The 56,249-nt window shown below is 66.3% G+C and carries 58 protein-coding genes and 3 pseudogenes (2 of these 61 cut by a window edge); 20 read left to right on the top strand and 41 right to left on the bottom strand.

The features are described 5' to 3' along the window. From BJF89_RS17815 to BJF89_RS17780, 8 genes are all read right to left on the bottom strand, one after another. On the bottom strand, positions 1 to 156 hold the beginning of the coding sequence (locus BJF89_RS17815; protein WP_075816386.1) for a hypothetical protein. Its footprint begins 363 nt before the window's first position; only the first 156 of its 519 coding nucleotides appear in the window; it begins with the start codon at positions 154 to 156; its stop codon lies beyond the left edge, outside the window. A 1-nt stretch (position 157) separates the two neighbouring features. Next, positions 158 to 961, bottom strand: a complete 804-nt coding sequence (gene tatC / locus BJF89_RS17810) for a twin-arginine translocase subunit TatC (protein WP_083651100.1) — start codon at positions 959 to 961, stop codon at positions 158 to 160. Continuing rightward, on the bottom strand, positions 958 to 1,206 hold the full coding sequence (gene tatA, locus BJF89_RS17805; protein ID WP_075816385.1) for a twin-arginine translocase TatA/TatE family subunit: 249 nt from the start codon (positions 1,204 to 1,206) through the stop codon (positions 958 to 960). Before tatA ends, tatC begins: the two co-directional genes overlap by 4 nt. A 53-nt stretch (positions 1,207 to 1,259) precedes the next feature. Further along, positions 1,260 to 2,291: an intradiol ring-cleavage dioxygenase gene (locus BJF89_RS17800; protein ID WP_075816384.1), complete on the bottom strand. Its 1,032-nt coding sequence runs from the start codon at positions 2,289 to 2,291 to the stop codon at positions 1,260 to 1,262. 182 nt (positions 2,292 to 2,473) lie between these two features. Beyond that, positions 2,474 to 3,088, bottom strand: coding sequence for a dihydrofolate reductase family protein (locus BJF89_RS17795; protein ID WP_075816383.1), 615 nt, complete (start codon positions 3,086 to 3,088; stop codon positions 2,474 to 2,476). Positions 3,089 to 3,155: 67 nt separating this feature from the next. Further along, on the bottom strand, positions 3,156 to 3,638 hold the full coding sequence (ispF, locus tag BJF89_RS17790; RefSeq protein WP_075816382.1) for a 2-C-methyl-D-erythritol 2,4-cyclodiphosphate synthase: 483 nt from the start codon (positions 3,636 to 3,638) through the stop codon (positions 3,156 to 3,158). Next, on the bottom strand, positions 3,635 to 4,513 hold the full coding sequence (locus tag BJF89_RS17785) for a 2-C-methyl-D-erythritol 4-phosphate cytidylyltransferase (protein WP_075816381.1): 879 nt from the start codon (positions 4,511 to 4,513) through the stop codon (positions 3,635 to 3,637). Before BJF89_RS17785 ends, ispF begins: the two co-directional genes overlap by 4 nt. Before the next feature lie 29 nt (positions 4,514 to 4,542). Further along, positions 4,543 to 5,133 carry a CarD family transcriptional regulator gene (locus BJF89_RS17780; RefSeq protein WP_038550138.1) on the bottom strand — a complete coding sequence of 197 codons (591 nt, stop codon included), beginning with the start codon at positions 5,131 to 5,133 and terminating at the stop codon, positions 4,543 to 4,545. Between the two features lie 217 nt (positions 5,134 to 5,350). Here BJF89_RS17780 and BJF89_RS17775 point away from each other — a divergent pair, with 217 nt between their 5' ends. Continuing rightward, complete coding sequence (locus BJF89_RS17775) at positions 5,351 to 5,950, top strand: hypothetical protein (RefSeq protein ID WP_075816380.1); 600 nt, start codon at positions 5,351 to 5,353, stop codon at positions 5,948 to 5,950. A gap of 87 nt (positions 5,951 to 6,037) precedes the next feature. Next, positions 6,038 to 7,432 (top strand): DNA repair protein RadA, encoded by a 1,395-nt coding sequence (gene radA, locus BJF89_RS17770; RefSeq protein WP_075816379.1) that lies wholly within the window; start codon positions 6,038 to 6,040, stop codon positions 7,430 to 7,432. On the opposite strand, the gene BJF89_RS17765 is transcribed toward radA, so the two are convergent. Both BJF89_RS17765 and BJF89_RS17760 read right to left on the bottom strand, forming a co-directional pair. Further along, entirely contained in the window at positions 7,419 to 8,141 is a 723-nt protein-coding gene (locus BJF89_RS17765) for a hypothetical protein (RefSeq protein ID WP_075816378.1), read from the bottom strand. The genes radA and BJF89_RS17765 overlap by 14 nt on opposite strands. A gap of 72 nt (positions 8,142 to 8,213) precedes the next feature. After that, positions 8,214 to 8,900, bottom strand: a complete 687-nt coding sequence (locus BJF89_RS17760) for a carbonic anhydrase (RefSeq protein WP_075816377.1) — start codon at positions 8,898 to 8,900, stop codon at positions 8,214 to 8,216. Between the two features lie 68 nt (positions 8,901 to 8,968). Here BJF89_RS17760 and BJF89_RS17755 point away from each other — a divergent pair, with 68 nt between their 5' ends. Continuing rightward, positions 8,969 to 9,958 (top strand): A/G-specific adenine glycosylase, encoded by a 990-nt coding sequence (locus BJF89_RS17755; protein WP_075816450.1) that lies wholly within the window; start codon positions 8,969 to 8,971, stop codon positions 9,956 to 9,958. A 43-nt stretch (positions 9,959 to 10,001) separates the two neighbouring features. Here BJF89_RS17755 and BJF89_RS17750 read toward each other — a convergent pair whose 3' ends face one another. Then, entirely contained in the window at positions 10,002 to 12,644 is a 2,643-nt protein-coding gene (locus BJF89_RS17750; protein ID WP_075816376.1) for an ATP-dependent Clp protease ATP-binding subunit, read from the bottom strand. A 338-nt stretch (positions 12,645 to 12,982) separates the two neighbouring features. Here BJF89_RS17750 and BJF89_RS17745 point away from each other — a divergent pair, with 338 nt between their 5' ends. Next, positions 12,983 to 14,749, top strand: coding sequence for an AMP-binding protein (locus BJF89_RS17745; RefSeq protein ID WP_075816375.1), 1,767 nt, complete (start codon positions 12,983 to 12,985; stop codon positions 14,747 to 14,749). 178 nt (positions 14,750 to 14,927) lie between these two features. Continuing rightward, positions 14,928 to 15,062 (top strand): hypothetical protein, encoded by a 135-nt coding sequence (locus BJF89_RS19840; RefSeq protein WP_255372740.1) that lies wholly within the window; start codon positions 14,928 to 14,930, stop codon positions 15,060 to 15,062. Between the two features lie 305 nt (positions 15,063 to 15,367). Here the strand turns inward: BJF89_RS19840 and BJF89_RS17740 are convergent, their stop codons facing one another. From BJF89_RS17740 to lysS, 5 genes are all read right to left on the bottom strand, one after another. Then, a complete protein-coding gene (locus BJF89_RS17740) occupies positions 15,368 to 16,576 on the bottom strand; it encodes an acyl-CoA dehydrogenase family protein (RefSeq protein WP_075816374.1) in 1,209 nt (402 codons plus the stop codon). Between the two features lie 35 nt (positions 16,577 to 16,611). Next, positions 16,612 to 18,021, bottom strand: coding sequence for an acyl-CoA dehydrogenase family protein (locus tag BJF89_RS17735; protein ID WP_075816373.1), 1,410 nt, complete (start codon positions 18,019 to 18,021; stop codon positions 16,612 to 16,614). Between the two features lie 255 nt (positions 18,022 to 18,276). Beyond that, positions 18,277 to 19,230: an MFS transporter gene (locus tag BJF89_RS17730; protein WP_255372739.1), complete on the bottom strand. Its 954-nt coding sequence runs from the start codon at positions 19,228 to 19,230 to the stop codon at positions 18,277 to 18,279. Between the two features lie 23 nt (positions 19,231 to 19,253). Beyond that, positions 19,254 to 19,619 (bottom strand): MFS transporter, encoded by a 366-nt coding sequence (locus BJF89_RS19835; RefSeq protein WP_255372738.1) that lies wholly within the window; start codon positions 19,617 to 19,619, stop codon positions 19,254 to 19,256. 92 nt (positions 19,620 to 19,711) lie between these two features. After that, on the bottom strand, positions 19,712 to 21,343 hold the full coding sequence (lysS, locus tag BJF89_RS17725) for a lysine--tRNA ligase (protein WP_083651099.1): 1,632 nt from the start codon (positions 21,341 to 21,343) through the stop codon (positions 19,712 to 19,714). A gap of 162 nt (positions 21,344 to 21,505) precedes the next feature. On the opposite strand from lysS, the gene BJF89_RS17720 reads away from it, so the two are divergent. Together BJF89_RS17720 and BJF89_RS17715 are read left to right on the top strand one after the other, a co-directional pair. Next, positions 21,506 to 22,519 carry an SPFH domain-containing protein gene (locus tag BJF89_RS17720; RefSeq protein ID WP_075816372.1) on the top strand — a complete coding sequence of 338 codons (1,014 nt, stop codon included), beginning with the start codon at positions 21,506 to 21,508 and terminating at the stop codon, positions 22,517 to 22,519. Beyond that, positions 22,509 to 22,727 (top strand): hypothetical protein, encoded by a 219-nt coding sequence (locus BJF89_RS17715; protein ID WP_075816371.1) that lies wholly within the window; start codon positions 22,509 to 22,511, stop codon positions 22,725 to 22,727. The genes BJF89_RS17720 and BJF89_RS17715 overlap by 11 nt, the downstream gene beginning before the upstream one ends. A 7-nt stretch (positions 22,728 to 22,734) precedes the next feature. Here the strand turns inward: BJF89_RS17715 and BJF89_RS17710 are convergent, their stop codons facing one another. After that, the gene (locus tag BJF89_RS17710; RefSeq protein ID WP_075816370.1) at positions 22,735 to 23,040 is read right to left on the bottom strand and encodes a DUF503 domain-containing protein; all 306 of its coding nucleotides are present in this window, start codon (positions 23,038 to 23,040) and stop codon (positions 22,735 to 22,737) included. Positions 23,041 to 23,184: 144 nt separating this feature from the next. Here BJF89_RS17710 and BJF89_RS17705 point away from each other — a divergent pair, with 144 nt between their 5' ends. Then, on the top strand, positions 23,185 to 24,462 hold the full coding sequence (locus BJF89_RS17705; protein ID WP_255372737.1) for a hypothetical protein: 1,278 nt from the start codon (positions 23,185 to 23,187) through the stop codon (positions 24,460 to 24,462). 22 nt (positions 24,463 to 24,484) lie between these two features. On the opposite strand, the gene BJF89_RS17700 is transcribed toward BJF89_RS17705, so the two are convergent. After that, entirely contained in the window at positions 24,485 to 24,859 is a 375-nt protein-coding gene (locus BJF89_RS17700; RefSeq protein ID WP_075816368.1) for a hypothetical protein, read from the bottom strand. 265 nt (positions 24,860 to 25,124) lie between these two features. On the opposite strand from BJF89_RS17700, the gene BJF89_RS17695 reads away from it, so the two are divergent. Then, positions 25,125 to 25,730 (top strand): hypothetical protein, encoded by a 606-nt coding sequence (locus tag BJF89_RS17695; protein ID WP_075816367.1) that lies wholly within the window; start codon positions 25,125 to 25,127, stop codon positions 25,728 to 25,730. Between the two features lie 22 nt (positions 25,731 to 25,752). Continuing rightward, positions 25,753 to 26,766 (top strand): MerR family transcriptional regulator, encoded by a 1,014-nt coding sequence (locus BJF89_RS17690; RefSeq protein ID WP_075816366.1) that lies wholly within the window; start codon positions 25,753 to 25,755, stop codon positions 26,764 to 26,766. On the opposite strand, the gene BJF89_RS17685 is transcribed toward BJF89_RS17690, so the two are convergent. From BJF89_RS17685 to dacB, 16 genes and pseudogenes are all read right to left on the bottom strand, one after another. After that, complete coding sequence (locus tag BJF89_RS17685) at positions 26,753 to 27,328, bottom strand: GNAT family N-acetyltransferase (RefSeq protein ID WP_075816365.1); 576 nt, start codon at positions 27,326 to 27,328, stop codon at positions 26,753 to 26,755. The genes BJF89_RS17690 and BJF89_RS17685 overlap by 14 nt on opposite strands. An 11-nt stretch (positions 27,329 to 27,339) precedes the next feature. Further along, positions 27,340 to 28,589, bottom strand: a pseudogene (locus tag BJF89_RS17680) (globin domain-containing protein). Between the two features lie 9 nt (positions 28,590 to 28,598). Next, a complete protein-coding gene (locus BJF89_RS17675; protein ID WP_075816364.1) occupies positions 28,599 to 29,126 on the bottom strand; it encodes an Rrf2 family transcriptional regulator in 528 nt (175 codons plus the stop codon). Positions 29,127 to 29,439: 313 nt separating this feature from the next. Continuing rightward, complete coding sequence (gene panD / locus BJF89_RS17670; RefSeq protein WP_075816363.1) at positions 29,440 to 29,853, bottom strand: aspartate 1-decarboxylase; 414 nt, start codon at positions 29,851 to 29,853, stop codon at positions 29,440 to 29,442. Between the two features lie 10 nt (positions 29,854 to 29,863). Next, positions 29,864 to 30,781, bottom strand: coding sequence for a pantoate--beta-alanine ligase (gene panC / locus BJF89_RS17665; RefSeq protein WP_075816362.1), 918 nt, complete (start codon positions 30,779 to 30,781; stop codon positions 29,864 to 29,866). 90 nt (positions 30,782 to 30,871) lie between these two features. Beyond that, positions 30,872 to 31,777 carry a Rossmann-like and DUF2520 domain-containing protein gene (locus tag BJF89_RS17660; RefSeq protein ID WP_075816361.1) on the bottom strand — a complete coding sequence of 302 codons (906 nt, stop codon included), beginning with the start codon at positions 31,775 to 31,777 and terminating at the stop codon, positions 30,872 to 30,874. Positions 31,778 to 31,799: 22 nt separating this feature from the next. Beyond that, positions 31,800 to 32,906, bottom strand: coding sequence for a DUF6779 domain-containing protein (locus BJF89_RS17655; protein ID WP_075816360.1), 1,107 nt, complete (start codon positions 32,904 to 32,906; stop codon positions 31,800 to 31,802). Beyond that, positions 32,903 to 33,394, bottom strand: a complete 492-nt coding sequence (locus BJF89_RS17650; protein ID WP_075816448.1) for a DUF3180 domain-containing protein — start codon at positions 33,392 to 33,394, stop codon at positions 32,903 to 32,905. The genes BJF89_RS17655 and BJF89_RS17650 overlap by 4 nt, the downstream gene beginning before the upstream one ends. Next, a complete protein-coding gene (gene folK, locus BJF89_RS17645; RefSeq protein ID WP_075816359.1) occupies positions 33,391 to 33,969 on the bottom strand; it encodes a 2-amino-4-hydroxy-6-hydroxymethyldihydropteridine diphosphokinase in 579 nt (192 codons plus the stop codon). The genes BJF89_RS17650 and folK overlap by 4 nt, the downstream gene beginning before the upstream one ends. Continuing rightward, positions 33,966 to 34,346, bottom strand: a complete 381-nt coding sequence (gene folB, locus BJF89_RS17640; RefSeq protein ID WP_075816358.1) for a dihydroneopterin aldolase — start codon at positions 34,344 to 34,346, stop codon at positions 33,966 to 33,968. The genes folK and folB overlap by 4 nt, the downstream gene beginning before the upstream one ends. After that, positions 34,339 to 35,220, bottom strand: a complete 882-nt coding sequence (gene folP / locus BJF89_RS17635; RefSeq protein WP_075816447.1) for a dihydropteroate synthase — start codon at positions 35,218 to 35,220, stop codon at positions 34,339 to 34,341. Before folP ends, folB begins: the two co-directional genes overlap by 8 nt. 35 nt (positions 35,221 to 35,255) lie before the next feature. Next, the gene (gene folE / locus BJF89_RS17630; RefSeq protein ID WP_255372736.1) at positions 35,256 to 35,870 is read right to left on the bottom strand and encodes a GTP cyclohydrolase I FolE; all 615 of its coding nucleotides are present in this window, start codon (positions 35,868 to 35,870) and stop codon (positions 35,256 to 35,258) included. Positions 35,871 to 35,879: 9 nt separating this feature from the next. Continuing rightward, positions 35,880 to 38,233: pseudogene (gene ftsH / locus BJF89_RS17625) on the bottom strand (ATP-dependent zinc metalloprotease FtsH). Positions 38,234 to 38,271: 38 nt separating this feature from the next. After that, on the bottom strand, positions 38,272 to 38,850 hold the full coding sequence (gene hpt / locus BJF89_RS17620; RefSeq protein WP_038550176.1) for a hypoxanthine phosphoribosyltransferase: 579 nt from the start codon (positions 38,848 to 38,850) through the stop codon (positions 38,272 to 38,274). Next, positions 38,850 to 39,908 carry a tRNA lysidine(34) synthetase TilS gene (tilS, locus tag BJF89_RS17615; protein WP_075816357.1) on the bottom strand — a complete coding sequence of 353 codons (1,059 nt, stop codon included), beginning with the start codon at positions 39,906 to 39,908 and terminating at the stop codon, positions 38,850 to 38,852. Before tilS ends, hpt begins: the two co-directional genes overlap by 1 nt. A gap of 15 nt (positions 39,909 to 39,923) precedes the next feature. Then, entirely contained in the window at positions 39,924 to 41,372 is a 1,449-nt protein-coding gene (gene dacB / locus BJF89_RS17610; protein ID WP_369803772.1) for a D-alanyl-D-alanine carboxypeptidase/D-alanyl-D-alanine-endopeptidase, read from the bottom strand. Between the two features lie 92 nt (positions 41,373 to 41,464). Here dacB and BJF89_RS17605 point away from each other — a divergent pair, with 92 nt between their 5' ends. Together BJF89_RS17605 and BJF89_RS17600 are read left to right on the top strand one after the other, a co-directional pair. Then, entirely contained in the window at positions 41,465 to 41,929 is a 465-nt protein-coding gene (locus BJF89_RS17605; protein ID WP_075816356.1) for an SRPBCC family protein, read from the top strand. A gap of 11 nt (positions 41,930 to 41,940) precedes the next feature. Beyond that, entirely contained in the window at positions 41,941 to 42,414 is a 474-nt protein-coding gene (locus tag BJF89_RS17600) for an inorganic diphosphatase (RefSeq protein ID WP_038550181.1), read from the top strand. Between the two features lie 50 nt (positions 42,415 to 42,464). On the opposite strand, the gene BJF89_RS17595 is transcribed toward BJF89_RS17600, so the two are convergent. Further along, on the bottom strand, positions 42,465 to 44,000 hold the full coding sequence (locus tag BJF89_RS17595; RefSeq protein ID WP_139312151.1) for a hypothetical protein: 1,536 nt from the start codon (positions 43,998 to 44,000) through the stop codon (positions 42,465 to 42,467). A 69-nt stretch (positions 44,001 to 44,069) separates the two neighbouring features. Here BJF89_RS17595 and BJF89_RS17590 point away from each other — a divergent pair, with 69 nt between their 5' ends. Next, positions 44,070 to 44,378, top strand: coding sequence for a rhodanese-like domain-containing protein (locus tag BJF89_RS17590; RefSeq protein ID WP_075816354.1), 309 nt, complete (start codon positions 44,070 to 44,072; stop codon positions 44,376 to 44,378). A gap of 73 nt (positions 44,379 to 44,451) precedes the next feature. Continuing rightward, positions 44,452 to 44,955, top strand: a complete 504-nt coding sequence (locus tag BJF89_RS17585) for a MarR family winged helix-turn-helix transcriptional regulator (protein ID WP_075816353.1) — start codon at positions 44,452 to 44,454, stop codon at positions 44,953 to 44,955. Positions 44,956 to 44,973: 18 nt separating this feature from the next. Here BJF89_RS17585 and ppk2 read toward each other — a convergent pair whose 3' ends face one another. After that, positions 44,974 to 45,894 carry a polyphosphate kinase 2 gene (gene ppk2, locus BJF89_RS17580; protein ID WP_052540245.1) on the bottom strand — a complete coding sequence of 307 codons (921 nt, stop codon included), beginning with the start codon at positions 45,892 to 45,894 and terminating at the stop codon, positions 44,974 to 44,976. Between the two features lie 164 nt (positions 45,895 to 46,058). After that, positions 46,059 to 47,708, bottom strand: coding sequence for a chaperonin GroEL (gene groL / locus BJF89_RS17575; protein ID WP_075816352.1), 1,650 nt, complete (start codon positions 47,706 to 47,708; stop codon positions 46,059 to 46,061). Between the two features lie 228 nt (positions 47,709 to 47,936). On the opposite strand from groL, the gene BJF89_RS17570 reads away from it, so the two are divergent. From BJF89_RS17570 to BJF89_RS20110, 3 genes are all read left to right on the top strand, one after another. Further along, entirely contained in the window at positions 47,937 to 49,355 is a 1,419-nt protein-coding gene (locus tag BJF89_RS17570) for a dipeptidase (RefSeq protein ID WP_075816351.1), read from the top strand. Between the two features lie 192 nt (positions 49,356 to 49,547). After that, complete coding sequence (locus BJF89_RS17565) at positions 49,548 to 49,982, top strand: hypothetical protein (RefSeq protein WP_369803770.1); 435 nt, start codon at positions 49,548 to 49,550, stop codon at positions 49,980 to 49,982. Continuing rightward, positions 49,961 to 50,176: a hypothetical protein gene (locus BJF89_RS20110; RefSeq protein WP_369803769.1), complete on the top strand. Its 216-nt coding sequence runs from the start codon at positions 49,961 to 49,963 to the stop codon at positions 50,174 to 50,176. Before BJF89_RS17565 ends, BJF89_RS20110 begins: the two co-directional genes overlap by 22 nt. 74 nt (positions 50,177 to 50,250) lie before the next feature. Here the strand turns inward: BJF89_RS20110 and BJF89_RS17560 are convergent, their stop codons facing one another. The 4 genes from BJF89_RS17560 to BJF89_RS17545 form a co-directional block, all read right to left on the bottom strand. Continuing rightward, a complete protein-coding gene (locus BJF89_RS17560) occupies positions 50,251 to 51,261 on the bottom strand; it encodes a DUF559 domain-containing protein (protein WP_075816350.1) in 1,011 nt (336 codons plus the stop codon). Positions 51,262 to 51,523: 262 nt separating this feature from the next. Beyond that, on the bottom strand, positions 51,524 to 52,705 hold the full coding sequence (locus BJF89_RS17555; RefSeq protein WP_075816349.1) for a glutamate--cysteine ligase: 1,182 nt from the start codon (positions 52,703 to 52,705) through the stop codon (positions 51,524 to 51,526). A 24-nt stretch (positions 52,706 to 52,729) separates the two neighbouring features. Further along, positions 52,730 to 53,584, bottom strand: coding sequence for a LytR C-terminal domain-containing protein (locus BJF89_RS17550; RefSeq protein WP_075816348.1), 855 nt, complete (start codon positions 53,582 to 53,584; stop codon positions 52,730 to 52,732). Positions 53,585 to 53,647: 63 nt separating this feature from the next. Next, complete coding sequence (locus BJF89_RS17545; RefSeq protein WP_255372735.1) at positions 53,648 to 53,884, bottom strand: DUF3263 domain-containing protein; 237 nt, start codon at positions 53,882 to 53,884, stop codon at positions 53,648 to 53,650. A 157-nt stretch (positions 53,885 to 54,041) separates the two neighbouring features. Here BJF89_RS17545 and BJF89_RS17540 point away from each other — a divergent pair. From BJF89_RS17540 to BJF89_RS17530, 3 genes and pseudogenes are all read left to right on the top strand, one after another. After that, positions 54,042 to 55,390 (top strand): annotated as a pseudogene (locus BJF89_RS17540) (MFS transporter). Between the two features lie 29 nt (positions 55,391 to 55,419). Further along, entirely contained in the window at positions 55,420 to 56,055 is a 636-nt protein-coding gene (locus BJF89_RS17535) for a peptide deformylase (protein WP_075816347.1), read from the top strand. Then, a protein-coding gene (locus BJF89_RS17530) for a GNAT family N-acetyltransferase (RefSeq protein WP_075816346.1) crosses the window boundary here: on the top strand, positions 56,048 to 56,249 show its 5' end (the start). The gene runs 932 nt beyond the window's last position; 202 of the gene's 1,134 nt are visible here — the first part of the coding sequence; the start codon lies at positions 56,048 to 56,050; its stop codon lies off the right edge, out of view. Before BJF89_RS17535 ends, BJF89_RS17530 begins: the two co-directional genes overlap by 8 nt.

Here is a 56,249-nt window from a genome sequence, read left to right as displayed (position 1 = left end):
CTGCTCCGCCCGGCGACGGGTCGATTCGGTGAAACGCCGGACGTTCCTGACGAAGGTGGCGAGCTTCTCTGCATACTGGGGCAGCCGTTGCGGACCGATGATCACGGCGGCGATGAATCCGATGACGATGAGTTTCTCGATGGACAGTCCGAACATGTCAGGACACCCCTTCCAGGGTCGGGGACGCGGTGTCACCGACGGCGAGGTCGGCGTCCGTGCCCTTCGGCGAACGACGGTCATGAATCCAGGCGATGGTCAGGGAGACCCCGAACAGGACCGCCATGGGTACGGCGATGAGGAACATCGACAGCAGGTCTGCGGCCGGAGTGACCAGCGCGCTGAACACCACGATGCTGATCGTTATGCCACGCCAGCTGCGGGCTACCGTCACCGCCGGTAGCAGCCCCATCACGTTCAACACGACGATGAATGCGGGAAGCGTGAAGGCGACACCCGCAGCGAGCACCAGCTTCATCACGAAGTCCACGTAGTATGACGCCTGCAGCAGGGTACTGTCCTCTGCGGACGCGAACCCGGCGAGGAGTTCGACGATCCTGGGGAACACCGCCACTCCGGCGGCACAACCGGCGGCGAACAGCGGGATGACGGCCCCGATGAAGCCGAAGGTGTAACGCTTCTCTCTCCTGGTCAGGGCAGGGGCGATGTAGGCCAGCAGCTGGTAGAGCCACACCGGGCTGGACAATGCGATACCACCGAACAAGGCGATCCTGAGTTTGAGGTCGAAGGCCCCGGTGATGCTGTCGTAGTTGATGGTCGCCGCACGGGTCTGCGCGATCTCGACGACCGGAGCACGCAGGACCTCGAGGACCTGGTCGGACATGAGGTAGGCGATGACCATGGCGACCGCGAGGGCGGCCGCAACGCGGGTGATCCTCCTCCTGCCTTCACGAAAATGGCCGGCCAGGGGCATGGTGGCAGGCCCCGCGGTCGCGGTCGTCATGAGGTGTGCTGTTCTGCCGTAGGCACGGTGTGCACGGTACGCACCGACGGCGTCCCGGCACCCGGCTCAGCCACCGGTCCAGCCGTCGGCACGGTAGCAGTCTCTGTCTCGGACGCCTCCTTCTTCAGGATCCGGACGGACTGGCCGATGCTCTTAGCCAGCGCGGGGAGTTTCGCTGCCCCGAACAGCAGGAGCACGACGGCGAGGATGACCAGGGCGTGCATTCCGGTGAGATTCTGTAACATGATCTACTCCTTGAGGTTCTGTGATTCTCTGGTTGACGGTGTGACGGTCGTCGTCAGGACGCTGCGGTGTCCGGTGCGCCGGCCGGCGGTTCACCCGGTGATTCACCGTTGGGGGGCTCGCCGCCGGGGCCGGCACCTTCACCGCCGGCCCCTCCCGGGCCACCGCCTGCGGGAGCTGCACCGGCGCTGGGTTCAGTGGTGGTGTCCACCCTCACCACCAGCGAAGCGATGTACCCGGAATCGACGTCGCCGCTGATCGTGGCCATCTGCAACGCCCCGGCGTCCTCGCCGAACACGTTGTCGGTCTCGAGGGTGATCTGGGACAGGTTGTCTGACGACCCGTCATAGACCGACGAGGTGTAGACCTCGTTGAGGACGTCCTCCGGAATCGCCATCTGTGAGGTGGAGATCGCGTTGGCGGAATCATCGGTGGAATCGACGTCGGGGTACACCTCGAAGTGGATGTGGGTCCACCGCCCGGTGTAACAACCCGGCATCACGGAGGTGAACGTCACCGACCCGTCGGCATCGGCGACCTGGACTCCACGGAGCCAGGTCTCGTCCTCGACACCCTCTGAGTACATCGAGTACTGCCCTTGTGCGTCACAGTGCCAGGCGTACACCGCGACACCGGTGAACGGCGCATCATCATTGGCCATGTCGGTGACGGTGAAGGTGAACTCCAACGGCACACCGTCGACCGGCGCGTCGGCACCGATGCTGGAACGGATGTCACTGCGCACGATCCCCGATTCCGACAGCACGTCCGGGCCGTTGGAACCGTCTGCCGGGTACGGGCCGGCTGTCTCGTCCGGAATCTCACCGGAGGGCAGGGTCGACGAGGCGGCACTGCCGGTGGTCGTCGCCGCATTGGTGGTACCGGACGTCGGGTCCGAGCAGGCTGCCAGCGCGACGGCGCCTGCCCCGGCGACACCTGCGCCGAGGAACATCCGCCGGCTCACCAGGGTCCGCAGATCGAATCCGACGCCCTGGTCGACAACCTCCTCCTCGGGCCGGTCGAGCAGTCGGCCCTCGTAGGCGGGGCCGGCGGGAGTGTCGGTGGGGTCAGGCACGCGGGTGGCCATGATGGTCCTCCTTGGTCTTCGGGACTGTTGTGGGGTCTACGGTGGTGGAGGGCTTCCTGTCCGTCCGTCACCGTGACCTTGAGTCTCGTCGACCGTGGCCCCCGCCGCGTCCCCTCTACGCAGTCATCACGTACCCCCAGCGCGGTATTGTGCGGTACATCCCCTGCACTATCCGGCGCGTTCTACCCGTCGGTCGGGGTATGCGCGGTGACACGGTCGTAGGTGAGGATCAGTGCACCGCTGGGAAGTACGGTGTGGTCCCTCAACTCCCAGGAACACGGGTCGAACTGAGCACCGCCGGAGAACAACGGGATACCGGAACCGATGGTCAACGGCGCCACTTTGAGAATGAGCCGGTCTATCTCGGAGTACAGGGCTGCCGCCAGTGTGCCACCACCCAGCAGCCAGATGCCCTTACCCGGTTGCCGCTTGAGTTCACGCACCGTCGCCTCCGGATCCGCGGACATGAGCTCAACCTGCGGTGAGGGCACTTCAGCGAGAGTCCGGGAAAACACCAGGTGCCGGAGGTGCGGAAACGCGTCGGGGATCCCGGCCGCCACGCCGATCTCGTAGCTTCGACGCCCCTCGAGAACAGTGTCGACGTGTGTCCCCGGACCGGTGAGAGAAAAGGCGTCACGAGCGGGACCGGGAAGCATTTCCGGGTACTCGGCGACCAGGTGCTCCACATAATCCGGGGGCAACGGCCAGAACCCTTCCGGCCCCGTCGGATCCGCACCGTCCGGCCCCGCGATGAAACCGTCGAGTGTCGTAGCGATGAAGTAGACGAGCTTGCGCATGGCACGATCCTCCTGCAGGCGGGTGCTGCCCGAGACTACCAGCGCAGCTCCCTGTGCCGGGGCGTGGTTACGCGGGGTCGTCCTGCCAGACGACGGCCGTCGCCACTGCGGCCACCCCTTCACCACGACCGGTGAACCCCAGGTGGTCCGTCGTGGTGGCGGAGACGCTCACCGGAGCGCCGAGATGAGCGGACAGAACCTGCTCCGCCTCGACACGCCGCGGCCCCATCTTCGGCCGGTTCCCGATCATCTGGACAGCAGCGTTGCCGATGGTGAATCCGTGGGACACCAGAAGGTCCCGGCACTCGGTGAGCAACTGTGCCCCGGTGACTCCCGCGTACTCGTCGCGTCCGACCCCGACGAAAGAACCGAGGTCCCCGAGGCCGGCGGCGGACAGCAGGGCGTCCACGACAGCATGCGCCACCACGTCACCGTCGGAATGCCCCTCGCATCCGTCCACCTCGTCAAAGAACAGACCGGCCATCCAGCACGGTTTACCGCCCTCTACCTGGTGGGCGTCGGTGGCCACACCGACCCGGGGAATGATCACGCCACTCCCCCGTCGCCTGCCGTCCGGTGGGCCCTCTCGAGATCTTCCGGCAACGTGATCTTGAACGCCTGCTCGTCACCCGGAACCGTCACGACCGTCTCCCCGGCCATCTCCATCAGCGATGAATCGTCGGTGACTGCGACAGGTGCCAGGTCCGACGGAGGTTCCCCGGTGGGGTGCGCGGAATCGAGTTCCTCCCTCGCCTGCTGCATCCGGTTCGCCGCGAGCAACCTGTCCAGGGCGAAGACCTGCGGGGTCTGGGCCGCCCGCAGTCCACGACGTTGCGGCGTGGCGCGGATGACCTCGGCGCCGTCCAGTGCCCCGCCAGACACCGTCTCCACCACCTTGACGGTGTCGGTCACCGGCACAACCGGTACCGCGCCCGCCCACGACCCAGTGGAGACACCTTCCGCCGCCGCGTCGACCGTAGCGCGGATCATCTCCGGCGGTGTAAGACACCGGGCGGCGTCATGGACGGCGACGAGGAAACCTCCGGCCAGGTCATCGTCCATGTCATCAGGGTCCGCGCAGTCAGCTTCCGGGTCGGAGCTGCTTCCACCGATCAAGGTCCGGACCGCCTCCAGGCCTGCCCGCACGGAGTCTGACCGGTCGGTTCCACCGAGGACCACAGTGACCTCCATCGGCGCCCACAACCCGATCTGGCTGCTGACCAGGTCGTGAGTGTGTTCAACCATGTCGGTGGAGACTGTCACCACCGTATGGCCGACAGAGTCCGACGCGGCGAGCCCGTCAAGGCACCGTTCCAGGATCGTCCGGCCACCGACCTGCACGAAAGCTTTCGGCAGGACCTCCCCCAGCCGTGTTCCGCTGCCCGCGGCCGCGACAACGGCGTACACCCGGTCAAGTCCGTCCACAGCGCCACCCCTAGACCCGGCCACCGGGCTCAGTCCTCGTCTTCGCCGAGCTCGTCGTCGAGGTCGACGGACTGCGGTGCATCCTCCTCAGTGACACCGGCGGCGCGACGGGCCGCCGATTCCTCGCGGTGCCGCACGATGGTCTCCTCCATCTTGCGTACCGTGGCATCGGCCTTCTCGTCGTCCACACCCTCGGCGAGAGCCAACTCACCGACGAGGACCAGACGCGCCTTGGCGAGCATGCGCTTCTCGCCTGCGGACAGCCCGCGGTCCTGGTCGCGACGCCACAGGTCGCGAACAACTTCGGCGACCCGGTTCACGTCGCCGGACGCCAGCCGTTCCTGGTTGGCCTTGTATCGGCGGGACCAGTTGCCCGCCTCCTCGACATCCGTCTCCCGCAGGACGGAGAAAACCTTGAGCAGGCCTTCCTCGCCGACGACGTCGCGGACGCCGACCGTCTCCGCGTTCGCGGCGGGCACCCGGACGAGCAGGTCCCCCTGGTTGACCCGGAGCACGAGGTAGTCGACCGGCTCCCCCTTGAAAACGCGCTGCTCAATTCCCTCGATCACTGCTGCACCGTGGTGGGGGTAAACGACGACGTCCCCGATGTTGAACTCCATGACGAGCCAGTTTAGCACCCTCCCCGGACACCCGCGGTCCCGCCTGCGTCTCCCTCCGCGCCCACCCCGTATGGGCCCATACAGCCGGGCCGAACTAGGTGTCCAGCACCCCCACAGGTTAATGTGGACTCGACGAAACCCGCCGCCCTGACATGTGACGGGACATATCATCTGCAGTTGACGGCCCCGGACGGGCCTCAGATGGAGGAGAACCACAGTGAAGAACCGGAAGCCCGCCGCCCGTCGGCTGCTCGCCGTCACCGCCGGTTGCGCGGCCCTGGCCCTGTCCGCCTGCGGCGCAGGTCAGATCTCCCAGACGGCCAACCAGGTAGCCGCGGTCAACGGCACGAACGGCGAGCTCGGCGACGCCGTCGTCCGGGACGTCACCCTGATCACCCAGGAAGACAACTCCGTCGCGCTGAAGTTCAACGCCTCCAACCAGGGCGTCGAGGGCGACGACATCACCCTGGAGCGGATCTCCGTGCAGGACGCCTCGGTCGACCTCGGTGAGAGCGTCACCATCTCCCCGGACTGCTCGGTTGTCGCCGACTCCGAGTCCGCGATCAAGGAGATGAACCCCTCCAACGCGGACGTGGGATGCACGCAGTACCTGGACACCACCGTGGACGGCGAGAACTTCTACAGCGGTGCGGCGCGGGTCGTGACCTTCGAGTTCAGCAACGGCGATATCGAGATCAACGCCCCGATCGTCGCCTGGTACACCGAGGCCGGCCAGACCAACCGGCACCAGGACGGTGTCACCCGTGAGGGCACCGACACCATCGACGGTGACCACGAGGGCCCGGACATCGGCTGACTCCTCTTCTCCCCGTCTGACGCGCATATTCCTGCTTCCAGGAGATGCGCGTTTTTCATGTCCGCCCCCGCTACTAGTCTGTGAGCCATGGCCACGAAAACCACGAACCGCAAACCCCGCAGCACCTACAGCTGCTCCTCCTGTGGCCACCAGGTATCGAAGTGGGTCGGCCGGTGTCCGTCCTGTCATGAGTGGGGGACGATGGCCGCCGTCGGCGCCACGTCCGCGGCCTCCCCCACCCCGGCGGGGTTGACCCCGACATCTCCGGCACAGCGGGTGACCGACATCGACCCGACCATCGCCAACCACCGCACCAGCGGGATCCGCGAGCTGGACCGGGTGCTCGGTGGTGGCGTTGTCCCCGGCAGCGCCGTCCTGCTCGCCGGTGAACCCGGCGTGGGCAAGTCCACCCTGCTGCTCGAGGTCGCCAACCGGTGGGCCCGTCAGGACCGCAGCGTCCTGTACCTCACCGCAGAGGAGTCGGTGGGACAGGTGCGCCACCGCGCGGAACGTACCGGGGCCCTGTCCGGGTCACTGTTCCTGGCCGCTGAGCACGACCTGGAGACGGCTCTGGGGCAGATCGACGCAGTGCAGCCCGAACTGGTGATCATCGATTCCTTGCAGACGCTCAACGCCTCCGGGGTGGAGGGCGTGGCAGGTGGTGTCGCCCAGACGCGCGCGGTGGCCGCCACGCTGACCACCCTGGCGAAATCCACCGGAGTCCCGGTCCTGCTCGTCGGGCACGTGACCAAGGACGGCAACGTCGCCGGTCCGCGCACCGTTGAGCACCTGGTGGATGTCGTCCTGAATTTCGAGGGCGACCGGCACAGCTCCCTGCGCTTCCTGCGCGGGCAGAAGAACCGGTTCGGCGCGACCGACGAGGTGGGGTGTTTCGAACAGACGGCTGACGGGATCCGCGAGGTTGCCGACCCGTCCGGGCTGTTCCTGCACCACCGGGACGACCCGGTCGCCGGTACCGCCGTGACGGTCCTGATGGACGGGCGGCGACCGATGCTCGGTGAGATCCAGACGCTCGCGTTGGAGACCCAGATGCACACACCTCGACGGGTCGTCACGGGGATCGACGCCAGCCGCGTCGCTGTTGTGCTGGCGGTCCTGGCCAAGCGCGCCGGCGTCGATCTGATGGGGCACGAGGTCTACGCGGCGACTGTCGGGGGGATGAAGATCAACGAGCCCGGAGCGGATCTCGCACTCGCACTGGCCCTCGCGTCAACGGCCTCCGGAAAGGCGTTGCCGACCGGCCTGGTCGCGGTCGGGGAAGTCGGCCTCGGAGGTGAGGTCCGACGCGTGCCGGACCTGCGACAGCGCCTGGCAGAGGCCCGACGACTGGGCTTCACCACCGCCGTCGTCCCGGATTCCACCCGGGGCGCCGACCGGACCACACCGCCGGAAGGGCTGCGCATCATCGCCGTCGGTACTGTTCAGGAAGCCGTGGCGAAGATCGGCGTCACGCGAGGTTGAACGTCTGCGACTCCGAGGTGTTGTCACCGATGTGCCCGTAGACCATGTACGCGCCGTTGCCGACCGGCTCGCGGTTGTCGCAGGAGTCCGGGGACGAGGTGGTCCGTGACCACGCGGTCATCTCGAAGGTGCGGGACTGGTCCGGATCCAGTCGCAGCCGTCCGGTCGATGTCGGTGAATTGCAGTCGGTGTCGCCCCAGACCCGGGAGTACCCGGAATCCATGGTGAACACCTCGAACTTCAGCTCGTCCTCGCTGAGGTCGATGTCGCACTCCCCGGATGTGGGGTTGGTGACCTCAAGGAAGAAGTTCGGCTGCTGGCCATCCCGGAACGTCGGTGCGCCCGGCCGTACGGACAGGCGGAGGTCGTCCAGCCCGCAGGTTTCCTTCGACGCGACGTCATCGGGGACCGGCTCGGTCTCCGAGGGCTCAGCAGAGCGTGACGGCGACTCAGACTCTGACGCTTCCGTGGATGCCTCACTCGATGCCGCGGATTCGGTCGATTCCTGTGTCGTCCCGGGCGAGGTCTCGGAGACCGCAGAGGACTCCGATGTCTTGGCGACCTGGTCCTGGCCGTCGTCCCCACCGGTCAACGAGCTGATGACCCACCACAACAGCGCGACAACCACGACCAGAACCACCACCGCCGTGATACGACGGCGCTGGTAGATTTCCGGGGGCAACGGCCGGGGATCATTACGCTGACTCACACGCCCAGTGTAACCAGCACGGACGCCGCCACAACGTCATGACACCCCGGAGGTTGGGCGCCGACCCCGGCTTCAGGGCACCGGGGTGGCCGGCACCCCGTCAATCTCGAGACCGTAGCTGGCGACAGGTTCGGCCAGGCCGTCCGACAGGCGGTACCGCATACCGACCACACCGCACTGGCCGTCGCGGAGCCGCTCGAGGATCCCCGGGGAGCGGTCGACGATATGGTTCGCGATCTCCACCACGTGGTGCTTCTCGAAGTCCTCCCCCGTGTCCGCACCCTGCGACCGTGCCGCCAGCAATGACGGGGTGACCTTCTCGACGAGCACGCGCTGGAACCCCGGGGGCATGCTGCCCGTGGCCAATGCTGTCTGAGCGGCGGCGACAGCACCACAGCTCTCGTGCCCGAGCACCACGACAAGCGGGACGCCCAGAGACACCACCGCAAACTCCAGTGACGCGAGCACTGACAGGTCGGTGATCTCGCCAGCGGTACGGATGACGAAGATGTCACCGAGGCCCTGGTCGAAGACGATCTCCACCGGGACTCGCGAATCCGAGCATGCCAGCACCACCGCATTGGGCCGCTGGCCACCGGTGAGCAACTCACGACGTCCGCGGTCCTGGTTCGGGTGGGCGGAATCCTCGTCCATGAAGCGACGGTTGCCGGCCATCAGCAACTCGACGGCCTCCTGCGGTGTGAGGTGCCCTGCGGAGTCGTTGGTGTCACGGGCCGGTGCTGTTTCGTCTGATGTCATGCCGACTATTCTGCCACCGCCTTTTGCCGGGCGCCGTCCGTGCGGCACAGTAGTTCCCAGTGGACACCGTGACGACGCAAGAAACACCAGCCGCACCTGACAAACCGGCCTCACTGGGGACGGCGTTGAACCAGTGGTATGACAGGCATGCCCGTGACCTCCCGTGGCGGAGCCCCGGCACCACCCCGTGGGCCGTCCTGCTCAGCGAGATCATGTCCCAGCAGACCCCGGTGGCCCGGGTGGTCCCCCTGTGGACCGCCTGGTTGGAGCGGTGGCCGACGCCGGCGGACCTGGCGGAGGCACCCACCGACGAGATACTCCGGGCCTGGGCGAACCTGGGGTACCCACGGCGCGCGCTACGACTGCGCGAATGCGCCCGCGCGATCGTCACGGATCATCACGGCCGGGTGCCCGACACGGTCCCGGAACTCCTGGCGCTGCCGGGGATCGGCGACTACACCGCTCGTGCCGTCGCCGCGTTCGCCTTCGGATGCGCCGTCCCGGTCGTCGACACCAATGTCCGTCGCGTTCAACGGCGCCTGGCCCGAGGGGAGTTCCTGCAGGGCACGGCGAAAGCCGGAGACCTCGCCGACGTCGCCGACCTGATGCCCTGGGTGGACGATGACCCGGCGCTCACCAGGCGCGGTTACCGCAATCCGCGGCACCGGCCGGAGGATCGCCGGGAAGCTGTGGGCATGTGCGCGTCGCTGATGGAACTCGGTGCCACCGTCTGTACCGCGAAGTCACCGCAGTGCGGGATCTGCCCGGTCTCCGACCGCTGCCGGTGGATCGCCCTGGGACGCCCGGCACCGAGTGCCGCGGATTCGGCGGCGGCGAAGAAGCGGGTCCAGAAGTTCGAGGGCACCGACCGTCAGGTGCGGGGGCGGATCATGGCGATCCTCCGGGCGGAGGGGACCACAGAGGTCGCCGTCGACGAGTTCACCGGGACCAGTGACGACGCCGAGCAGCGCGCCCGGGCCCTGGAATCCCTGGTCGCTGACGGGCTCGTCACGCAGACGGACGCCGGCCCCGGGGCCCGTTACCGACTACCTCGGTAGGGGCCGCCAGGACCGGCGTCCCGTGACGTCGTCCAGTGGACGGTCAGTCCCGGTGCTCTCCTGCGGAGACATCCTGGGTCTCCGGGAGTTCACCCTCGTCGGTCGCAGCGTCGATGACATTCTCCTGCGCGTCCTCGGCGGGTTCTGCCGCGATCTCCGGCAGCGGCTTCGGGCGGGAACCGAAGACGAACTTCGCGCCTTCGCCCTTACCGGTGCCGTCCCAGTTCTCGACGTCGACGGTGACGATCTCCCCGGCACCCATCTCGCCGAACAGGATCTTCTCGGACAGGTGGTCCTCGATCTCGCGCTGGATCGTCCTACGCAACGGACGTGCACCCAGCACCGGGTCGAAGCCGCGGACGGCCAGCAGGCTCTTCGCCTCCTCGGACAGTTCCAGACCCATGTCCTTCTCCGCCAGCGCCTTGCTCACCCGACCGGTCAGCAGGTCGACCATCTGGACGATCTGCTCCCGGGTGAGCTGGTGGAAGACCACGATGTCGTCGATACGGTTGAGGAACTCCGGGCGGAAGTGCTTCTTCAGCTCGTCGTTGACCTTCGACTTCATGCGGTCGTACTGGGCATCCTCATCGGTTTCACCCGAGCCCGAGAAGCCCATGCCCACGGCCTTGGAGATGTCCCTGGTGCCCAGGTTGGAGGTGAAGATCAGCACGGTGTTCTTGAAGTCCACCATCCGGCCCTGACCGTCGGTGAGTCGACCGTCCTCGAGGACCTGCAACAGGGTGTTGTAGATCTCCGAGTGCGCCTTCTCGATCTCGTCGAACAGGACGACGGAGAACGGCTTACGACGCACCTTCTCGGTCAGCTGGCCACCCTCGTCGTAACCGACGTATCCGGGAGGTGCACCGAACAGACGCGACGCGGTGAACTTGTCGTGGAACTCACCCATGTCGATCTGGATCAACGAGTCGTCGTCGCCGAACAGGAACTCCGCCAGTGCCTTCGACAGCTCGGTCTTACCCACGCCGGACGGGCCGGCGAAGATGAACGAACCGCTCGGACGCTTGGGGTCCTTCAGACCCGCACGGGTGCGTCGGATGGCCCGGGAGACTGCCTTGACCGCGTCATCCTGGCCGATGATCCGCTTGTGCAGCTCATCCTCCATGTGGAGCAGTCGCGTGGACTCCTCCTCGGTGAGCCGGACGACCGGAATACCGGTCCAGGCACCGAGGACCTCGGCGATCTGCTCCTCACCGACCTCGGCGACATCGTCGAGTTCACCGGCACGCCACTGCTTCTCCTTCTCCGCGCGTTCCTCGGTGAGCTTGCGCTCATCGTCACGCAGTGAGGCGGCCTTCTCGAAGTCCTGGTCGTCGATGGCGGCTTCCTTGGCGCGACGGACCTCGGCGATCTTGTCGTCGACGTCCTGGATCGCCTTCGGCGCGGTCATCCGCTTGATGCGCATCCGCGCACCCGCCTCGTCGATGAGGTCGACGGCCTTGTCCGGCAGGAAACGGTCGTTGATGTACCGGTCCGACAGCCGTGCGGCAGCGGCCAGGGCACCGTCGGTGATGGAGACCCGGTGGTGTGCCTCGTAACGGTCGCGGAGCCCCTTGAGGATCTCGATCGTCATCTCGGCACTGGGCTCGGGCACCTGCACCGACTGGAAACGGCGCTCGAGGGCCGCGTCCTTCTCGATGTGCTTGCGGTACTCGTCCAACGTCGTCGCACCGATGGTCTGCAGCTCACCACGGGCGAGCTTCGGCTTCAGGATGCTGGCGGCGTCGATCGCCCCCTCGGCGGCACCTGCACCGACAAGGGTGTGGATCTCGTCGATGAACAGGATGATGTCGCCGCGCTGGTTGATCTCCTTGAGCACCTTCTTCAGGCGCTCCTCGAAGTCACCACGGTAGCGGGACCCGGCGACCAGGGACCCCAGATCCAGTGAGTAGAGCTGCTTGTCCTTCAGGGTCTCCGGCACCTTGCCGTTGACGATGTCGAGGGCGAGTCCCTCGACGACGGCGGTCTTACCCACACCAGGCTCGCCGATGAGGACCGGGTTGTTCTTCGTACGACGCGAGAGCACCTGCATGATGCGCTCGACTTCCTTCTCGCGTCCGACGACCGGGTCCAGCTTGCCGTCCTTGGCCGCCTGGGTCAGGTTCTGGCCGAACTGGTCCAGGACCAGCGAATTGGACTTCTGGCCCGGCTTACCGCCGGAGCTCGAATCCGAGGACTGGCCCACACCGGCCGTGGCCGGCTCGTCCGGGGCAGCCTCAGGCTCGGTTCCCTCGTAACCCGACAGCAGCTGGATGACCTGCTGACGCACGCGGGACAGGTCGGCACCGAGCTTGACCAGCACCTGTGCGGCCACCCCCTCACCCTCGCGGATGAGTCCCAGCAGGATGTGCTCGGTGCCGATGTACTTGTGGCCGAGCTGCAGCGCCTCACGGAGGGCCAGCTCCAGAACCTTCTTGGCCCGGGGGGTAAAGGGGATGTACCCGCTCGGCGGGTGTCCACCGGTGCCGATGATGTCCTCGACCTCGGTACGCACCGCCTCCAGGGAAATACCCATGGATTCAAGAGCCTTGGCGGCAACGCCCTCACCCTCGTGGATCAGCCCCAGCAGGATGTGCTCGGTGCCGATGTAGTTGTGGTTGAGCGCGCGGGCCTCTTCCTGTGCCAGGACGACGACCCGTCGCGCACGGTCGGTGAACCTCTCGAACATTTGCTCTCCCTCGCTTCAAGGTCCGGATGTGGGGACCACCTTAGTGATTCAGCGTCTCCACGTTGAGTCACTTTGTACAACGACAGCCACCCACGGCTTGTTCCCTGACGCGTACCCCCACCAAAGGCCTATAAAACACCAGGTCACCGCATGCTTTTCCTGCCTCTGGACGCGTTGTACGCCGTCAGCGAACAGGTGTTTTTCACGGCTCCCGGAACCCCATACAGCTATTCCGGCGAAACGAACCATTTTTATCTGTAACCTGTCTTACACGACCACGTCCCCTGAGCGGTCTGTCACGACTATGCCGCAGCTTCAGTCCGAGAAAAAGGAGAACCATGAGCGGATCTGACCCCGCAGTCACGCTGAAACAACTTCCGCAACTCGCCGAAGGAGCAATTCCCCTCGTCAAGTCCGGCGTCTTCGGCGCGATGAGCCCGGTCGCCATGGGCAAGGCCCTGAAGGCCATCGTCCAGTGGTCATTCACCCCCGCGGGTCTTCTGGCCATCGGTGCGGCGCAGGATCCCTACCACACCGCCATTCTCGATGACGCCGGGTCAATCACCTACGGCGAGCTCCATGACCAGACAAACAAGCTGGCCGAGGCCCTCTACCGGACCGGCGTCCGCGAGCGCGACAAGATCGGCATGCTCAGCCGGAACCACCGTGGATTCATCATGACGCTGTGCGCACACGGCCGTCTGGGGACCGACATCGTCCTGTTCAACACGGGCGCATCGGCTGAACAGACCCGTGCCGTCATGAAGGAGCAGAAGATCGACCTGCTCTTCATCGACGAAGAGTTCATCCCCCTGCTCCCCAAGGGCTTCGACGAATGCCCGGTGATCATCAACTGGGAAGATGACCAGGACACCGCCGCCGCCCCCCTCACCGAGGAGGAGAGGGAGGCCCGGACGGCCGATATCGAGTACGCCAGTAACGTCGCCGACGCGCAGAAGTCCGAGGACCACGCCAGCAGGAATCCGGACTGGCCGACACTGACGGAGGTCCTGCGCACGGGTCCCGCCGAGTCGAAGATCCCGACACGCCCCCGTCGCGGCCGGACGATCATCCTGACCTCCGGAACGACCGGCACTCCGAAGGGTGCCCGCCGCCCGGAGCCGAAGACCTACCTTCCGGCGTCGTCGATCATGTCCCGGATCCCGCTCAAGCACCACCGCGGCTACTACGTGCCTGCGCCGATGTTCCACCTGTGGGGCTTCTGCCAGATCCAGCTGGGACTGGCACTGCGCGCGACGTTCATCCTGCAGCGCAAGTTCTCCCCGCGCGCAGCGGTGAAGCTCATCGAAGCGAACCGTCCGGCGAATATCGCGATCGTCCCCACCCAGCTCCGTCGCCTCCTCGAAGCGGTCCCGGAGAACTTCAACCCCGGTGTGAAATCGATCGTCGCCTGCGGTGAGGCGCTTCCGCCGCGGGTCATCCGTGACACTCATGAGAAGTTCGGGAAGATTCTCTACAACCTCTACGGTTCCACCGAGATCAGCTGGGCCTCGATCGCTCAGCCGCACGAACTTGACGAGCACCCGACGACGGCGGGCAAGCCGCCGATGGCCACGGTTCTGAAAATCGTCGACGACGACGGCGAAGAGGTTCCTGAGGGTGTCGTCGGACGGGTCTTCGTGGGCAATGACCTGCTCTTCGAGGGCTACACCCGTCCCGGGGTGGACAAGGAGAACCTCAACGGCCTGGTCTCCACCGGTGACCTCGGCTACTACGAGGACGGCCTGTTCTACCTGGCCGGACGCAGCGACGACATGATCGTCTCCGGCGGCGAGAACGTGTACCCGCAGGAAGCCGAGGATGTCATCTCCGACATGCCCGAGGTCTACGAGGTCGCCGTCCACGGTGTCGCCGACCCTGACTTCGGTCAGGCCCTCGCAGCCTATGTCGTCGTCAACGACGAAAAGGACAAGGAAGGCTTCGAGGAACGCGCGAAGGCGGCCGTGAAGGCGAAACTCGCCCGCCACAACGTCCCCCGGTACTACGTGTTCATGGACGTGCTCCCGCGCAACGCCGTGGGCAAGATCGTCCCGCGTGAACTCCCCGCCGTCGACAACGGGATGGATGACGACGACGCCGCATAGAACCGCGATGACGCACTGAACGCACGCGGTCATCCCGAGCGACCGAGAGCGGCCCGCAGATAGAGTCTGCGGGCCGCTCTTCCCTGTGCCGGACTGCTATCGTTCACGCAGCTGACGGGCCTCTGAGCGGGTAATCTGCGAAGCACACAACCTACAGTCCGTCTGACCGCCGGAGTACATGATGACGCCAGATCACCGGAAGCCCCCACCGCGCGTGTTGATCGTCGTCACCGGCATCGCGCTCACCGTCCTCGCCATTCCTGGCGGGGCCGTTATCGCACTACTCATCATCTCCCTGGTGCTCCGGATCTAGTCGCGGTTCCCGGACCCCTGTGCAGTCTTCGACGTGGACTATCGCACTTTATAAGCTTCTGATCCTCGCGAACCTGCAGGTCACAATTGAATCGCTCGGTTATGGGGTGCGAAGAGTGACGTATCCCCGGGTGACTGGGCACGATGCGCCCACCAGCAGCCACATCGCCAGGCTGCCTGCGGTCGTCTGACGGTACTGCCGCGGGATGCGCGGGGGAGGACGGACGGAGCGTCCGAGGATGACCGAACCGCAAAGAGCGGCCTCCAGTCGGTGTGACTGGAGGCCGCTCTTGGTCCTGTGAACTGCTACTTCAGCTGTGCTGAGGTCAGCTCCAGCTCACGGCGGGCGACAACCAGCTGCTGGATCTGCTGGGTGCCCTCGAAGATGTCGAGGATCTTCGAGTCGCGGGACCACTTCTCGAGCAGGGAGCGCTCGGAGTAGCCGTAAGTGCCGGCAAGCTCGACGGCGCGCAGGGTCAGGTCGGTGGCCATGCGACCGGCCTTCGCCTTGCACTCGGAGGCTTCCTTGTTGTTCGGCTGCTTGTTGTCCGCCATCCAGGCGGCACGCAGAGTCAACAGGTACGCAGCCTCCCAGTCGGATTCGAGGCGGATGTACTCGGCCACGGCAGCGGGCTGGTTCCAGCTCGGAGCATCGTAGTCGATCTCCAGACCGGCCTTCGTCAGGATCTTGCGCAGCTTCTCCAGCGAGGCGCGGGCGACACCGACGGCCATGCCTGCCACCAGCGGACGGGTGTTGTCGAACGTCGCCATGACGCCGCCGAAGCCCTTCTTCGTGTCGACCTCCGGGGAACCCAGCAGGTTCTCCTTCGGGACGCGCACGTTGTCCAGGATGAAGTGGGCGGTGTCAGAGGCACGGATGCCGAGCTTGTGCTCCAGTCGGGCCAGCTCAAAGCCCGGGGTGTCGCGGGGGACGACGAAGGACTTGATGGCGGCGCGGCCGGCGGACTTGTCGACAGAGGCCCAGACGACGACGTGGGTGCACCGGTCGCCGGCGGTGACGAAGATCTTCTCACCGTTCAGGACGTACTCGTCGCCGTCCAACTTCGCGGTGGTGGCGACCGCTGCGGAGTCGGAACCGAACTGCGGCTCGGTGATGGCCATGGATGCCCACACCTTGCCGAACCGCTCGAGCTGCTCATCGGTGGCCACAGCGGCGATGGCCGAGTTGCCGAGACCCTGGTAGGGGATCGACAGGGTGAGCCCGACGTCGCCCCAGCAGGTCTCGATGACGTTGACCAGGGAAGACATGTTGCCGCCGTTGCGGACGGATCCGTCGTCCTTCTTCTTGTCACCGCGGCCGCCGGATGCTCCGGCGAGGTTGCCGCCGCCGTCGGTCATTCCTTCGACCAGGGATGCCATGGTGTCGAGCTCGATGGGACGCTCGTGCTCGGCGAGATCGTACTTGCGTGCGATGGGACGGAAGATCTCCGCGGCGGCCTGGTGGGCCTGGTTGATGGTCCCGCGCAGCTTCTTCGGGAGTTCCAGGTTGATCATTACAGTGCTCCTTCGAGGTTGTTACTGACGGGGACTTACAGGACCACGACGCCTTCGGCGACACCGATGGCACGCAGGTCGCGGTACCACCGCTCCACCGGGTGCTCCTTGGTGTAACCGTGGCCACCGAGCAGCTGGACGCCGTCGAGACCGATCTGCATGCCACGGTCCGCGGCGAAGCGACGGGCGAGACCGGCCTCGCGGTTGTAGGAGAGTCCCTGGTCGATCCGGGAGACACCGCGGAGCAGGATCATGCGCAGTCCGTCGAGCTCGATGCGGATGTTGGCGACCATGAAGGCGACGGACTGACGGTGTGCGATGGGCTCACCGAAGGCCTGGCGTTCCTTGACGTAGGGCTTGACGTACTCGAGCACGGCCTCGGAGGTACCGGCAGCGAGTGCGGCCCAGCCCAGTCGGGCGCGGCGGATGATCTCGGCGTAGTTCTCGGTGCGGGTCTCGTTGTCGAGCTCTGCACCACCGAGCAGGTTGGAGGCCGGAACCTTCACGTCCTTGAGCAGGACGCGGCCCAGGCCTGCGGCACGGACACCCATGGACGGGTCGGCCTCGACCACGACGCCCTCGGTGGAGGACTCGACGATGGCGAAGGTGTTGACGCCGTCGAGGTCCACGGCGACGACGAACAGCTCGGCGGAGCCGGCGCTGGGGACCATGGTCTTCACACCGTTGATGACGATATTGTCGCCCTCACGCTTGGCGGTGGTCTGCAGGACGAAAGGGTCGAACAGGGCACGGGACTCGTTGACGATCACGGCAGCCTGGGGAACCGACTCGCCGGCGAACTCCGGCAGGTAGGTCTTCTGCTGTGCATCATCACCGTAGTTGGTGATGGTGGTGGCGACACCGGCGGGCGCCAGGATGGCGACGGCCTGTCCCATATCGCCGAATGCCAGTGCCTCTGCAACGAGAGCGGAGGTCGTGGAGGCGGACTCGGAGGCCAGACCCTCGAACTCCTCCGGCAGGCTGACCAGGGAGATTCCCAGTTCAGCTGCGGTGTTCAGGATCTCCTGGGAGGTTTCTGCGGCCTCATCGGCGTCGTGCGCACCGGGGCGGAGCTGCTCCTCGGCGAATTCACGCACGGCGGAGGTCAGCATCTCCTGGTCTTCGGAGGGGGTTAGGTCGAAGAGGGCCTTCGCGGGCTTCTTCGGCTCGGTGGTGCCGTCACCCTCGCTACCCTGGTTCTCCAGGCGCACCGGCTTGCCGGAGCCCTTGGACTTCTTGAACTGGCGGTTGATCGCACCGAGGGTACGCATTCCGCCCTTGGTGGACTCATAGGCCACCCGGTCCACCTTCTCGCTCAGACCGTACTTGGTGGCCAGGTCGGAGCCGGTGAAGCGGGTCAGGACACGCATTGCGGTACCGATGGCGTCACGCTTGATCGTGTTGAGGCCCGGTGTGGAATCGTTCCGCTTGCTTCGGTCACTCATGGTGAGGCAGCTACCTTTCGCTGTACTCGAGTGTCGCCCCGGCGGTCACCGGGGGACGGACAGTCTTAGACAGTCATGGAGTTGGGTCGGATAGATAATGATTACATCATAACCACGAACCATGATCCGCGTCACAAATGTCCCGATTCTCCGCCCACGGCACAGCACGGCCGCATTATTCGAGGTCACGCCCGGGCGAGCGACTCAATATCCCCCCATGAACCACCCCCGCGGGTGGAGTGACCGTTCCAGAGATCAGCCGATGGTGTCCGCCGCCTCGACAAGCCCACGCCGCCGCAGGAGTTCCGCCTCCTTCTTCCGCACCGGCCCGGCACACGCCACCGCAATGAACGAGAGCAGCGCCAGGGCGATCATGTATGCCGCGATAGGCCACCAGGCGTCGTCGAACTCGGAGAGCATCCACGTCGCGATGAGCGGCGCCGTTCCGCCGAAGATCGCCGCGCCGAGCTGGTACCCCAGGGTCACTCCCGTATAACGCACCCGGGTGCTGAAGATCTCGGACGTGAAGGTTCCGAGAGTCGCCGTGACCGGCGGCCAGACGACACCCAGCCCGATGATCACCGCCACAAACAGAGCCCAGTTCATCCGGAGATCCAGGAGCAGGAAGAAGGGAATGGAGAACAGGGCGATCAGCACCGTGCCCGTCATGAACATGGCCTGCCGTCCCGTCCGGTCCGACAACCTCCCCATCAGCAGAATGACGATGGTGCTGATGAAAGCCGCTGCACTGACGGCGTTCAGCGCCGTGGACCGCTCAAAGTCCAGCACACCGGTGGCGTAACTGACGACGAACGTCGCAAACACGTAGAACGGACCGGTCTCGACAACCTTTGCGCCGGTGGCGACAAGAACAGAACGCCAGTGGTCGCGCAGGGTGTCCTTGATCGGCAGTTTCGCCACGTTCCCGGACGCCTTGTTCTCGCGGAATGCCGGGGTGTCCGCCAGGCCACTGCGGATCCAGAGGCCGACGATCACCAGGATGATGCTGGCGATGAAGGGCAGTCGCCATCCCCAGGATTCGAACTGGTCGTCCGGGAGCATGGTCACGATGGAGAATGCGATGGTCGACAGGAGCATGCCGATGGTGATCCCGGTCTGCGGCACAGAACCGAAGAATCCACGTCGGTTCTCCGGCGCATACTCGAATGCCAGCAGAAGCGCTCCGCCCCACTCTCCCCCGATGGCCATCCCCTGGATGATCCGGCACAGGATCAACAGGATCGGGCAAGGACCCCCACCTGCTCATAGGTCGGCAACAGGCCGATGGCCACTGTGGCCCCACCCATCAACGACAGTGTGATCACCAGTGTCTTCTTGCGTCCGATACGGTCCCCGATATGGGAGAAGACCACCCCACCCAACGGACGGATGAAGAAGGTCAGCGACAGGGTCAGGTACGCCAGCATCTGCGAGACGAGCGGATCGTCCGACGGGAAGAACTGCTTGTCGAAGATGATCGCCGCAGCCGTGGCGTACAGGAAGAAGTCGAACCATTCGATGGCGCTGCCGCTGAGGCTGCCGATGAACACCCTACGGTTGGTCGTGCGGTCGCCCGCTGTAGCTTGCTTCTCTATCACGGTATCTCCAGTTGTGAGTCACAAAAACGGCCACCGGAAGACCCGACGGCCGTTACTCACACATTGTGACACACGCCACTGACAGCTCCGCCTCAGCTGTCCCTTTCCGGCTTCACCATCGGGAACAGCACCGTCTCACGGATACCCAGTCCCGTCAGCGCCATCAGCAGACGGTCGATGCCCATACCGTTTCCGGAAGTCGGCGGCATGCCCTGCTCCATAGCCGCCAGGAAATCCTCGTCCAGCACCATCGCCTCGTCGTCTCCGCCGGCGGCCAGACGCGCCTGGTCCTCGAAGCGTTCACGCTGGATCACCGGGTCCACCAGCTCGGAGTAGCCGGTCGCCAGCTCGAATCCCCGCACGTACAGGTCCCACTTCTCCGTCACCCCGCGCTTGCTACGGTGCTGGCGGGTCAACGGGGACGTCTCGACCGGGAAGTCACGGACGAAGACCGGCCCGTAGAGCTGATCCTCGCACAGGAGCTCCCAGATCTCCTCGACGAGCTTGCCGTGGCCCCATCCCCCCTTCGCGGGGACCGGCAGACCGATCACCGCCGCCAGTGTCTTGAGCTGCTCGACAGAGGTGTCCACGGTAACCTCGTCGACAACCTCCTGGTCGGGGAACTTACGGTTGAGCGCCTCGTTCAGGGAGGGGTACATCTCCATGGTCTTCCACTCACCGCCGAAGTCGTACTCGGTACCGTCCACGAGCGTCACGGTGGTGGAGCCGAAGACCTCCTCGGCGATTTCCTGGATGACCTCACGGATCAGTGTCGCGCCGGTGTCATAGGTCCCGTAGGCCTGGTAGGTCTCGAGCATCGCGAACTCCGGTGAGTGGGACGAGTCCACCCCCTCGTTACGGAAGTTACGGTTGACCTCGAAGACCTTGTCGATGCCACCCACGACACAGCGCTTGAGGTAGAGCTCCGGCGCGATCCGGAGGTAGAGATCGATGTCCAGCGCATTGGAGTGGGTCTCGAACGGTCGCGCGGCGGCACCACCGTGGAGGGTCTGCAGCATCGGAGTCTCGACCTCGAGGAAGTCACGACGCTCCAGCGCGTGGCGCAGGGCACGCATGACCTTGATACGTGTCACCGCGTTGGTCCTGGCCTGTTCACGCATGATCAGATCCGTGTAGCGGTGGCGGATGCGGGTGTCTTCGCTGAGTTCCTTGTGTGCCACCGGCAACGGGCGCAGCGACTTCGAGGCCATCGACCAGGAGTCCGCCATGACGGAGAGTTCGCCGCGCTTCGAGGCGACCACACGGCCGTGGATGAAGACGATGTCGCCGAGGTCGACGTCGGACTTCCAGGACGCCAGGGCGTCCTCCCCCACCTCGGCCAGCGACAGCATCGCCTGCAGCTGGGTACCGTCCCCGTCCTGGATCCGGGCGAACGCCAGCTTGCCGGTGTTACGTACGAAGATGACCCGGCCGGCGATTCCCACCTCTTCCTGGGTCTCGTCGCCGGCCTCCAGGTAGGTGACCCCTGCGACCCGTTCGATCGCCACCGCCTCTTCCTCGTCCTTCGGCAGAACAGTGTAGGACGCGACGATGTCCTTGAGCGCATGGGTGCGGGCGACCTCCACCGGGTACGGGTCACGGCCGTCGGCGATGAGGCGGTCACGCTTGCCACGTCGGACCTTCACCTGCTCGGGGAGGTCACCGCCGTCAATCTCCGGGGAGACCTGCGATGCGTTCTGGGGGGAGTTCTTCGCGTCAGTCACGGTGCTCCAGCCTACTGCATGGTGTCACGTGGACCTGCCCTGAGGCTGACGGGCGAACGGTCTGGTGGCTGAGCGGATGAGCAGTCTGTTGACATCAAACTGATATCACTTTAACGTTAAGTGATATCAGTTTCCGGAGATTCCGGGCGCAGAAAGGACACCATGACACCCGAGACCCCCACCGCGGCCCCCGACGGCGTCGCGGGCACCCCCGTCGGACACGACGGCACCAACGTGAGCATCAGCGAGCACCGTGCGTGGTCCGGTTCCACCGGACTGGCCGTCTTCGCCCTCCTCGGCGGTATCGTTCTCTTCCTCGCCCCCATCGCCCTGATCGTCTGGGCCGGGGTGGGCATGAGTTCCGGGAGCGTCGGTGAGGCACTCGGCGGTACACTCATCGGCGTCGGCGTGGTCCTCATCCTCCTGTCCGTGGTCATCCTGACGATGCTGCGTGTCATCAACCCCGGCCACACCCAGGTCGTCCAGTTCTTCGGCCGGTACCTCGGCACCAACCGGACCACCGGTCTCACCCTCGTGCCCCCGTTGGCGACGTCGAAGAAGGTCAGTGTCCGGGTCCGGAACTTCGAGACCAACGAAATCAAGGTCAACGACCTCAACGGCAACCCGGTGAAGATCGGCGCGATCGTCGTCTGGCAGGTGTCCGACACCGCGAAGGCCACCTTCTCCGTCGAGGACGTCGAGGAGTTCATCCACTCCCAGTCCGAGTCCGCACTGCGCCACGTGGCGACCACCCACCCCTATGACTCCGTGCCGGGACGCATCAACGCCGACGGGACGTCCGGGGACGCCGCCACCAGCCTCGCCGGTTCCACCGACGTGGTCTCGCAGGAGTTGGCCGACGAGGTCGCCGCCCGTGTCGCCGTCGCTGGGCTCGAGATCGTCGAGGCCCGCATCTCCGCGCTGTCCTACGCCCCGGAGATCGCCGGCGCGATGCTGCAGCGTCAGCAGGCCCAGGCGGTCGTCGACGCCCGGGAGCAGATCGTCGACGGTGCGGTGTCGATGGTCCAGACAGCTCTCGACCAGCTGGAGGAACGCGACATCGTCGACCTGGATCCGGAACGCCGCGCGTCCATGGTCTCCAGCCTGCTCGTCGTCCTGTGCTCCGACTCGTCGACCCAACCGGTGATCAACACCGGTGGTCTCCATGGCGCGTAAGAACGTCCCACTTCGCATCGACCCGGCGGTCTACGACGCGATCGCCCGCTGGGCCCACGATGACCTGCGCAGCGTGAACGCCCAGATCGAGGTGATGCTGCGCGATCAGCTGCGCCGGGCCGGGCGGTTACCGAAAACGACCGGCGAACTACCCAGACGTGGACGCCCACCGCGTCGTTCCGGCCCTGCCCCCGACACGACCGCCTAGAAGTGAACTAGAGGTCTTCAAGATCCCCGGAGGAAAGGTACCGGAGCCGCGCGGACAACACCTGGATCTCGGGCCGCGCAGCGACGAGACGTTCCACCGCCTCCAGGATCTCGACGACGTGCTCCCGGTCCCCACTGACCACCGACGCGCCGATCGCCGTCCGTCGGTGGAGGTCACGGTGATCGACCTCCGCCACGGAAATACCGAACTTCCGGTGCACTTCCGCGATCACCGGCCGGACCACGGAGCGTTTCTGTTTGAGCGAGTGTACGTCGCCGAGGAGAACGTCAAGTTCAAGAGTTCCGATCCACATATGGCCAGTAACAGTAGCCCATGCAGGACGGGAGCGACAGTGCCGACGTCCAACGGACCAGGACGATATGCGGTACAGTCCAGCAGTCCAGCCGCAGGCGACGGCGAGACAGCCACGAGACGACGACTCCAAGAGGACGGCACTGTGAAAGAACAACTCAAGATATCGATGGCATTCCTCGGACTGCTCGTGGGCGCCGGTTTCGCCACCGGACTCGAGGTCATCCAGTACTTCGCGTCCTTCGGCATCAACGGGCTGTGGGGGGCAATTCTCGCCGGTGTGGTGATGTCCGTGGCTGGTGCAGTGATCCTGCAGCTCGGCAGCTACTTCCTCGCGGACGAACACAAGGCGGTGTTCCGCAGCATCACCCATCCGGCAGTGTCATGGGCACTGGACATCGTGGTCACCCTGACGTTGTTCTGTATCGGTTTCGTGATGCTCGCCGGTGCCGGGTCGAACCTGGAGCAGCAGTTCGGCCTCCCGGCGTGGATCGGCGCGCTGATCATGACAGCCCTGGTCATGGTCACTGGTCTGCTCGACGTCGACAAGGTCAGCGACATCATCGGCGGGCTGACCCCACTCCTGATCATCGCGGTCGTCATCGGGTTCGTCTACACGCTGTTCAACCTGCCCGACGATTTCGGCGTCGTCAACGACCTGGCGACCCAGGAAGAGTCACCGGTGAGCCCCTGGTGGCTCTCAGCGGTGAACTACAACGGGCTCGCTCTTCTCCTGGGCGTGTCGATGTCGCTCGTGATCGGAGGCAACCACGCGAGCATGCGCGACGCCGGACGCGGCGGGCTGCTCGGCGGAATCATCTACACCGTCCTGCTTGCCTTGGCCGTGTTCACGCTGCTGGCCAACATCGAGACTGTCGCCGGCGACGATGTGCCGATGCTGACCCTGTTCGACTCGATGCACCCGGCGATGGCCTACGTGATGGTGTTCATCATCTTCGCGATGATCTACAACACCGCCATCGGCATGTTCTATGCATTGGGCAAGCGGGTCACGTCCTCCCGTCCCTCCTGGTACACCCCGGTGTTCCTCGCGTTGTGCGCCGCAGGGTACGCCGTGAGCTTCATCGGCTTCGACACCCTGATGACCTACGTCTACCCGGTTCTGGGGTACCTCGGCATGGCGATGGTGGCGCTCCTGGTGGGCTGGTGGATCTACGCCCGCAGGCGTCTCTCCGAGGAGAGCGGCCACCGTGACACCATCCGCGACCTCACCGAACAGCGTGAGGACGACGACGCCGACTTCAGCAGCGACGATGAGACCGAACTGTCGGATGAACTCGAGGAGTCCGACGCCGACTCCGACGCGCTGGCCGAGCAGGTCACCAGCGAAGTCACCGGTGAGGACGGCGACGATGACGGCGACGATGACGGCGGTTCCGAGGACCGTCGAGACGACGCCTGAGTCGCCCGTAGCCGCACCGCGGTCAGATCACGGCGCTCACCGGGATGCAGTCCTGCCTCCTCCCCCAGGCCGGGTACAGGAGCCGTCGCTGCGAAGCGACGGAGTCGAACTGTCCCCGCACGCACACCAGGGCGGAGTACTCAGGGATGAAGAGCACCTCTCCCAGGATGGAGTCGCGGGAGAATGCAGCCACGTCGTCGAGACTGTGGTTCCAGCCGAGCCGTGTCTCACCGCCGATGTCAGCCTCAAACCATCCCCCGCCGAGATCGGTCAGTTCCGCCGCTGTGAAGCGTTCGAGTCCTCCTGACGCCGGGTGGAGTACCTCGGCGACTTTCCGTGCCTGGATGTGGTGGACCTGATGTCCCGGATGGAACAGTCGGCATTGTGGATGACGCATGATGCTCCTATGAGTTCGCGTTTCCCCGTCGTGTCATCGGTGCGCGACGAGGCCGATCGTCCTCCGGGGGCACCGGTGTCCGCGACACGGTTGCCAGTCATCCACGCCAGCCGGGGTCCGGGTGGCCGCCGCATCCTGAAAGGTGCATTGCGACCACGGGATGAACTTCTTGATCGTGACCCCGAGCCTAACACAAATGTAGACCGAGCTGTCTAGTTATTTTCACGCTTGACCTTCACAGCGTGTCAGGGTGTCGACTGAGGTCATGAATCTCAACGCCACGGACCCCTCCGCCCGCCTCCGCGCCGCACTGGACGCAGGCACCAGCCCGGACCCTGCGGACACCGCCACCGTCCACGAACTCGTCGCCCGGTGCGCAGTCGAGCCGGACTTCTTCGTCCGCGACATGCTGACCTGGGCACTCACCAGGCACCCTGCGTCGGTCACCCTGCCGGCGCTGCTCACCGAACTGCTCTCGCCCACTCCGCAGGCGCGGGCACAGGCACTGCACACCCTGTCCAAGATCGGTGAGGACTCCGCCTATCGGCACATCACCGATGATCTGCTCGGCGACGCCGACGATGACGTCGCCCGCACGGCATGGCGTGCCGCTGCCGGTCTTGTCCCGACGAGAGACGCACGACAGCTCGCGACCCGTCTCACCACCCAACTTGGTCGGGGTCCCCGGGAACTGCGCCGCAGTCTCTCCCGGGCGTTCCTCCAGCTCGGGGAGGCCGGCCGGCTTGTCCTCGACGATGCCAGCAAGACTGACGGCGTGGCCGCATCCCATGCCGCGGCCACCCTGATCCTCCTCGACGACCCCGACTACGGTTTCGACGCGGCCGAATACGCGGTCACCCACCCCGGGTAACAGCACGGATTAGGATCAGAGCATGCTCATCGGTGAGGTGTCGCGCAGGACGGGGGTCAGTACGCGGATGCTGCGGTACTACGACGCACACGGTCTGGTCACTCCGTCGCACCGCACCAGTGGTGGCTACCGGGAATACTCCCGTGGGGACCTCGGACGCCTGATGAAGGTGGAGTCGCTGCGGTCCCTGGGCTTGGGCGTCGAGGAGGTCCGTACCGCACTCGACGACCCTGCCCTCGACGTCGCCGCTGTCGTCGACCGGTTGCGCGAGGAGACCCGGGAGAGGATCCGCGATGAGGAGGCTCTCCTTGACCAGCTGGATTCCCTCCGGGACCACCACGGCGATCCGCCGGACAGCTGGGACGATGTCCTGGCTGTCACGTCACTGCTCAGCGCCCTGCGGTCACGGCATTCCGGTGCCCGGCAGTCCGCCGTCCTGCGCACTGCGCCGGGCCGGGCGACCACCGCGCTCGTCACGTCTTACCTGGACGAAGTAGATCCCAACGTCGCCGGGACACTACGCTGGTCGCTGGCGCACGCCGGCGAGAAGGCCGTCCGCGCACTCACCGCCCGGAGAGCGTCAGCAGATTCGACGGCACGCCTGCGCATCGTCGAAGCCCTCGACGACATCGCCGGGAAAACCTCCACGGCAGCCCTGAAGATCCTGGCCGACGACAAAGACCGCGCCGTACGCTCACGCGCCGTCCTGTCACTCGCCCACCGGGAGGCCGACGACGGTCTCACCGGGCGCCTGGTGTCCATGGTTGTCGACGGTGACCACGACGTCGAGGCCTCCGAGGCTCTGGCGTCCCTGTGCCGTCGACACCCGCACACGGCGGAAGAGGTCGTCTCACAACTCGCGTCGTCCGGCGCCACCGCGCCGCGGGACGCCCGACTGCGCACGGTCCAGGCTCTCGCCGAACTCGTCGGCGCCGCCGGACCAGCCGGAACAGTTGCCGTGACCGCCCTGTCGGCCTTCACCACCGACCCCGACCGCACCGTCGCGCTGACAGCCCGGGCACTCACCCGTCCGTAGCCAGGCGGGCGAAAGTGTCGAGGTCGTTGAACCGGCCCCGCAGCATCTCGGCGTCCCGGGCCGTCCCCTCACGGAAGAATCCGGCGTTGACCGCCACTGCGCAGGACGGGGCGTTCTCGGGGTTCGCCTTGATCTGGACCCGGTGCACACGGTAGTCGAAGAGGAACTCCGTGACTGACCGCACCACCGCGGTCATCAGGCCACGTCCTCGCAGGTGGGGCGCCGTGGTGTACCCCAGTTCCACGCACCGGGCCTCCCTGCTGACCAACCGCACCTCGAGTGTTCCCCCGAACTGTCCCGGCGCGTCTGGATCATCGACGATCCACAGCATCGCCGTCGGGGAACGGGCCATCGTGCGTAGGAAAGCTTCGGCATCGCCGCGGGAGTAGTTCTCCTCCAGGTGGGTGAACCGCCGCGAATCCGCATGCCTGCTGGAGGTCACCAGTCCCGGCAGGTCACTGTCCACCGGTGCCCGCAGCCGCAACGTCGTCCCGTCGCCGAGTTCCCCGACGATGTCGGCGGACGGCAGTGGCCAGCTCAACGGCGCATCGGGATCAGTCATACCGACCGAGACTACTCTCCCAGCAGCCAGTCATTGGGGCTGAACAACTCGACGTTCACCGCCGCAGGACGCAGTACCTCAGACTCCCCTTCCAGCTGAGACCGGATACTCTGCAGGAACCCCGTACCGCCGCACAGGTACCAGTATGCCCCCGCCGGAAGCACGGACTCCCCGGGGCGGGCGGCGAGCGTGGCCAGATCGACGGTATCGCCGTCCACGCGGTAGGACGTCACCACATGCACCGTCGCACCGGCATCCCGGAGGGCCGCAACGTAACTGTCGGTCACCTCGCGCTGGGCGTAGGCCGCCGCATCCTCGTCGGCGTGGATCACCGTCACAGTCGGAGCAGTGCCGGCGGCGGCCAACGACGAGAGCATTCCCGTCATCGGCGTGGATCCGATCCCGGAGCTGACCAGCACCACCGGAACCGCGCCTGCCAGGACCTGGTCGTCGAGGACCAGGTCGCCGGCGGGCAGCGTGGCGTCCACCCGGTCCCCGACGGCGAGCCCGTCCAGCAACGCCCCCGACACCTCACCGTCCCGCTGCACAGCATGGTGAACCCGTCCACACCCCAGTCAACCAGCGAGTACTGACGCAGCTGCCGGGCACCGTCCGGCAGCACCACCCCGACCGACACATACTGACCGGCACGTGCGTGGGCGAACTCCTCAGGGGCGGTGAAGGTGAACTCGGTGACCGTCTCCGAGAGGTCACGGCGGCCTTCCAGGACCGCATCACGGAAGACGTCGCCCGGTTCGACGCCTGCTCCCCGGTACAGTCCCGACTCCGCACCGACAAGCACGTCGGCCATCAGCCAGTACACCTCGTCCCACGCCTCGGCGACGTCTGCGGTGACCGCGTCACCGAGGACCTCGACGATGGCGGCGAACAGGTGATCGTGCACGATCTGGTACTGGTCCGCGGTGATTCCGAGCGAAACATGCTTGTGCGCGATCCGCGAGAGCATCGCCACCGGGTCCGGGGCAGACGGGTCGACGAGCATCGAGGCGAAGGTGGCGACCGAGGCCGCCAGCGCCTTCTGCTGCCCGCCCGAGCGCTGGTTTCCGCGGTTGAACGTGTCGCGGATGAGCTCCGGATGGGCAGCGAACATGCGACTGTAGAAAATGGGGGTGATCTCGTTGATGTGCGCACCGATCACCGGCAGTGTGGCTTTCACGGTCGCCTCGTGCTCAGGGGTGAGACGGCGGGACCGAACGGAATCGGACAATACGGACAATACGGATGTGGTGGTGCTGGACATCATGCTTCCTTACTCGTCAGCGTTGTGGTTGTTGTGGTTGTTGTGGTTGTTATGGTTGGATAGCAGGGGGAGCGTCGGCATCCCCACACGAACCGGCCCGGCGTCCTGGCCTGCGGCATTCCGGTCGATGAGGTCACCCAGCGTGATGCCGTCGAAGGTGGCGAAGAAGTTCTCCTGCGCATCAGCGAGCAGATGGCGGAGGGAACAGTCGCGACGGGCCAGCGGGCACGGGGTGTCGCCTTCGCAGTCCACGACTTCGTGACGTCCCTCCAGATCCCGCAGGAGCATGCCCAGGTCAACCGTCCGCGCGCCGTCCGCCAGATACACCCCACCGCTACGACCCCGTACCGATCCGAGGATCCCCGCGCCGGTCAGCCGGACGATGACCTTCTTCACGTGTGATGCCGGTGCTGCAGTCTGGACGGCGAGTTCACCGATGGTGCGCCGCTGCGCCGGGTCCGTCGCGCCGGCAGCCCCGGTGTCACCGAGGATCATCAGCGACCGGAGACCCAGGTCAGTGAACTTCGTGAGGTGCATAGACCCCACGGTAGGCCCCCAGAGGTGCAAAGGTACATCTGAAATACCCCATAAAAGAACGGGTGATCACCAGGTCAGGGTACGTTTACCTGCCGCAGACCGGCCCATTCCTCCCGCGGATCCACGCTGGGATTGATCTCCGTCACATTTTCTTCTCGCGGTGACTTTCAGGGGGGTTATGCCCCCGCGGGCGGTGAGCTGTTGCCGGTACAGCAATCACAGGGTGGTTCCGACGACAGAAACCAACCGGAGGCGTCCGTCCCACCGATTGTCGTCCTTTCAATCCCCCAGCCCCCGGACCCCCGGCGCAGCGCTACGCGGGGTACCGCGGATTCAACAGCCCCGAACCCACCGGCACGTCGGCAGGGTCGGTGCCCAAGGTGACCTGTTCATTGGCGTCGTCGACGAAGACGACCCGTGGGTTGTAGTCCTTGAGCTCCTCGGAGGTGTACTGCCCGTAGGCGATGATGATCACCAGGTCACCGGGGTGGACGAGGTGGGCTGCGGCGCCGTTGATCGAGATCATGCCGGAACCACGCTCGCCGGTGATGGCGTAGGTGGTCAGGCGGGCGCCGTTATCGATGTCGACGATATCGATCTGCTCACCCTCGAGCAGGTCGGCGGACTCCATCAGGTCAGCGTCGATGGTGCAGGAGCCGACGTAGTGCAGGTCGGCCTGGGTGACAGTCGCCCGATGGATCTTGGACTTCATCATGGTGCGGATCACGTAGAAAACCCTACTCTCTGCCCGACGTGGACGACAGATCTTCAGTTTCTTCGCCGATGTTGCGGAAACCGATCCCCAGCGGTACACCCACGTTGTCGATCAACCGGGTCGAGCCGACCCGTGCTGCGATGAGTAGGCGGGCGTCGCCTTTCTCTGGCGCCTCGCCGAGATCCAGGCCCCGCAGTTCAAGGTAATCGACGTCCACATCCGGGGATGTCTCCAGCACCTGGCGCGCGGTGTCCAGGACGGCCTCCGCACCGTCCTCGGCGACGTGGGCACCGGCGAGCAGTGCCGCAGACAACGACAGGGCTGCCCCGCGTTCAGCGTCGGACAGGTAGACATTGCGGGAGGACTTGGCCAGCCCGTCCGCCTCACGCACCACGGGCACACCGTGGACCTGCACTCCGAGGTTGAGGTCCGTCACCATCTGCTGGATCAGCACGAGCTGCTGGTAGTCCTTCTCTCCGAAGAAAGCGTGGCTGCAGTTGGTGATCTGGAACAGCTTCGACACCACGGTGAGCACACCGGCGAAGTGTGTCGGCCGCTTCTCTCCCTCCAGCACGGCGCCTGCCGGCCCCGGCAGGACGGTGCTGCGCGGACCGTTGGGGTACATCTCCCGGGGACTCGGGGCGAACACGGCGTCTACCCCGGCGGCGGCGAGCTTCTGGACATCCGAGTCCAGTGTGCGCGGGTACGCGTCGAGGTCCTCCCCCTCGGCGAACTGGAGGGGATTGACGAAGATCGACACCACGACCAGGGCCCTCGGCAGCTGCTGTGCAGCGCGGACCAGCGCCAGGTGCCCTTCGTGCAGCGCGCCCATGGTCGGGACGAGGACGACGGGACGTCCGGCCTTGCGCATGGCACGGGTGAGTTCACCGATGCTGTCGATCTCGGTGTAGACGGTGGCCTGACCCGGGGTGAAACTCACCGGTGATTCTCCTGACAGGTGTGGCGGCTGTGATGACACAGGAAACTGGACGCTAAGACACGATAGTCGCCCTCCCCCGCCAGATCCCATTCAGGTCTGGTCCAGGGCCCGTTCGACATTCAGTGACCCGGCTGCCCTGGCTGTCCGTTCCGCGCCCTGCCGGTAGGACGCCGCGAGGTCTGATTCCGCGCCTGCCGGTGTTCCGGTCCGGCTCAACGCCGTGAGATGTCGCAGTACCGTGGCGGCATCGTCCCTCGCGGTGGGGCCGGTGAGCGCCGCCATGCGGCTCTCGAGCGCGCCATCGACAGCGGCAGGGACGATCCGCCGCAACAGCAGCGAGGAGCGCGGGTCCTCGATCCCGTCACCCAGGGCGTGGTCGAGCATACGTAGGGACTCGACGACCTGGGTGACCAGGTGGTTCGCCCCGTGGGCCATCGCGGCGTGGTAGACGGTGCGTTGTTCCTCGGCGATCGGGACGGGGATCCCGCCCATCGTCGCCACCAGGAGCTCGGCGACGGCTGCGCCGGTCTCGGAGTCACTGGTCACACCCCACGCACAGCCCACCAGGTTGTCGACGTCCTCCGGTCGCCCGCGGAACGTCATCGCCGGGTGAAGTGCTAGCGGCAATGCTCCGGTGTCGGTGACCGGCTGCAACACCTCGCACCCCAGTGCACCAGCCGTGTGGACGACGATCTGGCCGGAACGAACCACATCCGCCACCATCGTCACCACTTCCGGAAGCTCCGGATCCGGGACGGCGAGTACCACCAGGGCAGCCTGAGCGACATCCGCGATGCCGGCGTCGTCGTGGACGGGTACGCCGGGTAGACGCGTCCGGGCCCTCTCGCGGGACCGCTCTGACCTGGCGACGACCCCGTGCACGTGATGTCCGGCCCGCAGCAGGCTCTCGGCGACGGCGGTACCGACGGCTCCGGCAGAAATGACGCCGACCGACAGGCGGGGTTCCTGTCGGTCGGCGGGGGTCGTGGCGTTCACGGCGATGAGTCTACCTGTCGTTCTACCGGGCGTTCTTCTTCATCTGCGCCATCAGCTCAGCGACGGTCACGCCCTGGTCACTCTCGTCGGCGCGACGACGACCGTGCGGCTCGGCTTCCTCGGCGCGGCGACGACGGCCGGGGGCGGGCTCGGACACCGGTTCCGGGGCCTGTTCCGGAACGGGTCCCGGAGCGGATTCCGCAGCCTTCTCCGGTTCCGGGGCAGCCGTGTTCTGCTGCTCGGACCAGCGAGGACGGGCCTCGGGGGTCTGGGCTGTCTCCCGGGACTCCGGGGTGGTCGCCTCCACACTCTCGGTGCTGTCGGCGGCAGGTGCCGTCTGCGTCTGCTCAGCGGCATCCATCGAGCGGGTGTCGACGACCATGGGGATCTGCGTGGTGTCCTCACTGTCCGCGCCAGACCACCGCACAGCGGCGAATGTACCCGTGGAGAAACCACCGCGGCGTCCACCGGAGCGGTTCTCACCCGGCTTACCGGCACCGTTCCCGGTGCCTTCTGTGCCTTCTGCGCCTTCTGTGCCCTCCACGCCTGTGGCCGTCGTCCCCCTACGGGTGTCCTGCCCGGCTGTCGGACGGGCCTGCTCGCCGGCACGGGAGACGTTGCGCTCCAACTCGATGATGCGCTCAGCGCGCGCCTTCAGCGACACCTGCTCGTTGTTCCAGTCACCACCGGACAGGTCGGAGAGCTGCTCACGCATCGCCTCCAGCTCCTTACGGATGGCGTCGAGCGTCTTGTCGTGCTCGCTGCCGAGACGGCTGCGGTAGTCGTTCTCCAGCTGGACCTCACGGCGCTGCGACTCGGAGCGTTCCCGATCCATCTCCGCCCGGTGGCGGCGCTCCTGCTCCTGACGGCGGCTACGCTCCTCACCGATCACGCCGGAATAGCGCGACACCAGGATCGCTCCGAAGAACGCGGCCCACAGCGAGGTGATGACCGCGACGTTCAGCCACACCTCCGAGTCGACGAAGAACATGATGATCGTCGCCGCGAGGGCGAGGACGAACACCAGGTACATCAGCAGCTTCAGACCGTTTCCGGGCGTGGAGGAACCGCTCCGGCTCGACGGATCAGGAAGCCGGTGCGAATCGTCGGGCGAATACGCGGAACTCATGGCGTCAAGAATACATCTCCATGCCCTTCCTCACCGTCGGCATCGCCGGGAGGGACGAGACAACTTCGTTCCAGCAGGACACCGGCGACCGCCATGGCCGCCGCTGCCAGCAGAGACGTGACCGCTCCGGGGGTGTCCTGCTGGGCGGCGAGAAGCTCCCCGTGTCGCAGGAGCACGTACACCGTCACTCCGCCGTAGAAGCCGCCCGCCAGAGAGCCGATCCATGCTGCGGCCTTGCCGAACACGGCGCACCGGGAGATGAACACCGGCGACATCTGCGAGCGGTCCTGCCCCACCTCCCCCTCGGCGATCCGGCGCCGCACGGTCACCGCCAGCACGCCGGCCACCACAGCGAAGATCCACAACGCGGTGGATCCGCTGACACTCATCGAGGGGAACCTGCCGTAGAAGACCCACACACCGGCGAAGGACACGACACCCGCGGCCACCGCCGAGGTGACGAGCAGCCCGACACTGGTCTGGTTCATGGGGCCCATCGTACGTCGGGGAGCACACGGATTCCCTCCGCCGTCCCGGACGCCCCCGCCTCCGGTCCCTCGCAGGCGGTCAACCATTCCCGGACGGGTCGACCGTCCAACACGGCGTGTGGATCAGCGTCCAGCCAGGGCACGAGGACGAACGGCCGCTGATGGGCCCACGGGTGCGGCAGGATGAGTTCCTCACCCCACCGGCCGTCACTGCGGATGCCGGCGTAGTCGATGATGTCGATGTCGAGGGTGCGCGGACCCCAGTGCCGGTCCCGCACCCGACGTGCCGCCTGCTCCAGGTCCTGGCAGTGTCGAAGAAGGGCCATCGGGTCGAGTGTCGTGCGGACGGTGAGGACGCAGTTACGGAACTCGTCCTGATCGGTCACCCCCCACGGCGGGGTGGCGAACATCGCGCTGGCGCTGACCGGGGCGACACCCTCAACGGCCACGAGAGCACCCGCGGCGCGACGGATCTGCTCCTCCGGGCCGGACAGCGCACCCGGCAGGTTCGAGCCGAAAGCCAGGACGGCCGGGACAGCCCGGCCAGCAGGATCCTCGGGAGTGTGGTCGGTCATGTCCTGGTCCCGGGGGTCTTACGTGACCGGCGGGCGACCACGCGGACATCAGAGAACGGATGATGGATCGGTGCATCCGGTTTGTGGACCGTGACTTCCACTGCGAGGACTCCGTCGACGTCGTTGATCTGGTCGGCGATCGACGCGGAGACCGTCTCGATCAGGTCCATGCTCGGTCCGGAGACAATCCCCACGGCGATGTCGGCGAGATCGACGTAGGAGATCGTCCTGGCGATGTCATCGTCGGCGACGGCGGCGGTGAAGTCCGTCCAGACCACCAGGTCGACGATGAACTTCTGCCCCTGCTCCTTCTCGAAGTCGTAGACACCGTGGTAGCCGTAGACCTCCAGTCCGGTCAGTTCGATACGGTCAGCCACGGCGGGCCCTCCATCCTTCAGGTAATGCCGGACCGCGGCCGGTGGCCACGGACCGTGCGACGTCCACGGCGGCGCGGTTCGCGGCGACGTTGTGGACGCGGACGGCCCAGGCGCCGGACGCTGCAGCAAGGGCGCTCACCGCAGCGGTCGCGTCATCGGCCGACTCGGGTGTGCCCGGTGCGCCGTCCGGTCCCGGACGCAGTGCGGTGAGGAATCTCTTCCTGCTCGCACCGATGAGGACACGGTATCCCAGGGTCATGTAGGAACGCATACCCGCCAGCAGCGCCCAGTTGTCGTCGGCGTTCTTGGCGAAGCCGAGCCCCGGGTCCAGGATGATGCGCCCGGGGTCGATGCCGGCGTGCTCGGCGCGGGACGCCAGGGACGACAGGAGGTCACTGACGTCAGCGACGACGTCCTCTCCATGGTCGGCACGTCCGGACGCGGACTCGAAACGCTCCGCACGCCAGTGCATCAGGCAGTAGTCGACCCCGGACTCCGCGACAGTGCGGTACATCGCCTCGTCGGCCAGCCCTCCGGACACGTCGTTGACGATGTCGACCCCGGCCTCGATCGCCGCGGCGGCCGTCGACGCCCTCATCGTGTCCACGCTGGTGGTCACCCCCTCTGCGTGGAGTGCCCGAATGACGGGCACGACCCGCTCAGCCTCGAGTTCCGCTGGCACACGCGTGGCGCCGGGCCGGGTCGACTCCCCACCGACGTCGATGATGTCCGCGCCGTCGGCGACCATGGCCCGGGCATGGGCGAGGGCCCTGCCGGTGGTCGTCCACTCCCCTCCGTCGGAGAAGGAATCCTCGGTGACGTTGAGGATCCCCATCACCGCCGTCGTGGCCGTCGTCGCTGTCGAATCTGTCATGGCTGCCATCGCGGGTATGCCGTCCTACCCGCCGCTCAGTGACCGCGGATGAGGCTGAGTGCCTCGGCGCGGGAGCGGGCGTCCTCGCGGAAACCGCCACGGACCGCCGATGTCACGGTGGAGGCGCCCGGTTTCCGGATACCCCGCATCGCCATGCACAGGTGCTCGGCCTCGATGACGACGATGACGGCGTGCGCCTGGAGCCGCTCTGAGACAGCGTCGGCGATCTGGCTGGTCAGACGCTCCTGAACCTGGGGGCGTTTGGCGTATCCGTCGGCCAGCCGCGCGAGCTTCGACAGGCCGGTGACCGTCCCCGAGTCCCCGGGGATGTAGCCGATGTGGGCGTGTCCGTAGAACGGCACCAGATGATGCTCGCAGGTGGAGTAGATCGGGATGTCCTTGACCAGGACGAGTTCGCGGTGGTCCTCGTTGAAGGTCTTGGCGAGCACCTCCGCCGGATCCTCGTAGAGTCCGCCGAAGGACTCACGGTAGGCACGGGCGACCCGCGCCGGAGTCTCCAGCAGTCCTTCCCGGTCAGGGTCCTCCCCCACGGCGAGCAGGAGTTCACGCACCGCAGCCTCGGCGCGCGCCTGGTCGAAGACCCGGCCGCCGTCGCGGCTGTTGTCACTGTCGGTCACAGAGTCGGTCACGGTGTCAGATCAGTCTTTCTCGTCGGAGTCGTCAGGGCGGTGGTGGCGTCCACCGTCATGCTGGCCACTGTTCTGGGCCCTCAGGTTACGCGTCGGAGCATCGTCGCTCGTCCACGGGTTGTCCGGTTGTTCACTGTCCGGGAGCCGGAAGCCGCGCAACGGCTCGTCCCCGGCGCTCTCAGTACTTCCAGCGTCGCCGGACGTTCCGTAGCTGCTTTCGCCGGGATGCCGGCCCGGTTCATCCGGATTCACCCGGTCCTGACCACCCCACAGGTGGTCGGGGTGCGACTGCCCACTCCACCGCCCGGGGGTGCGTGGTGCCTGCGGGTGGTCCTGCTTCTGCTCCAGTTCATCCGCCTGCTGGCGTCGGCGCCGCTCGATGCGGGCCTTACGTGCCTCGGAGAAGAAGTCGTTGCGGGCGGGGAGTTCCTCGCCCCGCTCGCGCGCCAGCTCGGTGGGTGTCTTCACCGGCTCGCGGAAGTCCTTCGGGTGGTCGATGTCCTGGTTGGGGAAGATGTCGCTGACCTCGACCGGTTCCATGTCCTCGAAGATCGCCTCGAGGTCCGGACGGCGCAGCGTCTCCTTCTCCAGCAGCTTCTCGGCGAGACGGTCGAGGTAGTCGCGGTTGTCCCGCAGGATCCGGTAAGCCACCCCGTGTGCCTTCTCGATGAGCATGCGGACCTGGTCGTCAATGGTCGCCGCCACAGCAGGCGAGTACTCCAGGGAACCTTGCCCGCCCCTTCCGACGAAGGGGTCGCCCTGTTCCTCGCCGTACTTCACGGCACCGAGTTCCGGGCTCATGCCGTACTCGGTGACCATGGAGCGGGCGATCTTCGTCGCCTGCTCGATGTCGGCGGAGGCACCGGTGGTCGGCGATCCGAAGACGAGTTCCTCGGCGGACCGGCCACCCATGGCGAAGACCAGTCGCGCGAAAAGCTCCGACCGGTTGTACATTCCCTTGTCGTCCTCCGGGACGGCCATCGCGTGACCGCCGGTACGCCGCGGGCGAGGATGGTGACCTTGTAGACCCGCTCGATGTCCTTGATGCCCCAGGCGGCGAGAGTGTGACCGCCCTCGTGGTAGGCGGTGACCTTCTTCTCATGCTCCGAGATGATCTTGGTGCTGCGGCGCGGACCGCCGATGACCCGGTCGGTCGCCTCCTCAAGTGCATCACCGGTGATGACGTTCCCGTCCACGCGGGCTGTCAGCAGCGCCGCCTCGTTCAGGACGTTGGCCAGGTCCGCACCGGACATGCCCACCGTGCGCTTCGCCAGGGAGTTCAGGTCCACGTCCGGGGCCAGGGGCTTGCCCTCGGAGTGCACGCGCAGGATCTGCTCACGTCCGGCGATGTCGGGGTTGCTGACGGGAATCTGACGGTCGAACCGGCCCGGGCGCAGCAACGCCGGGTCGAGGATGTCCGGACGGTTCGTCGCGGCCATCAGGATGACGTTCTCCCGGTCGCTGAAACCGTCCATCTCCACGAGCAGCTGGTTGAGTGTCTGTTCGCGCTCGTCATGGCCGCCACCCATGCCGGCACCACGTTGGCGGCCCACCGCGTCGATCTCGTCCACGAAGATGATGCAGGGGCTGTTCTCCTTGGCGGTCTTGAACAGGTCGCGCACCCGGGAGGCGCCCACGCCGACGAACATCTCGACGAAGTCCGAACCGGAGATCGTGTAGAAGGGCACACCGGCCTCACCGGCCACCGCGCGGGCGAGAAGGGTCTTGCCCGTGCCGGGAGGCCCGTAGAGCAGGACACCGCGGGGGATCTTCGCCCCGAGGTGCTCGTAGCGCTCCGGATTCTGCAGGAAGTCACGGATCTCGTCGAGCTCCTCGACCGCCTCGTCCGCACCCGCGACATTGTCGAAGGTGGTGTCCGGGTTGTCGACGTTGAGTTCCTTGGCCTTCGACTTGCCGATGTTGAACGCCCCACCCGGGCCGCCCTGCATCCTCGTGAGGAAGAACAGCAGCAGGGCACCGATCAGCAGGATCGGCAGCAGCATGACCAGCAGGGAGCCGAGGATGCTGTCCTGGGTGACGTTGGTGGTGTAGCTGTCGGCGTCCGAGGCCTCGACGCGGTCGAAGACGGTGTCGGCGGCCCGCGCAGGGTACTGCGCGGTGACCTGGTCGATCCCGTCCTTGCCGTCGACACTGATGTCGTTGCGCAGCGTCATCTGCAACTGCTGCTCACGGTCGTTGATCTGCACCTCGGCGACATTGTTGTCGTCGAACTGCTTCATGGCGACCGATGTGTCGACGTCGTCGTAGCCGCGGGTGGAGTCGGTGAGGACACCGAAAGCGTAGATGACGACGAGAACCGCGGCGGCGATGGCGGCGATCCTCAGAACCCTCTTCTTGTTCATAGTCCCACTAGCGTATCGCAGGACCGTGCGCACCGTTCCTAGCTGTACACGCTGGGGCGCAGCGTCCCGACCCACGGCAGGTCACGGTAACGCTCCGCGTAGTCCAGGCCGTAGCCGACCACGAAATCACTGGGGATGTCGAACCCGATGTCGGTCGTCTCCACGTCACGCTCCACCGCCTCGGGCTTACGCAGCAGCGTGACAACCTCGAGGCTCTTCGGGCCCCGTCCCTTCAGGTGGTCCACCAACCAGTGCAGGGTGATGCCGGACTCGATGATGTCCTCGAGAATGATCACGTTCCGACCGGCGATGTCGCGCGTCAGGTCCATGCGGATCTCCACGGTGCCGGAGGACTCCGCCGACTGACCGTAGGTGGACAGGGCCATGAACTCCATCTGCGTAGGGATGTCCATCGCCCGGGCGAAGTCCGCGATGAAGTAGGTAGCCCCCTTGAGCACACACAGCAGGATCGTGTCCTCGTCCTCACCCCGGTAGCGGTCGCTGGCGGCCTTCGCCATCTCGGCGATCCGGGCGTGGAGTGTGGCTTCGTCGACGAGAACACCCTCGACGTCGTCGTGGTAACAGTTGTCGGGTACGTCGGCGCTCTTGGCGATCATCACGGGGTCCTGTCCTCTTGCTCTAGTACTAGCTGACTGCCGGTGGTCGTCCGACGGCGACGCACCACCAGTCGACGGGTGCCCCCCATTGTAGAGGTCCGCGACAGTGTGGACGGCGACCCGGTCTCCGGATACGGCACCGCGACCGGTCCCTGCCCGTGCCAGCCGGCCACGAGAGCGTCCATCGCCTCCAGATGCCGCGAGGTCAACGGCCCCACCTGCGCCCCCAGCCACCGGCGCAGGACGCGTCGACGCAGGGCGGCGGGGTGCCCGACGAGGACACCGACCGGAAGAGTCGCCGAACCTCTCGCCCCGACCTCGGACAGCACCCGTCGCGCCTGATCGTCGAGCAGGTCGGCGTCCTCCCGGAGCAGCCGGGCCGAACGCGCCAGTGCGTCACCGACATGCTCACCGAGAATCTCCCGCGCCATGGGCAGGAGCTCGTTGCGGACGCGCGAACGCAGCACGGTGGCACTGGTGTTGTGCGGGTCGTGCCAGACATCGATCCCGAGCTCGGCACAGCTGCCGAGGGTGTCGGCGCGGGTCGCGTGGAGGAGCGGACGTCCGAGCCATCCGGCCCCTGCCGAGACGACGGGGTGGTCACCGGTGATCTCCCGCAGCCCGGCGAGGCTTCCCGTCCCCGATCCCCGCGCCAGGGCCAGCAGCAGCCCCTCAGCGTCATCGTCGGCGGTGTGTGCGACGAGGACGGGACGTCCTGCCGCGCACCCCCCCAACGCTCGGTATCGCGCGTCCCGGGCAGCTGCCTCCCCCGCTCCCGTGACCTGTACCCGCACTGTCCGTGCCGACGCCCCCAGCTCCCTGCAGGTCCGCGCCGCCTCCCGGGCGACCTCGGCAGAACCGTCCTGCAGGCCGTGGTCGACGGTCACGGTGGTCACGTCGAGCCCGGCATGCACACACGCCGCGGCCAGCGCCAGCGAGTCCCCTCCCCCGGACACTCCGCAGACGACGGCGTCTCCCCGGGACAGGCGTGGAGCGTGTGCCGAGAGGAAACGCCGCAGGCTGCGACGGACCTCGAGGGTGTGGGGCGTGTCAATCATGCGTTTGACTCCAGGTCACACCGCCGAACGCAGGGCGGCCGCGAGCCGGTCCAACGCCGCCCGACCCTCGTCGGCATCCGAGCCGTTCGACAGGAACGCGAAACTCAGGGTTCGGCCCGCCTCGGTGGTCACCGTTCCCGCCAACGTGTTCACCCCGTCCAGGGTGCCGGTCTTCGCCCGCACCCACCCGGCGCCACCGGTGGCACCGGATCCGTCCCCGTACCGGTCGAGCAGGGTTCCGTTGCCCGCGGCGACAGGCAGTCCGTCCAGCATCACCCGCAGGTCGTCGTCCGTCCCGGCGGCGGTGATGATGCCGTCGAGAATGCGGGCGTTGAGCCGGTTGCTCTCACTCATCCCGGAGTTGTCCCGCAGCACCACCTTGCTGACGTCCAGACCTTCCTCCGTCAGCGCCGCGAGGGTCGCTTTCGTCGCCCCCTCGAACGTCGGATCCTCGCCACGCGCCTGCGCGACCTCCCGTCCGACCGCCTCAGCGAGCAGGTTGTCGCTGTGCAGGAGCATGTCGCGGATCCGCGTGCTCAGTGGTGCGGAGTACACCGTCGCCAGCGCAGACTCGTCGCTGACGTCGACTGCGCTGTCGGTCACCGAGACCGTCGCCCCGTCGGCTCCCAGTGCCGACGCCAGAGCATCACCCACGTCAGAGGCCGGGGTCGTCGACCGCGGCGAGTAGGAGTCCGTGGGGTCCAACCGCCCGGCGTCCAGCATCACCGCCGACAGCGGGGCTACGTTGCCGGCACCGATGTCGTCACGCGACCAGGTCTTGTTGAACAACGACCCGGCGCGCGCCGAATTATCCACGACGATCTCGGTGATGTCGGTGCTGCCGCTGCCGTCCAACGCATCGGTGACCTGCGAAGCAAGGTCATCGACGGAAGCAGGGGAGGTGAAGAACCCCGATCCCTCGGACCGTTCGAGGGTGATGTCACCGTCGCCCTTCAGGACGATCTGGCCGGGCTTCGCCCCCGGGTACACCGTCGTCCCGACCCGTTCATCCGCGTCAAGAGTGACGAGAGCTGCGGTCGCCGTCGCCAGCTTCGTGGCGGAGGCGGGCACCAGCATGGTGTCCGGGTTCTCCGACCACACCTCCTCGCCCGAGGCGATGTCTGTGACATGCCCGGACAACCTCCCCAGTGCGGGATCGGACGCGGGCCCCGCGAGTTCGTCGCTGACGTCCGGAGCGGGGCCGTCCGTCTGTGCCGGAGCCAGGACGGGCGACGGCTCAGGTAGAGGTTGCGCATCCGCCACGGTGTAGGCGTTGCGCTGGTGGATCACCAGTGCGGCAGCCACCACCACGATGACGGCCACGAGGAAAGCCAGGATGCCGTACAACCAACGGCGCGAGGCGGACTTGCTCATCGGGGCATCGATGCCTTCCTGCGAGGGAGCTGAATGCATGTAGGACCACACCAGGGTATCCGACGACCACCGGCGCACCAGGCCCGCCACCACAGGACCTCCGTGGAACCGCCCGAGTCATCCCCGAAGTTCTCCCGGTATTCTCCTGCGCCGTCCGGGTGACGGACCGTAGTGTCAGATCCATGACGACCCAGCTGATCACCACCACACGCACGATCAATGCCACGCCCGAGAAAGTCTGGGCTGTTGTCTCCGACCTCACAGCCATGGGTGACCGCAGCCCCCAGTGCAAGAAGATGTTCGTCCTGGGTGGCACGCCCGGGGTCGGCACGACCACTCTGAACCTGAACCGCCGTGGCGTGATCTTCTGGCCCACCTGGTCGAAGGTCACCCGGTGGTCGCCGAATGACAGTCTCGAGTGGCGCGTCCCCATCAACGGCTCGAGGTGGCGGTTCGAACTCGCCGACAACGGTGACGGCACCACCGAGCTCACCGAGTCGCGCCTCGTCGACGGTGACACCTCCCTGATCTCGCGCGCCATGGTCGCGACCGCCCTGGGCGGAAACGAGACCTTCGAATCCGAGTTGAAGATGGGGATGGACCAGACCCTGGCGGCAATCGCCGACACCGCTGAGCGGGCAGGGTAAACTCACGACCCATGAGCATCGAAGTCACCATCGAAATCCCCAAGGGTTCCCGCAACAAGTACGAGGTCGACCACAAGACCGGCAAGGTCTACCTCGACCGTTACCTCTTCACCCCGATGGCCTACCCGGCGGACTACGGGTTCATCGACGAGACCCTCGGCGAGGACGGCGACCCGTTGGACGCCCTGGTGATCCTGCCGGAGTCCGTGTTCCCGGGTGTCATCGTCGAAGCCCGCCCGGTCGGTGTCTTCAAGATGACCGACGAGGCCGGCGGCGACGACAAGCTGCTCTGCGTCGTCGACGACGTGCGCTACGAGAAGTTCCAGGACATCAACGACATCGCCCAGGACGTCAAGGACGAGATCGAGCACTTCTTCGTCCACTACAAGGACCTGGAGCCCGGCAAGGAAGTCAACGGCTCCGGCTGGGGCGACAAGGCCGAGGCCGAGCGGATCCTCGCCGAGGCAGTGGAGCGCCACAAGTAGGACCGGTCTGGACACCGGTACGTTTTATGACTCTTTATGAGTTGGCCGACTCATAAAGAGTCATAAGTCAGTTCATGCCACTCGCCCGTGTCACCGCGGGTGAAACGCCGGAGTCTGTCATCGGCAAGCCACACCGTGTGCCTGCCCTCGGCCTGCACCTGGGCGCGCGAGCCACAGGGTTCACTGAAGACGACCTCCAGGGTCACCGGGTCGACCAGGGACAACCTCAGCCCCGGTGTTTCCGGTCCACCGCCAGCCCCTCCGATGATGAACGACCTCACGGTCACCCAGGGACCTGCGGTATCGACCTCCATGTACTCGGACGAGACGACCTCGGGCAGCCGCGACTCGCCGATGACCTGCAGTTCAGAGTCGAGGTACTGCAGAACGTTGTTCTTCCAGGTCATGACTGCGTCGTCCGTGGCAAGTATCCGCGCACACGTGGTCGACCAGTTGGATTCGTCCTTGTTCAGCCAGTTCAGAGACCCTTCATCGCTGACCCGCCCGAGATGCAGGGCACCCCGTTGCGGCGGGCCGTGCCAGGTGCCGTCCACCGCAGCCGGCACCTTTAGATCAGCCTCCTCGTACCTGCCGACGACCCACCCACCCCATGACTCCGGCGCGGCGACAACCTGGTCCATGTCATCCGTCAGGACCGGCGGAACCGGCACCTCGCTCACAGAAATACCGCTACCGTCGCCGCCCTCGAGCAGAAGTCGGCGGTGACCTTTGAGCGCCACCACACACCCGTTTCCCTGTGGACCCAGAATCACCCGCGGAGACTGCCTGAATTCACTGATCTTCACCGGGAGAGTCACTGTCTCCGACTCTCCACCGTGCAGGTCGGTCTTCCAGATCTGTGGTAGCAGGGTATCGGTACGCCACAGTGTCAACGACGTGTCATCGACGGCTCCCTGGCCTCGCCCCGGGATGGCGGCGAAACCGTCGGACCAGGACGGCCTCCCCTCCCAGGGAACCGGGGCCGCCGCCTCGTCGAGATCCATCGTGCACCGTGCGGACCGTACGCTGAAAGAACGTTGTCCGGCTCTGATCGACGGGAATGGAAGTCGGACGCTGTCGGCATCGACCTCCACGTCGTCACCGGCCAGTCGGATCCGACATATCCGTCCCCTTGTCGGGGGTATGTCAGGGAGACCAATCCGGTACGGGTCATGGTGCAGGCTGCCGGTCACCCGCACTCGGCCGACAACAGGACGCGGTGCAGCCCACTGTGCAGCCCACCCGTCACCACGCAGAATCGTCCACCACTGCCACGACGAACCACACTGCTCGACGTGCCAGCTCGGTGAACGGACCTCCTCTGCCCAGGCATCCAGCGTCACGACGTCGGCACCACCGTGGTCACCGTCTCCGTCCTCAATGAAAACAAGAATGAATTCTGCGGTGTCACCGAGCGAAAACTGTGGGCGACCGGTGTCTTCCATGACCGAGGTCGGCATCTGTACCGGCAGAATCCGATGGTCGGCTGGCATAGCCCCGGGGGGCGGTACGGTCAGCTCCTCCATCTCCGCCTGAAACACTCCAGCCGCACGCGTAACGGCGTCCGTATCCTTCTCATCCGCCATGGCTCCGACAGTACCGCGCTGGCGACGGCAGATGCCCTGCATAGCCGGAACGGCGTAAAATGCGGCACCATGAGTGATTTCGAGACAGTGACACCGACCGAGGTCCCGGAGGGGGCCCAGCTCATCGACATCCGCGAGCCGGACGAGTTCAACCAGTGGCACGCCAAGGGCGCCACCAACCTGCCGCTCTCCGAACTGCAGTCACGCTACGGTGAATTCGACCTCGACCGCGACGTCTACCTGATCTGCCTTTCCGGCGGCCGGTCCGCCAAGGCTGCACAGTGGCTGGAGATGAACGGCATCGACACCATCAACGTGGGGTCCGGAACCATCGGTTGGCGCGACGCCGGACTGCCCATCGTCGGCACCGAGGGGTAGAAACATCGCCTCCGCGATAGCGGGGGTCCCCCATAGTTCGTGTATCCCATTCGATAGACGATAGGGTGGGGGCATGCCAGAAACCGCGCATCTGCCCAGCGAGCTCCTAAAGTCGCCGTCGTTCCAGCTTGAGCGGCTCCGCCGTCGCACCCGCGTCTTCGTGGAGACCGCGTTGATGCAGGAAGGGTTCAATCTCCGGGAGTACTGGGTGTTGACCTACCTGGTCGACGGAGATGCCGCCAGCCAGGCCGAACTCGGCGAGATCATCGGGGTGGACCGCTCTGACATGGTCCGGCTCGTCGATTCCCTGGAGAAGCGCAAGCTGGCCAAGCGGGACAAAGACCCCAACGACCGGCGACGGCAGATCATCTCCGTCACCAAGAAGGGCAGGAAAGCTCAGCTGGTCCTGTCCCCCATCGTGCAGAGCGCGGAGGACGAGGCACTCGACGAGTCGACCTCCAAGCAGCTGAAGCACCTGAAGAAGCTGGCGAAGTCGATCATCGCGGCCGAGGAAGAGGGCGACGGGGTGGATGGTGACGAGAGCCCCGGCAGCGACCCGATAGACGACGCCGAATAAGGCGGCACTCCACGCTGATCAGTCGCCGATCTGGTCCCGTCCGCGCTTCACGATCTTCGGGTCAGGCTGACCGACCACGTCGTAGTCCTTGCCCGTGTAGTTGAACTTGCTCAGCACATACCGCATCGCATTGAGCCTGGCACGCTTCTTGTCATTCGACTTGATCGTGATCCACGGCGACTCATTGGTGTCGGTGTAGCGGAACTGTTCCTCCTTGGCACGGGTGTAGTCGTCCCATTTGTCGAGGGACGCCAGGTCCATGGGTGAGAGCTTCCACTGCCGAACCGGGTCAACCTGGCGGATGGCGAACCGGGTCCGCTGCTCCTTCTGTGTCACCGAGAACCACAACTTCGTCAGGCTGATGTCGGAGCCCATGAGCATGTTCTCCAGCATCGGCACCTCACGCAGGAACTCCGCGTGCTGGTCGTCGGTGCAGAAGCCCATCACACGCTCCACACCCGAGCGGTTGTACCAGGACCGGTCGAAGAAGACGATCTCGCCGGCGCACGGGAAATTCTGGATGTAGCGCTGGAAGTACCAGGAGGTCGACTCCCGCGGACTCGGCTTCTCCAGGGCGACGGTCCTCGCACCACGGGGGTTGAGGTGTTCATTGAACCGTTTGATCGTCCCGCCTTTGCCGGCGGCGTCGCGGCCCTCGAAGAGGATGATGTGCTTCTGCCCGGTGTCTTTCGTCCAGTTCTGCCACTTCAGCAACTCGATCTGGAGAGACCGTTTCGTCGTCTCGTATTCCTCGCGACTGAGACGTTCCTCGTAGGGGTAGTTCTCCCGCCACGTGTCGACGCGGTGTCCGTCCGGCGTGATCAGGACCGGATCGTCCTCATCCGAGTCGTCGACGATGTAGCCCTCAGTCGCCGCCAGATCGACGATGTGGAAGTCCTGCTCGTCCGGTGCGCCCTGATCGCTACTGTCCTTGGTCATGCTCCCATGTTAATGGTTCTCCGACGCCACCACACGGCACCTGGGACGGGTCACCCCCGCCCACGACGAGACGGGCGGGGGTGGATACAGGTCGACCCCGGTTCCCCCACGGACGTCACCGTGGGAGGAGCCGGGGTCAGACGACCGGACGGATCAGAGACGGATCAGAATCCGCCCATACCGCCCATGCCTGCCATCTCGTCGGCACCGGCGCCGGCAGCCTCAGGCTCCGGCTTGTCGGCGACGACAGCCTCAGTGGTGAGGAAGAGGCTGGCGATGGAGGCGGCGTTCTGCAGTGCGGAACGGGTGACCTTGACCGGGTCGGAGATGCCCGCGGACAGCAGGTCGACGTACTCGCCGGTGGCGGCGTTCAGGCCGTGGCCTGCTTCCAGGCCGGCGACCTTGTCGACGACGACGCCGGGCTCGAGGCCGGCATTGAAGGCGATCTGCTTCAGCGGTGCTGACAGCGCGGCCTGGACGATCTGCACGCCCGTGGCCTCGTCGCCCTCGAGTCCGAGGTTGCCGTCCAGCACGTGGGAGGCCTGCAACAGCGAGGCGCCACCACCGGCGACGATGCCCTCGTCAGCGGCAGCCTTGGCGTTGCGCACGGCGTCCTCGATGCGGTGCTTGCGCTCCTTGAGCTCGACCTCGGTGGCGGCACCGACCTGGAGGACTGCGACGCCGCCGGCCAGCTTGGCCAGACGCTCCTGCAGCTTCTCCTTGTCGTAGTCGGAGTCCGCGTTGTCGATCTCCTGACGGATCTGGCGGACCCGGCCGGAAAGCTGCTCGGAAGAACCCGCACCGTCGACGATGGTGGTGTCGTCCTTGGTGACGACGACCTTGCGTGCGGTACCCAGCAGGGGCAGGTCAGCGGTCTCGAGGGACAGGCCGACCTCCTCGGCGATGACCTGGCCACCGGTGAGGATGGCGATGTCCTGCAGCTGGGCCTTACGGCGGTCACCGAAGCCCGGAGCCTTGACGGCGACGGACTTGAAGGTGCCGCGGATCTTGTTCAGCACCAGGGTGGACAGGGCCTCACCCTCGATGTCCTCGGCGATGATCAGCAACGGCTTGCCGGACTGCATGATCTTCTCCAGCAGCGGCAGCAGGTCCTTGACGTTGGAGATCTTGGAGGAGACCAGGAGGATGTAGGGATCCTCCAGGACAGCCTCGCCGCGCTCGACGTCGGTGGCGAAGTACGCCGACAGGTAGCCCTTGTCGAAGCGCATACCCTCGGTCGTCTCCAGGGTGACGCCGAAAGCGTTGGACTCCTCGACGGTGATGACACCGTCCTTGTTCAGCTCGCCGTCGCCGACGGCGTACATGGCCTCGGCGATCAGCTCGCCGATCTTCTCGTCCGCGGCGGAGATGCCGGCGGTCGCGGCGATCTGCTCACGGGTCTCGATCTCCTTGGCACCGGCCAGCAGAGCCTCGGTGACCTTCTCGACACCGGCCTGGATGCCGCGCTTGATGCCCATGGGGTTGGAACCGGCCGCGACATTGCGCAGGCCTTCCTTCACCAGCGACTGTGCCAGGACAGTGGCGGTGGTGGTGCCGTCACCCGCGACGTCGTCGGTCTTCTTGGCGACCTCCTTGACGAGCTCCGCACCGATCTTCTCGTAAGGGTCCTCGAGGTCGATCTCCCGGGCGATGGTGACGCCGTCGTTGGTGATCATCGGGGCACCCCACTTGCGCTCGAGCACAACGTTCCGGCCCTTCGGGCCGAGGGTGACCTTCACCGCGTCGGCGAGGGTGTTGAGACCCTTCTCCAGACCGCGGCGAGCTTCCTCGTCGAATGCAATCATCTTTGCCATGTGGCTCTTGATCCTCCGTTGTAGAGATAGGAGCGACACGTTCGGATCAGATCCAGCGCCCGCGACGGCACGGATGGACGCATGCCGCGACGTCCACCCTCACTGCACCTGAGTGAGACTTCATTTCTGTTGTTCGTTCTGGCACTCCGCAAGAGCAAGTGCTAACCCCCGTTTCTAGCAGTCTCCCCCGCCGAGTGCAAGGTACCGGACAGGGCTACGCTGGAGCACATGACCGAGAACAACACTCTCACCGCAGAATCCGCACGCGCGGCGGTCGCCGAACAGATGCCGTGGCTGCAGCAGGCGCTCACCGACCTCGTCGCTTTCCGCTCCGTGCACTCGACACCGGGGCTGGAGCAGGACAACGCCGGCGCGGCCCAGTGGGTCACCGACGCCTTCCGCGCCGAGGGAATCCCCGTGGAGCCGCACACGACCACCGACGGCTCAGTGTCGGTCATCGGCGTCCGCGAGGCCGCCGAAGGTTGGCCCACCGTGCTGCTCTACTCCCACTACGACGTGCAGCCCGCCAGCGACGTCGACAACTGGACGTCTTCCCCGTGGTCGCTCACCGAGCGCGACGGGCGCTGGTACGGGCGCGGCGCCGCAGACTGCAAGGGCCACGTGGTGATGCACCTCGCCGTCCTGCGCGCGCTCAACGCACTCGTCGACTCCGGGAACCTGGACGACGGGACGGCGACCGCCCTGTCGAGCATCGGCATCCGCGTCGTCGTCGAAGGCTCCGAGGAGCGCGGCGGCTACGGCCTCGAGGACCTGCTGTCGTCGAACCCCGAACTGTTCGCCGCCGACACCTTCCTCATCGCCGACTCCGGCAACGACGCCCTCGGCGTCCCGGCCGTCTGCACCGCCCTGCGCGGCACGGCGCCGGTCACCGTCCGGCTGCAGACTCTCGAGCAGCCCATGCACTCCGGACAGTTCGGTGGCGCGGCACCGGACGCACTCCTGTCCCTGATCCGACTGCTGTCCACCCTGCACGACGATGACGGGCTTGTGGCCGTCGACGGACTGACCTCCGAGGCCCGCTGGGAGGGACGTGGGCCCGACGAAGCCACATTCCGCGCCGATGCCGGCGTCCTCGACGGTGTGGACGTCCTCGGATCCGCGCAGGGACTCAGCCCCAACGACCTCACCATCTCCCGTCCCTCGATCACCGTCACCGGCCTGGACTCCCTCTCCGTCGCCGACTCCGTCAACGCGGTCGTCGCCGAAGCAGGTGCCGTGGTCAGCCTCCGCATCCCGCCGGGAATGGACCCGAAGGACGGGCAGGACGCCCTCGTCCGGCACCTGGAGACCCACGTGCCGAACAACGCCCGGATCAGCATCGAACGCGAGTCGCTCGCATCCCCGTTCTCCGCCGAGACCTCCGGACCCGCGCTGAAACTGCTGTCACAGGCACTCGCCGACGCCTACGGGGCGGACGAGACCGCCGAGATCGGTTCCGGCGGGTCAATCCCCCTGAGCAATGCACTCCTCGAGAAGTACCCGGACGCCGAGCTCGCCCTGTTCGGTATCGAGGAACCGTCCTGCCGGATCCACTCCGCCGACGAGTCCGTCGACCCCACGGAGATCGCCGCGATCGGCACCGCTGAACTGCTGTTCCTCGCCCGCTCGGGGGCACTGGCCACCTAGAGTTCACCCCGAGGTTGCCTGTCTGCAGTGATACAGATAACATCATCGGCATGATCAACACCCTTAAGCGAGTAGCCCACCCGGGTGGAGGCGCGGACTGACCCCTCCACCACGGGGAAGTCACGCTACTCGCAAGCGGTTGCGTCGGTCCACATCCCACCGACGGTAACCAGCACAAGGGAAGACCCACTCATGTTCGAGTCACAGGACAACCGGATGCCCACCACCACGATGATTCGCTTCGCCCGCCCCGACGAGGCCCGCGACGAACGACTCGCCCCCGTCTACACCGACCGCCCCGGCCTGCGCCGCTCCACGGCCGTCACCTACCGGGAAGGCAACCAGTCCCGGCTCGAGAAGCGCCGCAGCCGCACGCGGGTCTTCGCCGAGGACCCGTTCCGCGCCCGTTTCGGCCACCGTCTGCCCGCCGGGATGCGCCAGGAGGCACGGGGCATGGAGTGGCGGAAGTTCATCACCACCTACGCCCCCTCCACCTACCGTGTCGAGTCGATGTCCACCACGCGACGCACGGCCGGCCGGCGGGACTTCGACATGACGATCTCCGGACTCCGCGAGGCGCCGGCACGCAGGTCTCGATCACCTCGATGGGCGCGGCATCGGCGATGACGCAGATCCTCGCCGATCATGGACGGCGCGTCGAGATCCTCGAGTTCCACCAGTACGACATCTTCGAGGCGACCGTCACCTTCGTCTTCGCCCAGCACCAGACGAAGAAGGTCTGGGCCATCGGGTTCGGCGCCGACCGTGATCTCTCCATCGCCAGCGCCCTTGCCTCTGCTGCGGGCCGCCTGCACGGTTAACCCCGGACGTGTCCGCGCCCGGAGGACAACTCCAGGGTGGAATTTCCGGTCGCCACCACCCTGGAACGTCCGTGTCAGCCCGACTGTGGAGAGGCCACACGCGTCAGGGCCCGGACAATCGCATTGAGCACCCGTTCCCGGACGGCCCCGGGCGACCGGATCGACTCCTTGTTGAACCGGAGCACCTCCCAGCCCAGGTCCCGCAGCGCATGGAACTGGTCGAAATCGACGTCGGTCTGCCCGGCGGCGTCGTGGTAGGCACCGTCGTAGTAGATCGCGAGCTTCAGCTCTTCATGCCCCAGGTCGGGCAGTGTGCGCGGTGACCACTCCGAGGAAGCACCGGGTGTGAGGTCCACCCTGATCTGTGACTGCCACCGGAACGGCTGCGGCAGCAGGTCACGGACGATCAGCCGCAGGACGGTCTCCATCGGTGACTGCGCCCCGTCGTCCGCCAGCGCGAGAAGATGTTCCATGACACCGCGGTCGACCTTTCCCCGTGTCTGCTCCAGGATCTGTGCCCGCGTCACCCACGTGCACTGGCAGAACGCGTCGAGGAACTGTACGGCCCGCACCTCCTCCCTGGTCATTCCCGGAACATCGTGGACCCACCAGGTGTGGCGCCCGGTGAGTATCGTCCACAGGCAATGCGCCGCGGCCGCCTCTGGTGCGACGACCCGCAGCCGCGGGAACCGCCCACTCGGGTACCGGATATCCGGTGTGACGGTCAGCGGCCTGATCACCGGGCGCAACGGGTGCCTCGCCGCCACCGTCGAGCGGGTCGACCTGCTCGACGTCCCCTGGCAGAGCAGCAGCACCGGAGCAGAATCGCACCAGTCGGGCCGCAGTCCGTAGACAGCGGCCGCCGCCCAGCCGGCCAACACCGCGCCCGGTCTCAGAAGATGATTCGCCCACGCCCTTGTCACACAGTCCACCCCGAATCCCCCGAAGGCCTCGGTGTCGTGGTCCTCCGGCGTCGGGATAACCACGCCGAGCGCGACCTGGGTGTAGTCGCGTCTGAGTTTCCAGTCGGTCACCGTCCCCGTTGCCGCGAGCTCCCTCCTGACCACTGGCGCTGTCACAGGCATCCGCCTCCACGTGTATGACGGCCCACGGCCGCGCGCATTCGTGTTTTTCCCCATGATGTCCCCCTCCACTCCGGCATTCCCCTGCGCGAAGTACACCAGAACTGCTCCGGCTCTGTCCATCCCGTCCCCGGGGCCTGTGGACAACCCCGGCTCCCTGTACCTCGTCGGCTGGGACGGAGACTCCAGGGCGGCAGCACGAGGATATTCCACCCCCTGATGTCCGTCCCAGCCCGGTAGCGGCCCCGGGAAGGCAGCTGGCCGACTAGGACACGGACCTTTTCAAGGTGTCCACCGTGAGATCCACCGCCGCAATCCACGACTCGGGCTGGGTGAACCCCTGCTCGGCCCCGACATCACCCCGGGTGCGGGTCCCCGGCTCCAACGCAGCCCCGGCTTCACGTGCCGCGGCCCGCTGCAGTGCATAGTCCCCACCGCGTTGCATGATGTCGCGCACGCCCTGCAGAGCCTCGGCACACCCGAACTCCTCGGAGATCGGTGCAAGGATGTCCAGCCAGTCGGAGATGTCCTGGGTGACCCACCGTTCCGTGGTGTCCCGGTCGGTGATGATCAGGGCTTCCAGGCCGTAACGCGCAGCCCGCCACTTGTTCTCGGCGACGTGCCAGTGCTGCAGGGTCGGCAGCTCCCGGCCCGCCTCCCACTCGCGTTCGTAGTGGACGACGAGGCAGTGGATGAAGGCACTGATGGCGGCGACTTCGCGGATGTCCATCGTGGCGTCGGCGAACCGGACCTCCACGGTGCCGTACTTCGACGGCCGGACGTCGAAGTGCATGGACCCGGTGTGGTTGATCACCCCGGAACGGTCCTGGTCCTTGTTGAACGCCTCCCACTCGTCCCAGTCGGCGAACTGGTAGGGCATCCCGGCGGTCGGCAGCTGCTGGTACAGCAGTGTCCTGTTCGAGGCGTAGCCGGTGTCGAGCCCTTCCCAGGCAGGGGAGGACGCCGACAGTGCCAGGACGTGCGGGTACTGCGTCATGACGGCGTTGATGATCGGCCAGACGCGGTCACGTCCGCCGACGCCGACGTGGACGTGGATGCCCCAGATCAGCATCTGGCGTCCCCAGTACTGGGTCCGCTGGATGATCTCCTGGTAGCTGCTCTTGTCGCTGAGGAGCTGGTCGCCCCAGTGCGCGAAAGGATGCGTCCCGGCGGAGAAGACGTTCACGCCGAGGTCATCGGCGACGGCGAGGATCTGGGTCAGCTGTTCACGCAGGTCCTCCACCGCGTCCGGGATCGTCTCGTGGACGCCCGTGACCATCTCGACGGTGTTCGCGAGGAACTCACGGGTGACCCGGTGTCCCGGAAAACGCTCGTCGAGGGCGTCGACGAGTTCGGGGGCACGCGGAACGAGGTCCCTTGTCTCCGGGTCGACAAGGGCCACCTCCCACTCGATACCGACCGTCGGGGCGGAGGACGGAAATTCCATGGGGAGGATGTTACTGCATCAGTGTCACAGTGGACCGGTCAGCACGACGACCACGCCGTCGGCACGGGGGCCGTTGCGGACATCCGCTTCGCCGAAGCGGTCATAGTAGTCCGGGTTGCCGGCGGCGGCGGTGATCCCCAGGTCGCTCGCGACCTGTTCGGCTGCTGCCTGGGACTGCGCGTTGCCCTCGGGGTAGTACACCCGCGACTCCTCGCTGATGCCGTCGATCCGGCCCCGGAGGTTGCCGTAGCCGATGTTCGTCCACTGCTCGCCCCGCAGCCGGTCTGCGGTGCTCTGGGCGACGGGCTCGCCACTGTTGTTGAGGACGGTGACCGCAGTGGCCCCCCGGTCGACGCCGGGCGCCGCGGGTTCGCCGCCCCCGGTGTCCCCTGCTCCGGCTTCGTCGTCGAGACTGCCCTCCCCGTCCCGGGCAGGATCACCTGCGGCTGTGTCCCCCTCGCTGGCGGACGGGGAAGCGGCGCCATCCTTGGCTGCGTCGGTACCGTCCTGCGGTGAGGCAGGGGAAGCACCGTCCCGGGACGTGGTACCCGCACCGCCCTGGCCGGTGGTGGTGTCCTGGGCGGTGTCCTCGGTGTCGTCCCCGTCGCCGCCGACAAAGGAGTAGACACCCCAGGCGATGAGCACCACCGCGACGGCGGTGAGCACCATGGCCAGGCCCCGGAGAGGCGGACCTCCGGTGCCGTTTGCGCCGTCCTGCCCGTCGGCCCCGGCAGCGGACCCTGAGGCGGCTCCGGCGGTTCCTCCTGCGGCGGCCGCGCCCATGGCGGGGTCGATGGCGTACTCGTCATCGTAGGCCGTGTCCGGGTTCGGGTCGTAGACGGAGTCGTCTCCGTGGCGGGGTCCGTTCTGATCAGTCACGCCCCAATACTAACTACAGTCACACCAGTCACGTCCACATGACACCCCGGGGAACGCGATCAATCAGCCTTCCCGCCGCCGCAGCAACGCCCCCACCACCACCGGAGCAACGTCCAACGCCTCCGGTCGCGAGATCAACGCATTGAGTTGCTGGTAGTACCGGACCGGACTCACCCCGAAACGACGTCGGATCTCCTCCCCCTTCGCTCCTTCGTCGCGCCACCACAGGGCCTCGAAGTCCAGCATCTCCCGGTCGCGCTCGGAGAGGCCCGCACCCGCCCCGTCAGTCAGTTCATCCACGGTGAATCAGTTTAGCCGACCCAAGATGGTAGTTTCGCTCCATCACGGCACCACCGTTGCGTAGAGTACTGCTGCCCGGACGATTTACTTTTTCCACCTTCCCACCCTTTCCCCGGTGGATCGTCCCCTCATCCCGGAGAGACCCAGAGAGACACACATGAGCACCTCCCCGTCCACGACATCGACGCCGAACCCGCCATCTTCGACGGCCTCGTCCGACTCCCCGAAACAGACCCCTGAGCAGAGGCGTGTCCTGGCAGGCACCCTCGTCGGGACGACCATCGAGTGGTACGACTTCTTCATCTACGCGCAGGCCGCCGCATTCGTCTTCGCGCCCCTGTTCTTCGCGCCGTTGGGCGACTCTCCCCTCGCCCAGGTGATCTCCTGGGCGACCATCGGCATCAGCTTCCTCTTCCGTCCGCTCGGCGCCGTGGTCGCCGGCCACCTCGGTGACCGCTACGGACGCAAGATGGTCCTGGTCGTCACGTTGTTCGGCATGGGGGTCGCCACCGCACTCATCGGTCTGCTGCCCACCTACGAGACCATCGGTGTGGCGGCACCGCTGCTGCTGATCCTGCTGCGCATCCTCCAGGGCCTCTCCGCCGGCGGCGAGTGGGGTGGCGCGGCCCTGATGGCCGTGGAGCACGCTCCCCGCGACAAGCGTGGCATGTTCGGCTCCTACCCGCAGATCGGTGTGCCGCTTGGTCTGATCCTGGCGTCCTCCTTCATGTTCCTGCTCACGAACGGGATGTCCGACGAGTCCTTCCAGAGCTGGGGCTGGCGCATCCCGTTCATCTCCTCGGTGGTGCTCATCGCCGTGGGCTACCTGATCCGCCGCGCCGTCGACGAGTCCCCCGTGTTCCTCGAGATGCAGAAACGCCGCAAGGAGGCCTCGGCACCGCTGGGCAGCCTGTTCAAGAACCACTGGCGCCGCGTGCTGCTCGCCGCCTGATCTTCGCCGGCAACAATGCCGCCGGCTACATGATCATCGCCTTCTTCTCCTCCTACAGTTCCAACGAACTGGGCATGGCCAAGTCGCAGACCCTCATCGCCACCCTCATCGGCGGAGTGTCATGGCTGGTGCTGACCATCTGGTCCGGGCGTATCTCCGACAAGATCGGACGACGCGAGACGTTCATCATCGGCTACCTGCTCATCGCGGTGTGGGCCGTGCCCATGTGGTTCTTCGTCGACAAGGGCGAGCTGCTCTGGCTGGTCCTGGTGATCGTCGTGCTCACGATCGGACTGGCCCCGTCCTACGCCCCGCAGTCCGCCCTGTACGCCGAGATGTTCCCCGCAGAGGTCCGGTACTCCGGTACGTCCATCGGTTACGCCCTCGGTTCGATCCTCGGCGGCGCCTTCGCCCCGATGATCGCCCAGCTGCTGTTGGACTCCACCGGAAAGTCCTGGACGATCGGCCTCTACCTGGCCGCCGTCGCGATCATCTCCGCCGTCGCCGTGTGGCTGGTGCCGAAGTCCGTGGAAAAGTCCGACCTCCACGTCTAGTTCCGCACCCGGCGGTTATTCTGGAGGGCATGTCAGTTCTCCCCGTCGTCATCTGCGGCGACCCCGTCCTCCATCACCCCACCGAGCCCGTCGCAGAGGCGGAGGTCGGCACCGGACAGCTCGGTGAGCTCATCACCGACATGTACGAGACCCTCGACCTGGCCCACGGCGTCGGCCTGGCGGCGAACCAGGTCGGCGTCTCCAAGCGCCTCTTCGTATACAACTGCCCCGACATCGACGGGCCGGACGGCACCCGTAAACCCGGCGCCGACATCGACGCCCAGGGCGGCCCCATGCGTCGCGGATGCCTGATCAATCCTGTCCTGGAGACCTCCGAGATCCCGGAAACCATGCCGGACGAGGAGAATGACGTCGAAGGCTGTCTCTCCGTCCCCGGCTACGACTTCCCGACCGGACGTGCCGACTGGGCCCGTGTCTCCGGACTCGACGAGCACGGCGAACCCGTCACCGTCGAAGGCTACGGTTTCTTCGCCCGCTGCCTTCAGCATGAGGTCGGCCACCTGGACGGGTACCTCTACATCGACACCCTCATCGGCCGCAACAAACGTGCCGCGAAGAAGGCCGTGAAGCGTGAGGGTTGGACTGTCGCAGGCAACTCCTGGACACCCGGCGTCGATCCTGACCCCTTCGGCCACGATGAGTGACGTCTCACCTGAACCGTCACCCGACACGTCGTGGTCGGCGGCGCATGCCGGCGCGCTGACGCCGGGGACCACGGGCCTCCCTTTCCCGGTGTCCCGCCACACCGACCCCCGCGGCGTCCGGACGGGAGTGCGCGCGACGGTCCGCCGTCTCGTCACGAAAGACAACGGCGAGAGTTCCGCCCGCCCGGCGATGA

Origin of the sequence: Corynebacterium sp. CNJ-954 (assembly GCF_001942345.1) — a bacterium.
Taxonomy (GTDB): Bacteria; Actinomycetota; Actinomycetes; order Mycobacteriales; family Mycobacteriaceae; genus Corynebacterium.
This window is presented reverse-complemented; position numbering and strand designations above follow the sequence as displayed.

Excerpts from the sequence above, each read along its gene's own strand:
- tatC (WP_083651100.1), bottom strand. The coding sequence starts at position 961 with ATGACGACCGCGACCGCGGGGCCTGCCACCATGCCCCTGGCCGGCCAT.
- tatA (WP_075816385.1), bottom strand. The coding sequence starts at position 1,206 with ATGTTACAGAATCTCACCGGAATGCACGCCCTGGTCATCCTCGCCGTC.
- BJF89_RS17800 (WP_075816384.1), bottom strand. The coding sequence starts at position 2,291 with ATGGCCACCCGCGTGCCTGACCCCACCGACACTCCCGCCGGCCCCGCC.
- BJF89_RS17795 (WP_075816383.1), bottom strand. The coding sequence starts at position 3,088 with ATGCGCAAGCTCGTCTACTTCATCGCTACGACACTCGACGGTTTCATC.
- BJF89_RS17780 (WP_038550138.1), bottom strand. The coding sequence starts at position 5,133 with ATGGAGTTCAACATCGGGGACGTCGTCGTTTACCCCCACCACGGTGCA.
- radA (WP_075816379.1), top strand. The coding sequence starts at position 6,038 with ATGGCCACGAAAACCACGAACCGCAAACCCCGCAGCACCTACAGCTGC.
- BJF89_RS17760 (WP_075816377.1), bottom strand. The coding sequence starts at position 8,900 with ATGACATCAGACGAAACAGCACCGGCCCGTGACACCAACGACTCCGCA.
- BJF89_RS17750 (WP_075816376.1), bottom strand. The coding sequence starts at position 12,644 with ATGTTCGAGAGGTTCACCGACCGTGCGCGACGGGTCGTCGTCCTGGCA.
- BJF89_RS17745 (WP_075816375.1), top strand. The coding sequence starts at position 12,983 with ATGAGCGGATCTGACCCCGCAGTCACGCTGAAACAACTTCCGCAACTC.
- BJF89_RS19840 (WP_255372740.1), top strand. The coding sequence starts at position 14,928 with ATGATGACGCCAGATCACCGGAAGCCCCCACCGCGCGTGTTGATCGTC.
- BJF89_RS17740 (WP_075816374.1), bottom strand. The coding sequence starts at position 16,576 with ATGATCAACCTGGAACTCCCGAAGAAGCTGCGCGGGACCATCAACCAG.
- BJF89_RS17735 (WP_075816373.1), bottom strand. The coding sequence starts at position 18,021 with ATGAGTGACCGAAGCAAGCGGAACGATTCCACACCGGGCCTCAACACG.
- BJF89_RS17730 (WP_255372739.1), bottom strand. The coding sequence starts at position 19,230 with ATGGCCATCGGGGGAGAGTGGGGCGGAGCGCTTCTGCTGGCATTCGAG.
- BJF89_RS17720 (WP_075816372.1), top strand. The coding sequence starts at position 21,506 with ATGACACCCGAGACCCCCACCGCGGCCCCCGACGGCGTCGCGGGCACC.
- BJF89_RS17715 (WP_075816371.1), top strand. The coding sequence starts at position 22,509 with ATGGCGCGTAAGAACGTCCCACTTCGCATCGACCCGGCGGTCTACGAC.
- BJF89_RS17710 (WP_075816370.1), bottom strand. The coding sequence starts at position 23,040 with ATGTGGATCGGAACTCTTGAACTTGACGTTCTCCTCGGCGACGTACAC.
- BJF89_RS17700 (WP_075816368.1), bottom strand. The coding sequence starts at position 24,859 with ATGCGTCATCCACAATGCCGACTGTTCCATCCGGGACATCAGGTCCAC.
- BJF89_RS17695 (WP_075816367.1), top strand. The coding sequence starts at position 25,125 with ATGAATCTCAACGCCACGGACCCCTCCGCCCGCCTCCGCGCCGCACTG.
- BJF89_RS17690 (WP_075816366.1), top strand. The coding sequence starts at position 25,753 with ATGCTCATCGGTGAGGTGTCGCGCAGGACGGGGGTCAGTACGCGGATG.
- BJF89_RS17685 (WP_075816365.1), bottom strand. The coding sequence starts at position 27,328 with ATGACTGATCCCGATGCGCCGTTGAGCTGGCCACTGCCGTCCGCCGAC.
- BJF89_RS17675 (WP_075816364.1), bottom strand. The coding sequence starts at position 29,126 with ATGCACCTCACGAAGTTCACTGACCTGGGTCTCCGGTCGCTGATGATC.
- BJF89_RS17655 (WP_075816360.1), bottom strand. The coding sequence starts at position 32,906 with ATGAGTTCCGCGTATTCGCCCGACGATTCGCACCGGCTTCCTGATCCG.
- BJF89_RS17650 (WP_075816448.1), bottom strand. The coding sequence starts at position 33,394 with ATGAACCAGACCAGTGTCGGGCTGCTCGTCACCTCGGCGGTGGCCGCG.
- folK (WP_075816359.1), bottom strand. The coding sequence starts at position 33,969 with ATGACCGACCACACTCCCGAGGATCCTGCTGGCCGGGCTGTCCCGGCC.
- folP (WP_075816447.1), bottom strand. The coding sequence starts at position 35,220 with ATGACAGATTCGACAGCGACGACGGCCACGACGGCGGTGATGGGGATC.
- hpt (WP_038550176.1), bottom strand. The coding sequence starts at position 38,850 with ATGATCGCCAAGAGCGCCGACGTACCCGACAACTGTTACCACGACGAC.
- tilS (WP_075816357.1), bottom strand. The coding sequence starts at position 39,908 with ATGATTGACACGCCCCACACCCTCGAGGTCCGTCGCAGCCTGCGGCGT.
- BJF89_RS17605 (WP_075816356.1), top strand. The coding sequence starts at position 41,465 with ATGACGACCCAGCTGATCACCACCACACGCACGATCAATGCCACGCCC.
- BJF89_RS17600 (WP_038550181.1), top strand. The coding sequence starts at position 41,941 with ATGAGCATCGAAGTCACCATCGAAATCCCCAAGGGTTCCCGCAACAAG.
- BJF89_RS17595 (WP_139312151.1), bottom strand. The coding sequence starts at position 44,000 with ATGGCGGATGAGAAGGATACGGACGCCGTTACGCGTGCGGCTGGAGTG.
- BJF89_RS17590 (WP_075816354.1), top strand. The coding sequence starts at position 44,070 with ATGAGTGATTTCGAGACAGTGACACCGACCGAGGTCCCGGAGGGGGCC.
- BJF89_RS17585 (WP_075816353.1), top strand. The coding sequence starts at position 44,452 with ATGCCAGAAACCGCGCATCTGCCCAGCGAGCTCCTAAAGTCGCCGTCG.
- ppk2 (WP_052540245.1), bottom strand. The coding sequence starts at position 45,894 with ATGACCAAGGACAGTAGCGATCAGGGCGCACCGGACGAGCAGGACTTC.
- groL (WP_075816352.1), bottom strand. The coding sequence starts at position 47,708 with ATGGCAAAGATGATTGCATTCGACGAGGAAGCTCGCCGCGGTCTGGAG.
- BJF89_RS17570 (WP_075816351.1), top strand. The coding sequence starts at position 47,937 with ATGACCGAGAACAACACTCTCACCGCAGAATCCGCACGCGCGGCGGTC.
- BJF89_RS17565 (WP_369803770.1), top strand. The coding sequence starts at position 49,548 with ATGTTCGAGTCACAGGACAACCGGATGCCCACCACCACGATGATTCGC.
- BJF89_RS20110 (WP_369803769.1), top strand. The coding sequence starts at position 49,961 with ATGGGCGCGGCATCGGCGATGACGCAGATCCTCGCCGATCATGGACGG.
- BJF89_RS17560 (WP_075816350.1), bottom strand. The coding sequence starts at position 51,261 with ATGCCTGTGACAGCGCCAGTGGTCAGGAGGGAGCTCGCGGCAACGGGG.
- BJF89_RS17555 (WP_075816349.1), bottom strand. The coding sequence starts at position 52,705 with ATGGAATTTCCGTCCTCCGCCCCGACGGTCGGTATCGAGTGGGAGGTG.
- BJF89_RS17535 (WP_075816347.1), top strand. The coding sequence starts at position 55,420 with ATGTCAGTTCTCCCCGTCGTCATCTGCGGCGACCCCGTCCTCCATCAC.